This window comes from Catenovulum sp. SX2 (genome assembly GCF_052056295.1).
Taxonomy (GTDB): domain Bacteria; phylum Pseudomonadota; class Gammaproteobacteria; order Enterobacterales; family Alteromonadaceae; genus Catenovulum.
In genome coordinates this window covers 1,268,774-1,326,444 of the sequence record NZ_CP182493.1, presented here as the reverse complement: position 1 = coordinate 1,326,444, position 57,671 = coordinate 1,268,774, and the positions used below count along the sequence as shown (strand labels likewise).

Annotated in this window: 54 protein-coding genes and 3 tRNA genes (2 of these 57 running past the window's edge); 46 read left to right on the top strand and 11 right to left on the bottom strand. The window is 40.7% G+C overall.

Going from position 1 to position 57,671, the window contains the following annotated elements; translation table 11 throughout:
- Nucleotides 1–741 carry the 5' portion of a LysR family transcriptional regulator gene (locus tag ACMZOO_RS05570; RefSeq protein ID WP_440905736.1) on the bottom strand. It extends 171 nt beyond the left edge of the window, so only the first 741 of its 912 coding nucleotides appear in the window; it begins with the start codon at nucleotides 739–741; the stop codon falls past the left edge of the window.
- A gap of 101 nt (nucleotides 742–842) precedes the next feature.
- Here ACMZOO_RS05570 and ACMZOO_RS05565 point away from each other — a divergent pair, with 101 nt between their 5' ends.
- The 5 genes from ACMZOO_RS05565 (at nucleotide 843) to ACMZOO_RS05545 (ending at nucleotide 9,641) form a co-directional block, all read left to right on the top strand.
- Nucleotides 843–1,610, top strand: coding sequence for an SDR family oxidoreductase (locus ACMZOO_RS05565; protein WP_440905735.1), 768 nt, complete (start codon nucleotides 843–845; stop codon nucleotides 1,608–1,610).
- Nucleotides 1,611–1,907: 297 nt separating this feature from the next.
- Nucleotides 1,908–3,116 carry an efflux RND transporter periplasmic adaptor subunit gene (locus ACMZOO_RS05560; protein ID WP_440905734.1) on the top strand — a complete coding sequence of 403 codons (1,209 nt, stop codon included), beginning with the start codon at nucleotides 1,908–1,910 and terminating at the stop codon, nucleotides 3,114–3,116.
- A 12-nt stretch (nucleotides 3,117–3,128) separates the two neighbouring features.
- On the top strand, nucleotides 3,129–6,278 hold the full coding sequence (locus ACMZOO_RS05555) for an efflux RND transporter permease subunit (protein WP_440905733.1): 3,150 nt from the start codon (nucleotides 3,129–3,131) through the stop codon (nucleotides 6,276–6,278).
- 68 nt (nucleotides 6,279–6,346) lie between these two features.
- Nucleotides 6,347–7,381: a dihydroorotase gene (pyrC, locus tag ACMZOO_RS05550; protein ID WP_440905732.1), complete on the top strand. Its 1,035-nt coding sequence runs from the start codon at nucleotides 6,347–6,349 to the stop codon at nucleotides 7,379–7,381.
- Between the two features lie 163 nt (nucleotides 7,382–7,544).
- Nucleotides 7,545–9,641 (top strand): alpha-amylase family glycosyl hydrolase, encoded by a 2,097-nt coding sequence (locus ACMZOO_RS05545; protein WP_440905731.1) that lies wholly within the window; start codon nucleotides 7,545–7,547, stop codon nucleotides 9,639–9,641.
- Between the two features lie 77 nt (nucleotides 9,642–9,718).
- On the opposite strand, the gene ACMZOO_RS05540 is transcribed toward ACMZOO_RS05545, so the two are convergent.
- Together ACMZOO_RS05540 and ACMZOO_RS05535 are read right to left on the bottom strand one after the other, a co-directional pair.
- Entirely contained in the window at nucleotides 9,719–10,018 is a 300-nt protein-coding gene (locus ACMZOO_RS05540) for a hypothetical protein (RefSeq protein WP_440905730.1), read from the bottom strand.
- Between the two features lie 95 nt (nucleotides 10,019–10,113).
- Entirely contained in the window at nucleotides 10,114–10,407 is a 294-nt protein-coding gene (locus tag ACMZOO_RS05535) for a hypothetical protein (RefSeq protein ID WP_440905729.1), read from the bottom strand.
- A 258-nt stretch (nucleotides 10,408–10,665) separates the two neighbouring features.
- Here ACMZOO_RS05535 and ACMZOO_RS05530 point away from each other — a divergent pair, with 258 nt between their 5' ends.
- The gene (locus tag ACMZOO_RS05530) at nucleotides 10,666–11,790 is read left to right on the top strand and encodes a hypothetical protein (protein ID WP_440905728.1); all 1,125 of its coding nucleotides are present in this window, start codon (nucleotides 10,666–10,668) and stop codon (nucleotides 11,788–11,790) included.
- A 53-nt stretch (nucleotides 11,791–11,843) separates the two neighbouring features.
- Here the strand turns inward: ACMZOO_RS05530 and ACMZOO_RS05525 are convergent, their stop codons facing one another.
- Together ACMZOO_RS05525 and ACMZOO_RS05520 are read right to left on the bottom strand one after the other, a co-directional pair.
- Nucleotides 11,844–13,991, bottom strand: a complete 2,148-nt coding sequence (locus ACMZOO_RS05525; RefSeq protein ID WP_440905727.1) for a methyl-accepting chemotaxis protein — start codon at nucleotides 13,989–13,991, stop codon at nucleotides 11,844–11,846.
- 462 nt (nucleotides 13,992–14,453) lie between these two features.
- Entirely contained in the window at nucleotides 14,454–15,176 is a 723-nt protein-coding gene (locus tag ACMZOO_RS05520) for a YebC/PmpR family DNA-binding transcriptional regulator (RefSeq protein ID WP_440905726.1), read from the bottom strand.
- A gap of 172 nt (nucleotides 15,177–15,348) precedes the next feature.
- Between ACMZOO_RS05520 and ACMZOO_RS05515 the strand changes: the two genes are divergently transcribed.
- Nucleotides 15,349–16,188, top strand: coding sequence for a CvfB family protein (locus tag ACMZOO_RS05515; RefSeq protein WP_440905725.1), 840 nt, complete (start codon nucleotides 15,349–15,351; stop codon nucleotides 16,186–16,188).
- A gap of 311 nt (nucleotides 16,189–16,499) precedes the next feature.
- Here ACMZOO_RS05515 and ACMZOO_RS05510 read toward each other — a convergent pair whose 3' ends face one another.
- A complete protein-coding gene (locus ACMZOO_RS05510; RefSeq protein ID WP_440905724.1) occupies nucleotides 16,500–16,979 on the bottom strand; it encodes a zinc ribbon-containing protein in 480 nt (159 codons plus the stop codon).
- Between the two features lie 178 nt (nucleotides 16,980–17,157).
- Between ACMZOO_RS05510 and leuS the strand changes: the two genes are divergently transcribed.
- The 22 genes from leuS (at nucleotide 17,158) to dusA (ending at nucleotide 37,596) form a co-directional block, all read left to right on the top strand.
- On the top strand, nucleotides 17,158–19,752 hold the full coding sequence (gene leuS / locus ACMZOO_RS05505; RefSeq protein ID WP_440905723.1) for a leucine--tRNA ligase: 2,595 nt from the start codon (nucleotides 17,158–17,160) through the stop codon (nucleotides 19,750–19,752).
- A gap of 13 nt (nucleotides 19,753–19,765) precedes the next feature.
- Nucleotides 19,766–20,263, top strand: coding sequence for an LPS-assembly lipoprotein LptE (locus ACMZOO_RS05500; protein WP_016955098.1), 498 nt, complete (start codon nucleotides 19,766–19,768; stop codon nucleotides 20,261–20,263).
- Entirely contained in the window at nucleotides 20,263–21,309 is a 1,047-nt protein-coding gene (gene holA / locus ACMZOO_RS05495; protein ID WP_440905722.1) for a DNA polymerase III subunit delta, read from the top strand. Before ACMZOO_RS05500 ends, holA begins: the two co-directional genes overlap by 1 nt.
- A complete protein-coding gene (nadD, locus tag ACMZOO_RS05490) occupies nucleotides 21,310–21,951 on the top strand; it encodes a nicotinate-nucleotide adenylyltransferase (RefSeq protein ID WP_440905721.1) in 642 nt (213 codons plus the stop codon). It abuts the gene before it with no gap.
- Nucleotides 21,952–21,956: 5 nt separating this feature from the next.
- Nucleotides 21,957–22,274: a ribosome silencing factor gene (gene rsfS / locus ACMZOO_RS05485; protein ID WP_016955095.1), complete on the top strand. Its 318-nt coding sequence runs from the start codon at nucleotides 21,957–21,959 to the stop codon at nucleotides 22,272–22,274.
- A complete protein-coding gene (gene rlmH, locus ACMZOO_RS05480) occupies nucleotides 22,271–22,741 on the top strand; it encodes a 23S rRNA (pseudouridine(1915)-N(3))-methyltransferase RlmH (RefSeq protein WP_016955094.1) in 471 nt (156 codons plus the stop codon). Before rsfS ends, rlmH begins: the two co-directional genes overlap by 4 nt.
- Before the next feature lie 3 nt (nucleotides 22,742–22,744).
- Complete coding sequence (gene mrdA, locus ACMZOO_RS05475) at nucleotides 22,745–24,619, top strand: penicillin-binding protein 2 (RefSeq protein ID WP_440905720.1); 1,875 nt, start codon at nucleotides 22,745–22,747, stop codon at nucleotides 24,617–24,619.
- On the top strand, nucleotides 24,619–25,731 hold the full coding sequence (gene rodA, locus ACMZOO_RS05470; protein WP_440905719.1) for a rod shape-determining protein RodA: 1,113 nt from the start codon (nucleotides 24,619–24,621) through the stop codon (nucleotides 25,729–25,731). The genes mrdA and rodA overlap by 1 nt, the downstream gene beginning before the upstream one ends.
- A 315-nt stretch (nucleotides 25,732–26,046) precedes the next feature.
- The gene (locus ACMZOO_RS05465) at nucleotides 26,047–26,661 is read left to right on the top strand and encodes a hypothetical protein (protein WP_440905718.1); all 615 of its coding nucleotides are present in this window, start codon (nucleotides 26,047–26,049) and stop codon (nucleotides 26,659–26,661) included.
- Nucleotides 26,658–27,422 carry an MBL fold metallo-hydrolase gene (locus ACMZOO_RS05460; protein ID WP_440905717.1) on the top strand — a complete coding sequence of 255 codons (765 nt, stop codon included), beginning with the start codon at nucleotides 26,658–26,660 and terminating at the stop codon, nucleotides 27,420–27,422. The genes ACMZOO_RS05465 and ACMZOO_RS05460 overlap by 4 nt, the downstream gene beginning before the upstream one ends.
- Before the next feature lie 59 nt (nucleotides 27,423–27,481).
- Nucleotides 27,482–28,261 carry a septal ring lytic transglycosylase RlpA family protein gene (locus tag ACMZOO_RS05455; RefSeq protein ID WP_440906285.1) on the top strand — a complete coding sequence of 260 codons (780 nt, stop codon included), beginning with the start codon at nucleotides 27,482–27,484 and terminating at the stop codon, nucleotides 28,259–28,261.
- 104 nt (nucleotides 28,262–28,365) lie between these two features.
- Entirely contained in the window at nucleotides 28,366–29,520 is a 1,155-nt protein-coding gene (locus tag ACMZOO_RS05450) for a serine hydrolase (protein ID WP_440905716.1), read from the top strand.
- A 188-nt stretch (nucleotides 29,521–29,708) separates the two neighbouring features.
- Complete coding sequence (gene ybeD, locus ACMZOO_RS05445) at nucleotides 29,709–29,972, top strand: DUF493 family protein YbeD (protein WP_016955088.1); 264 nt, start codon at nucleotides 29,709–29,711, stop codon at nucleotides 29,970–29,972.
- 84 nt (nucleotides 29,973–30,056) lie between these two features.
- Nucleotides 30,057–30,644 (top strand): lipoyl(octanoyl) transferase LipB, encoded by a 588-nt coding sequence (lipB, locus tag ACMZOO_RS05440; protein WP_440906284.1) that lies wholly within the window; start codon nucleotides 30,057–30,059, stop codon nucleotides 30,642–30,644.
- Nucleotides 30,637–31,602, top strand: coding sequence for a lipoyl synthase (gene lipA, locus ACMZOO_RS05435; RefSeq protein WP_440905715.1), 966 nt, complete (start codon nucleotides 30,637–30,639; stop codon nucleotides 31,600–31,602). The genes lipB and lipA overlap by 8 nt, the downstream gene beginning before the upstream one ends.
- Before the next feature lie 67 nt (nucleotides 31,603–31,669).
- Nucleotides 31,670–33,907 carry a TonB-dependent receptor gene (locus tag ACMZOO_RS05430; protein WP_440905714.1) on the top strand — a complete coding sequence of 746 codons (2,238 nt, stop codon included), beginning with the start codon at nucleotides 31,670–31,672 and terminating at the stop codon, nucleotides 33,905–33,907.
- Nucleotides 33,908–34,058: 151 nt separating this feature from the next.
- Nucleotides 34,059–34,134, top strand: a tRNA-Phe gene (locus ACMZOO_RS05425).
- 23 nt (nucleotides 34,135–34,157) lie between these two features.
- Nucleotides 34,158–34,233: transfer RNA gene (locus ACMZOO_RS05420), tRNA-Thr, on the top strand.
- 16 nt (nucleotides 34,234–34,249) lie between these two features.
- Nucleotides 34,250–34,325: transfer RNA gene (locus ACMZOO_RS05415), tRNA-Phe, on the top strand.
- Nucleotides 34,326–34,525: 200 nt separating this feature from the next.
- Nucleotides 34,526–36,007, top strand: a complete 1,482-nt coding sequence (locus tag ACMZOO_RS05410) for a methyl-accepting chemotaxis protein (RefSeq protein ID WP_440905713.1) — start codon at nucleotides 34,526–34,528, stop codon at nucleotides 36,005–36,007.
- On the top strand, nucleotides 35,946–36,521 hold the full coding sequence (locus ACMZOO_RS05405) for a DUF6436 domain-containing protein (protein ID WP_440905712.1): 576 nt from the start codon (nucleotides 35,946–35,948) through the stop codon (nucleotides 36,519–36,521). The genes ACMZOO_RS05410 and ACMZOO_RS05405 overlap by 62 nt, the downstream gene beginning before the upstream one ends.
- 82 nt (nucleotides 36,522–36,603) lie before the next feature.
- Nucleotides 36,604–37,596: a tRNA dihydrouridine(20/20a) synthase DusA gene (gene dusA / locus ACMZOO_RS05400; protein WP_440905711.1), complete on the top strand. Its 993-nt coding sequence runs from the start codon at nucleotides 36,604–36,606 to the stop codon at nucleotides 37,594–37,596.
- A gap of 140 nt (nucleotides 37,597–37,736) precedes the next feature.
- Here the strand turns inward: dusA and ACMZOO_RS05395 are convergent, their stop codons facing one another.
- From ACMZOO_RS05395 to ACMZOO_RS05375, 5 genes are all read right to left on the bottom strand, one after another.
- Complete coding sequence (locus tag ACMZOO_RS05395; protein ID WP_440905710.1) at nucleotides 37,737–39,152, bottom strand: FAD-dependent oxidoreductase; 1,416 nt, start codon at nucleotides 39,150–39,152, stop codon at nucleotides 37,737–37,739.
- Between the two features lie 10 nt (nucleotides 39,153–39,162).
- A complete protein-coding gene (gene gltB / locus ACMZOO_RS05390) occupies nucleotides 39,163–43,629 on the bottom strand; it encodes a glutamate synthase large subunit (RefSeq protein ID WP_440905709.1) in 4,467 nt (1,488 codons plus the stop codon).
- A gap of 366 nt (nucleotides 43,630–43,995) precedes the next feature.
- Entirely contained in the window at nucleotides 43,996–44,925 is a 930-nt protein-coding gene (gene folE2, locus ACMZOO_RS05385; protein ID WP_440905708.1) for a GTP cyclohydrolase FolE2, read from the bottom strand.
- A 183-nt stretch (nucleotides 44,926–45,108) separates the two neighbouring features.
- On the bottom strand, nucleotides 45,109–47,520 hold the full coding sequence (locus ACMZOO_RS05380; protein ID WP_440905707.1) for a glycoside hydrolase family 2 TIM barrel-domain containing protein: 2,412 nt from the start codon (nucleotides 47,518–47,520) through the stop codon (nucleotides 45,109–45,111).
- 98 nt (nucleotides 47,521–47,618) lie between these two features.
- The gene (locus tag ACMZOO_RS05375) at nucleotides 47,619–49,853 is read right to left on the bottom strand and encodes an ATPase, T2SS/T4P/T4SS family (protein WP_440905706.1); all 2,235 of its coding nucleotides are present in this window, start codon (nucleotides 49,851–49,853) and stop codon (nucleotides 47,619–47,621) included.
- 387 nt (nucleotides 49,854–50,240) lie between these two features.
- Here ACMZOO_RS05375 and rpsJ point away from each other — a divergent pair, with 387 nt between their 5' ends.
- The 17 genes from rpsJ to rplF form a co-directional block, all read left to right on the top strand.
- Nucleotides 50,241–50,552 (top strand): 30S ribosomal protein S10, encoded by a 312-nt coding sequence (gene rpsJ / locus ACMZOO_RS05370; RefSeq protein WP_016955076.1) that lies wholly within the window; start codon nucleotides 50,241–50,243, stop codon nucleotides 50,550–50,552.
- 30 nt (nucleotides 50,553–50,582) lie between these two features.
- Nucleotides 50,583–51,221, top strand: a complete 639-nt coding sequence (rplC, locus tag ACMZOO_RS05365; RefSeq protein WP_016955075.1) for a 50S ribosomal protein L3 — start codon at nucleotides 50,583–50,585, stop codon at nucleotides 51,219–51,221.
- 17 nt (nucleotides 51,222–51,238) lie between these two features.
- Nucleotides 51,239–51,850, top strand: a complete 612-nt coding sequence (rplD, locus tag ACMZOO_RS05360; RefSeq protein ID WP_440906283.1) for a 50S ribosomal protein L4 — start codon at nucleotides 51,239–51,241, stop codon at nucleotides 51,848–51,850.
- Nucleotides 51,847–52,152 carry a 50S ribosomal protein L23 gene (rplW, locus tag ACMZOO_RS05355; protein WP_016955073.1) on the top strand — a complete coding sequence of 102 codons (306 nt, stop codon included), beginning with the start codon at nucleotides 51,847–51,849 and terminating at the stop codon, nucleotides 52,150–52,152. Before rplD ends, rplW begins: the two co-directional genes overlap by 4 nt.
- Before the next feature lie 16 nt (nucleotides 52,153–52,168).
- Entirely contained in the window at nucleotides 52,169–52,993 is an 825-nt protein-coding gene (gene rplB, locus ACMZOO_RS05350; protein ID WP_016955072.1) for a 50S ribosomal protein L2, read from the top strand.
- A 16-nt stretch (nucleotides 52,994–53,009) separates the two neighbouring features.
- The gene (gene rpsS, locus ACMZOO_RS05345) at nucleotides 53,010–53,288 is read left to right on the top strand and encodes a 30S ribosomal protein S19 (protein ID WP_016955071.1); all 279 of its coding nucleotides are present in this window, start codon (nucleotides 53,010–53,012) and stop codon (nucleotides 53,286–53,288) included.
- A 10-nt stretch (nucleotides 53,289–53,298) separates the two neighbouring features.
- Nucleotides 53,299–53,640 (top strand): 50S ribosomal protein L22, encoded by a 342-nt coding sequence (gene rplV / locus ACMZOO_RS05340; protein ID WP_016955070.1) that lies wholly within the window; start codon nucleotides 53,299–53,301, stop codon nucleotides 53,638–53,640.
- Nucleotides 53,641–53,642: 2 nt separating this feature from the next.
- Entirely contained in the window at nucleotides 53,643–54,362 is a 720-nt protein-coding gene (rpsC, locus tag ACMZOO_RS05335; protein WP_016955069.1) for a 30S ribosomal protein S3, read from the top strand.
- Entirely contained in the window at nucleotides 54,362–54,775 is a 414-nt protein-coding gene (rplP, locus tag ACMZOO_RS05330; RefSeq protein WP_016955068.1) for a 50S ribosomal protein L16, read from the top strand. The genes rpsC and rplP overlap by 1 nt, the downstream gene beginning before the upstream one ends.
- The gene (gene rpmC, locus ACMZOO_RS05325) at nucleotides 54,775–54,966 is read left to right on the top strand and encodes a 50S ribosomal protein L29 (protein WP_016955067.1); all 192 of its coding nucleotides are present in this window, start codon (nucleotides 54,775–54,777) and stop codon (nucleotides 54,964–54,966) included. Before rplP ends, rpmC begins: the two co-directional genes overlap by 1 nt.
- A complete protein-coding gene (rpsQ, locus tag ACMZOO_RS05320; protein WP_440905705.1) occupies nucleotides 54,966–55,226 on the top strand; it encodes a 30S ribosomal protein S17 in 261 nt (86 codons plus the stop codon). Before rpmC ends, rpsQ begins: the two co-directional genes overlap by 1 nt.
- A 160-nt stretch (nucleotides 55,227–55,386) precedes the next feature.
- Nucleotides 55,387–55,755 carry a 50S ribosomal protein L14 gene (gene rplN, locus ACMZOO_RS05315; RefSeq protein WP_016955065.1) on the top strand — a complete coding sequence of 123 codons (369 nt, stop codon included), beginning with the start codon at nucleotides 55,387–55,389 and terminating at the stop codon, nucleotides 55,753–55,755.
- A gap of 9 nt (nucleotides 55,756–55,764) precedes the next feature.
- Entirely contained in the window at nucleotides 55,765–56,079 is a 315-nt protein-coding gene (rplX, locus tag ACMZOO_RS05310) for a 50S ribosomal protein L24 (RefSeq protein WP_016955064.1), read from the top strand.
- Between the two features lie 19 nt (nucleotides 56,080–56,098).
- Nucleotides 56,099–56,635, top strand: a complete 537-nt coding sequence (gene rplE, locus ACMZOO_RS05305; RefSeq protein WP_016955063.1) for a 50S ribosomal protein L5 — start codon at nucleotides 56,099–56,101, stop codon at nucleotides 56,633–56,635.
- Nucleotides 56,636–56,645: 10 nt separating this feature from the next.
- Nucleotides 56,646–56,951 carry a 30S ribosomal protein S14 gene (rpsN, locus tag ACMZOO_RS05300; protein ID WP_016955062.1) on the top strand — a complete coding sequence of 102 codons (306 nt, stop codon included), beginning with the start codon at nucleotides 56,646–56,648 and terminating at the stop codon, nucleotides 56,949–56,951.
- Nucleotides 56,952–56,977: 26 nt separating this feature from the next.
- A complete protein-coding gene (gene rpsH / locus ACMZOO_RS05295) occupies nucleotides 56,978–57,370 on the top strand; it encodes a 30S ribosomal protein S8 (protein WP_016955061.1) in 393 nt (130 codons plus the stop codon).
- Between the two features lie 11 nt (nucleotides 57,371–57,381).
- Nucleotides 57,382–57,671: the 5' portion of a 50S ribosomal protein L6 gene (rplF, locus tag ACMZOO_RS05290; protein WP_440905704.1), read on the top strand. Its footprint extends 244 nt past the window's final position; only the first 290 of its 534 coding nucleotides appear in the window; its start codon is at nucleotides 57,382–57,384; the stop codon falls past the right edge of the window.

Genomic DNA, 57,671 nt, shown 5'->3' with positions numbered 1-57,671 from the left:
AATTAAATCATCTGAAAGCCAATTGGGTAATAAACCAATACCAATTCCATCAATTATTGCATCTCGCACCGCAAGTGCACTCGAAACGGTTAATTGCGGTTTAACCTGAATATCTATTATGTTTTGTTGATATTTAAACATCCAACAATGTTTAAAATCAGCTAGATCAAAAGTAATCAGTCTGTGTTTTGTAAGGTCGTTTGGCGCGCCAATCGTTTGGTGATTATTCAGATAGCGGCTAGATGCACACACTTTATAGTTTGTGGTCATTAGCCTAGTGCGGACAAAATTGCTTTCAATTGATGGTGCGAGTCGAATGGCAAAGTCGACTTTTTCACTGACTAAATCGATATTTTGATCAGTAAACTTGAGTTCCAACTGAATCTTTGGATATAAGTTAATAAATTCCTCAACAAAAGGCATTAAACATACTTGTCCAAAAGCGACCGAAGCACTAATGCACACACGTCCTGCTATATTTTGTGTTTCATTTGCAGCTTGGTCTTTTAATCTAGCTAGCTGCTCTAAAATGGCTTTCGATTGCTGCAACACATTTAATCCAGCTTGTGACAAAGACAAACGCCGTGTTGTCCTATGCAGCAACAAACAGTTTAATTCCTCTTCTAGCTGTTGCACTGAGCGTGATACAACAGAAGGATCTAAATCAAGATTACGCGCAGCTTTCGCAAAACTTTGGGTATTGGCCACTTCATGAAATATTTCCAATAATTTAGTGTTCATTAATGTTTAAAGTGCAATAAATAAATGAAGTTTAGCATCTTTATCTGCATTAATGAGTATTTATACTTAAATTGTTTTTCAGCTAACTAGGAATGAATTGAATGAAATCTATGCAGAGTAAAACAATTGTAATTACAGGTGCGAGCAAAGGTATTGGCAAAGCAACCGCGCTTCATTTTGCTAATAAGGGCTTTAATCTTGTTGTTATGGCGCGTAATGCACAGGCGTTGGATGCCTTAGTAACACAAGTCGAAAAAAATGGTGGGCAAGCTGTCGCAGCAGTTGGTGATGTATCTATTTATCCTGATGTTGAAAGAGCTTGTAAACTCGCATTTGAGCAATTTGGTGCTATTGACGTATTAGTGAACAATGCTGGTTTGATAGACCCTATTAGTCGAATAGCTGACAGTGATGTACAAGCTTGGGATCATATCGTTGATGTTAATTTAAAAGGAGTTTATCACGGTATGCGTGCTGCGATACCGCTTATGTTAGCGCAAGGCGGAACTGTGATAAATATTAGCTCAGGCGCAGCTACCAGCGCGTTAGAAGGTTGGAGTCATTATTGTTCAACCAAAGCGGCTGTACTCTCTTTAACTAAATGCGCACACAAAGAGTATTTTGCTCAGGGTATTAATGTGATTGGTTTGAGCCCTGGTACGGTCGCGACTGACATGCAATTAGCGATCAAAAACAGTGGGATTAATCCTGTCAGCCAATTGGCTTGGGAAAGCCATATTCCACCATCATGGGTGGCTCAGGCGATAGAGTTTTTATTGTCTGCTGACGGAAAAAACTATGCAGGTACAGATTTTTCTTTAAAAAACAATGAGGGCAGGGCATTGGTTGGTTTACCTGCTGTGAGTTAACTTGCTTGAGTGACAATATTGGGGATTAAATGTTACTTGTATAGAATTATGTGCAAGTAGCATTTAATCCTATATGAGCGTAAATAAGTGGATTGTTAAAAAAGAAAACGTTTTCTGTTATTCTTATTTGGTTACAAACAGTTACAAAACAAGTGTAAATAAATGTGAACTATTCGCTTAAAATTAGGTCTGACCAGTGCCAGCCAAAAGGGTGACTTGGTTGGTTAACTTGCGTAATATTTGTCAATAATCTTACTTTTGCTCAAACAGGAGTGCAAACTAGTTTTGCAAACAGATATGGAAAAAATTCTAAATAAACGTGTACTCTTCCCTATCGTTATTTTACTGATTGGTGCGGCTGCTATGGCGGGTTTTGCCAGCATGAAAAAGCCACCAGAAGAGAAACCAGCCACAAATAAAACCCCATTTGTTGATGTGCAACTCAATCAAGTAAAACAACATCAGGTATATGTGCGCTCGCAAGGTGAAGTGGAAGCTAAATACCACACTGTATTAGTTGCTCAAGTTGATGGTGTGGTGACTAAATTAGCCGATGCTTTTGTAAAAGGTGGTTTTGTTAGCAAAGGCCAATTACTCGCGCAAATAGACCCAAGCGATTATCAAGCCGGGTTAACTGAAGCTGAAGCAAACCTCGCTTCTGCTGAAGCGCAATTAGAACAAGAAAAAGCCCAAGCGCAGGTGGCCAAAGCCGAATGGCAACAAATTTCCGATTTAGAACCTTCGGAGCTTGCGTTACGCAAACCTCAGTTGGCGCAAGCTGTTGCTCGAGTTAAAGCCGCCAAAGCACACGTTCAACGAGCAAAACGCGATTTAGAGCGCACACGCGTAGTTGCACCTTACGATGCAATTGTTTTTGCACGCCACGTTAGCCCAGGCAGTTATGCCAACAAAGGTGGGCAAGTGGGTGAAATTTACGCCATTAGTGTCGCTGAAGTGCGTCTACCTGTCGCGGAAGACCAGTTAGCATTTTTGCCAAATAATGGAGTGGGTGCACAAGTTAAATTAGAAAGCGAAGTGGAAGGGACAAAAAAACAATTTGTCGCAAAAATTGTCCGTTCTGAAGGCATTAAAAATAAGTTAAACCGCATGCATTACTTGGTTGCACAAATTCAAGACCCTTATGCATTACAAGCGCAAGGTAAGAAGCATGGCCGTATAGAATTTGGTACTTATGTTGTCGCAAACATTGCAGGTGAGTTGCTTAGCCGAGCGAGTTTAGTTGAATATCACTTGATTAAAGATGGACAAATTGCTGTGGTAGATAGCAGCAACCAATTGCAGTTTAAAGATGTAAATATCTACCGAGTAGAAGATGGATTAGCCGTTATTCAACAAGGTTTAGCACAAGACGATAAGGTAATTGTTTCAGCGCTTGCTTATCCCGTTTCTGGTATGAAGTTAACCACTAATTTAGACGATACACCTTCCAACTTGTCTGAAGAGGCTGACGAACAAACTGTATTAGCCAAACAAGCTGACAAATAAGGACAAGTATTAATGGATACTAAAAAAGGCATAATCAGTTGGTTTGCGCGCAATAGTGTCGCGGCTAATTTATTGATGGTTTTTATTATTGTTGGTGGTTTATTAACCTCATTAACCATCACTAAACAAATGTTTCCTATGTTTGAGATTAATTGGATCAACATAGACACTTCTTATCCGGGCGCGGCACCACAGGAGGTTAGTGAAGGTATTACCATTAAAATGGAAGAAGCGTTGGAGTCGGTACAAGGGCTTAAACGTGTCATGTCGTTTTCTAATCGAGGCCACTCGCATTTTGCCATTGAAGTAGATGATAGTTACGACGCCGAACAAGTTTTAGACGAAGTAAAACTGCAAATTGATGCTATCTCAAGCTTCCCTGATGGCATGGAAAGGCCGATTATTCGCCGCGCTAAACCACGGCAAGAGGTGATGTATATTAGTTTATATGGCCCTCTTTCGAGCGTGCAGTTAAAAGAGTTAGGCCGAACCATTCATGACGAAATTCGCAACTTGCCGCAAGTAAATGTCACTGACTATTACAGTGGTTTAAATTACGAAATTTCAGTTGAAGTTAGTCAGGACAAGCTGCGTGAATATGGGCTGTCGTTTATTGATGTGTCGAATGCTATTCGAAGTTTCTCGGCAAATCGTTCGGCAGGACAAATTAAAACCGACAATGGTTATGTGTCGGTACGGGTTGAAAATCAAGCTTATCGGGGTTTTGAGTTTGAACAATTGCCACTGATCAATTTAGCTGATGGTACGCAAATTAAATTAGGCGATGTTGCTAAGGTTAATGATGGTTTTGTTGAAGGCATTCAATACGCAAAGTTTAATGGCGACAACTCAGTAACTATTTTTGTTGGCGCTGCGCCAGATCAAAACATCTCAGACATTGCCAATATAGTAAATCAATATATAGATGAAAAACGTCAAACTTTGCCACCGTCAGTGCAGTTAGAGCCTTGGGTTGATTTAACTTATTACCTAGATGGTCGGTTAAACATGATGTTAACCAATATGCTGACTGGTGGTTTATTGGTGTTTTTAATTCTAGGTTTAACCTTAAGATTAAAACTAGCGTTTTGGGTGATGATGGGTTTACCTATTAGCTTTTTAGGTGCACTGTTATTTTTACCTATGGAGTCAATCGGCGTCACCATCAATGTTGTCAGCTTGTTTGGTTTTATTTTAGTACTTGGTGTGGTGGTTGATGACGCCATAGTGATAGGTGAAAGTATTCAGGCCGAAACTGAAGATAAGGGATCGACACTGGATAATGTTATTCGTGGAGCGCAGCGGGTGGCTGTACCTGCCACTTTTGGTGTATTAACCACAATTGCTGCGTTTGTGCCTATGGTGATGGATGACGGCCCGAGTGCGGCTTTTTCACAAGCAATTGGTTTTGTCGTAATCCTCTGTTTAATCTTTTCCTTGGTTGAATCAAAACTGATATTACCTGCGCATTTAGCTGGGATGAAGCCCAAATCACACAATAAATATAATCCGTTTGATTATTGCCGCGGTTATGTGGATAGAGGCATCAAAGGTTTTGTCGAAAACTATTATCAGCCTTTTATCCAGTTCGCGGTTTATTATAGATATGCTGTATTAACTGTGTTTATCGCAATCTTAATGATAAGTGTTGGTTTATTACAAGGTGGTTTAGTACGTTTTGTTGGCACGCCAAAAATTCCGCACGATTTTCCAACTATACAAATTGAAATGAATGCGGCAACCGCTGAATCAGATACGTTAAAAGCGGCTTTGTCGGTTGAGTCTATGTTACGACGCTTAGACGAGCAGGTTAAAGCCGATAACAACGGCCAAGGCATGATAGGTAACTTGTTAGTTGATTTGCGTGGCCGCACCAATGCACATGTACAAGTTAAGTTAGTTGACCCAGATATTCGACCTATTGACCCATTCACCTTTTCGAATATGTGGCGCGAAAATATGCCAGAAATTCCTGGATTAAAAACTTTAACTGTTCGCGATGATTTGTTTGGTGGAGGAATGAATGATGGTGATATCAGTTTCCGCTTGCTGAGCTCTGATGGTGAATCACTTAGAGCTGCTGGCAATGAACTCAAGCAAAAACTAGCCACGTTAGCTGGCGTTAGTGAAATAAACGATAGTTGGGAAGTTTCAACCGATGAAATTCAGTTTGAACTAAAACCGCTAGCTTATTCACTCGGCTTAACTTTATCTGATGTCGCTTCACAAGTTAGTTTTGCTTTATATGGTTTAGAGGCACAGCGTATATTGCGTAATGGTGACGAAATTCGTGTTATGGTGCGTTATCCAAAAAATGAACGCAAAGCAGTCAGCCAAATATACCAAGTGTTGATCAGAACACCGCAAGGTGGCGAAATTCCATTATCGCAGTTAGCCAATGTTAAAGTGGTTGATGGGGTAAATACCATACGTCGTGAAAATGGTAGTCGAACCTTGGTGGTTTGGGCAAATGTTGATACTAAAGTAGCCGAAGCGCACAAAATTGCTGGTGACATAAGTGGCACCTATTTGCCTGAAATGTTACGCAAATATCCAAGTGTGCGCAGCGAGTTAGCTGGTAGTATTAAAGAACAAATGGACAGCTTAGTTGAGCAACTGTTTAATTTTATTCTATCTATGTTGGTAATATATGCCTTGTTGGCTATCCCACTTAAATCTTATTTACAACCTTTAATCATTATGACTGTGATCCCATTTGGGGTGATAGGCGCTATGTTTGGCCATATGTTGTTGAGCATGGATCTCTCTAGCCAATCTGTGTTTGGTATTATTGCTGCTTCAGGCGTGGTGATAAATGACTCGTTGGTGATGGTCGACTTTGTCAATAAAGCACGCCAGCGCGGATTATCAATTAAACAGGCTGTGATTGAATCTGGCGGTCGCCGTTTTAGAGCGATAATGTTAACGTCATTAACTACTTTTATTGGTTTAATTCCGATAATTTCAGAAACCAGTTTGCAAGCCAAAATAGTGATCCCTATGGCGGTTTCGTTAGCCTTTGGTGTATTGTTTGCTACATTTATTACTTTGATTATGATTCCTTGCCTTTATATAGCTTTGGAAGATATCAAGGTATTGGTAAAACGGTGCTGGACGATCATTATTAACTTTCTGTTTGGTAATAGTACTTCACATTGTTGAGCTTTTGCCGCTAAACTTCTGTAGATAGTTAAGGCATAATAGCCGCAAATTGAAAATGAGCGATATTTATGACCCAGTTAACTATTCAAACGCCTGACGATTGGCACTTACATTTTCGTGATGGCGATATGTTGCCAGAAACAGTTCCAGCAACGGCGCGTTGTTTTAAACGCGCCATTGTTATGCCTAACCTAGTTCCACCTGTAACCACTGCTGAAATGGCAATGGAATACAAACGACGCATTTTAGCTGCACGTCCCCAAGGTAGTGATTTTGAACCTTTGATGACTTTGTTTTTAACTAACGACACAACAGTTGAGCAAATCAAACAAGCTAAAGCTGCCGGGGTTACTGCATGTAAATTGTATCCAGCGGGAGCAACAACTAATTCAGACGCAGCAGTGTCAGCGATGGAAGCTATGTACCCAGTGTTTGAAACTATGGCTGAAGTGGGTTTATTGTTACTTATTCATGGTGAAGTGACACGTCACGAAATAGACATTTTTGATCGTGAAAAAGCTTTTATTGACGAGCACATGACAAAAATCACCCAGAAGTTTCCACAGCTTAAAGTGGTGTTTGAACACATTACTACAAAAGATGCGGCTGATTTTGTTATGGCTGGTGGTGAAAACTTAGCGGCGACTATTACCCCACAACATTTAATGTTAAATCGTAACGATTTATTAGTCGGTGGGGTTAAACCACATAACTATTGTTTACCTGTGTTAAAACGCAATACCCATCAACAAGCTTTGCGTGCGGCGGTTAAAACTGGTTCAAACAAATTCTTTTTAGGCACAGACTCTGCGCCACATGAAAAACACAAAAAAGAATCTGCTTGCGGCTGTGCCGGTTGTTATAGTGCTTGGAGTGCAATTGAATTGTATGCACAAGTATTTGACGAGTTAGATGCGCTTGATAAGTTAGAAGGTTTTGCTAGTCACCATGGTGCGGACTTTTATGGTTTGCCACGTAATCAAGGTAGCATTACTTTAGTTAAAGAAGAGTGGACTATCCCTGAACAGATTATTTTGCCAAACGGTAATCCAATCGTACCTTTCTTTGGTGGACAAACTATTAACTGGAAGTTAAAGGCCTAGTGCTAGTTTGAATCTAATGCTGAGGTTTGACGCCTCAGCATTATGAACTTAGTACCAATAAAAATCTTCTAAGCTGCATACGTATGTAGTTGTCAAATTTTGAAAAAGTTCTATAACATTTGAGTAACAAGCGAAATTAGCATCAAAATTAGGACTTTCACCTATGTTAAAACATACTCCTATCTGCACTGCCGTGGTATTGGCGTTGTCGGCTCTGTCGATAACTGGCTGTAACGATACAAAAGAACCACAAACTAGCACTGTCGTCACCCAGTCGGCTAAATCTAGCCAACAAGATATTTACCAAGATTATTTGAATCGAGATGTGCGCGACGATATTTTTTATTTTGTATTGCCAGACAGATTTGAAAATGGTGACCCAAGCAATGACCAAGGTTCGGAAACTGATGCTATTTCACGTGGTGGTTTTGATCCAACACACAAAGGTTACTTTCACGGTGGCGACTTACAAGGTTTAAAAAATCGTTTAGATTACCTGCAAGATATGGGCATTACCGCTATTTGGTTAACGCCGATTTTGCGCAACCGCGCCATGCAAGGCCCAAGTGCTGGTTACCATGGATACTGGGTTGTCGATTTCACCCAACTTGATCCACATTTTGGTAGTAATGATGACCTAAAGGACTTAATTGACACAGCGCATAGCAAAGGGATGAAGGTGTTTTTTGACATTATTACTAACCATACAGCGGATGTGATTAAGTACAAAGAATGTCATCACCCAGATGGTAGCCACAGAGATACCCAAAGTTATTCGTGCAAATATAAATATATGGAGCAGTTGGCTAAAGGAGATAAATACACACCATTTATTGTGGAAGGTGAAGAAAAGCTCAAAGTACCAGCTTGGTTAAATGATCCTAAATACTACAATAACCAAGGTGACAGTGAATGGCACGGTGAAAGCGCAATTAATGGCGATTTTGTTGGCCTAGATGATTTAAATACACGTATGCCTGAAGTAGTAGACGGATTTATTGATATTTATAAAAATATCATCACTAATTTCAAACCAGATGGTTTTAGAATTGATACAGTAAAACACGTAGATATGTCGTTCTGGCAAAAATTTTCACCAGCCATTATGCAGCACGCTAAAGATCAAGGCATACCTAACTTCCACGTATTTGGCGAAGTATATGATGGTGATCCTGCGTTTTTAAGCCGCTTTACCACTATAGGTAAAATGCCAGCTATCTTAGATTTTGGTTTACAAGGTAATGCCGACGCTGTATTTGCCAATACAGATAGCCCACAGAAATTGCACAACCTGTTTGATGATGATGACTATTACAACGATGCAGACAGCTCACCAGACCAATTATTAACTTTTATCGCCAACCATGACATGGGACGTATTGGTTTATTTTTAAATAACAACTTCCCAGATTCGAGCGAAGCGGAAAAAACACAGCGCAGTATTTTAACCCATGCCTTTATGTATTTTTCGCGTGGTATTCCGGTTGTCTATTATGGTGATGAACAAGGTTTTACCGGTGATGGTAATGACCAAGCTGCACGTGAAGATATGATGCCATCGGTTACCGCGAGTTATAATGACAACAATTTGTTAGGCACAGATAAAACCACAGCAGATGATAATTTTGATAAAACGCATCCGATTTATCAAAAACTCGCTGAATTTGCGGATATCTATAAAAGCCATGCTGCACTTAGAAAAGGTATTCATCTAAATCGTCATGCAGATGAAGAGCCTGGCATTTATGCCTTTTCCAGAATTGAAGAAACTGAGCAGTTAGAATATTTATTGGTGTTTAACTCTGCAAGCTCAAGTCAAAAAGTGGTATTGGATGCAAGTAGCAAACAGTATCAAGCAATTTATGGCGCTAAACAGCCACTTAAAGCGCAATCTGGTTCAGTAACAGTAAATGTACCTGCGCTTGGTTTTGTTATCTATAAAGCAACTGACAAAGTTAAACCTGTGGTTGCTAGCGATGTTAAATTAATGGTTGCGGAAATAGATAAACGTTCACCAGACTTTATTAACCTTGAATATGATTTGCTTGGTGTTGAACAGCAACCTAGTTTGTACAAGGTAACAACCGAATTTGTTAATCACCAAGGTGAATACCAATTAGCCGCAACTGACTTTACCCCAACTTATCGAGCTAAAGTCTTGGCAGCTGATATTAAAGATGGCCTGAGTGGCAAAATTCGCGTCACTATAGATAACTTAAATGGTAATGTGCAAACAAAAGAATTTGTGTTGAAACCATAACCCCTAAGTAAAATGAAAAAACCGCCTAATTGGCGGTTTTTTTGTTTAAGCACGGGTGATTTTGTATTTAAAGTTACTTAGAGTTTTATCGTAGGCTCTTTGCGTTCAAAGTGACTTTTACTATTTTTGTTGGTTGAAATCTCTTTGTGATTTTCCGCTGAGTTATCTTTAGTGATATTCACCACATTACTGGTCACGGCTGCTGGTTTAGCTTCAAGCTGTTGTTGGGGGGCGGGTAAAGCCTTAGCTTGATTGTTCAACTGAGCTTTCTCAACCTTGTTTAACAATTTTTCTATGGCTTGATTTTGCTGATCAATTTGTTGTTGCAGGCTCTTAACCTGATCTAACACTTTATTTTGCCCAAAATACCAAAACAATATAGGCCGCAATATCAGCACAAAACTGATAACAGCTAGTAGCAAAAATAGGATATTAAGGTAAAACTTATTGTCGACTAACCAATCCATGATATTTAGAATTTCATTGCAGTGATTGGATTTTCTTGATACTTCAAGTCAACTTGATATTCAGTTTCGCCAACTTTTACAAAAAAGAAGGTTTTATCACGCTTAAATACCTCATGTAAAAATACGTTTTTTACATGTGGTCGTTTATCTGGCTGCATATCAGAAAGCTCAACACTATATCGGGTAACGTGAATGTTTTTATATTGTGGTGGTGTCACCAATAAAAGTTCTTTTTTATCATCACGTAAAGTTATTGTACTGTTGTTTACTGAATAAGTAACATTGCTGGCTTCAAACAAGAGTTGTACTCCCTTCCATCTGTCGGAATTAAATCTTTATCTGTCACTAAGTTTAGTTTGAGATTGAAAACTGTGCCAAGTTTTTAGTAATAATCTGTTACCAATACATGGACTTTTGTCGAATGGCATAAGGTATCTTATGTGACAGAACAGGGCAACCCCAGCTTTTAATAAAAATCTGATTTGCTTTATTTTTTTCTGGCCTTATTACAAATTTTGCATTTAAATGAATTATCGGTGCAAATAAGAGAGTAGGCTATGTCATTGATTAAAAATGAAAATTGTTCTCGTTTTACTCTTGCGCTTGTTCCTGCTTATTTAAGTGTTTTTCCTTGTGCTGCAGAGCAAAATCTTACTAGCTCGGGTTATGCTGAAATTGCTCAAGCGCATCATGCTGATCTTTTGCAAGAGTTTCGCGCTGAATACGCAATGACTTATTTCACAAACAACTTTAAAAGCAGCATATGTGCAGAAATTTTTATTGATGCTGTGTTAGATGAAAAAACGCCGGATTGGTGTGAGTTATATATTGGGTTTGCCAACGAGCATGTTGAATTAACCCTTGGTCGACAAACTTTAAACTGGGGTTTAGGTCAATACTTTTATGTCAATGATCCTTTTGCTAAAGATTGGCAGTCGATCGCAATTGGAAGAGATAAAGGGGACATAGATGATGTTAATGACGGTCTTCATCTAACCCTCTACAATTTGTTTGCCGCAGATATTCAATTAGATTGGGTTTGGGCCAAATCTTTTATGCCCAATAGCTATGCTGATATTGGGCGGATAAAAGTAACTGAACAACAAAATCTTCAGTTAGCAGCAGATACACCGAATAAATCTGAACATATGTTGAGGATAAGCCAGCAAGCAAAAGGGTTAACTTGGGCGCTGTTTTATCATCAAGGTTATCAAAAGCAGGCTCAGCCCTTAGCCCAAGGGTATCAACATCACCAGCTAAAACATCTTGGTATGAGCATTAGCAGCCATTTTGAGCTTGGTGAAGTGGGTTTAGAAATTGGCCATACTGATGTAGAGCAAACAAGCAAACACACGCAATATTTATTGGTTTTTGAGCCTAAGTTTTTACCTCATTCATCGCAACATTTTCTGCGTTTACAATGGTTGAAAAATGATACATTAAACTGGTTGGGTATGGAGTACCACTACCAATTAGATGAGCAACAAACAATAGCTGTGACCAACTTGTTTGCTACCGAAAAAATGTCAGCCATGTTGATGGCGCACTACAATCTAACTTTTTATCAAATGTGGACTTGGGAACTTGGGGTTAATTTGTTTAAAGGAGATGATGCTGGTGCTCAATGGGATTATTTTGCGGATTCTTCAAACTTGTATACTCGACTTAGATTTAATTTTTAAAAAGGCGCGCGTCCTTGCGCTCAACGTCTGACAGTTGCTTTTTTGGGAGTTGGTTAACGGCGCGTGCTGACCTCAAACATGCCAACCAGTTGCTGCAGTTTATTTGCAGTACTGTCTACTAAGTTTGAACTCGCAGCTAACTCGGAAATAGATTTAGCCATATTGTGTGTCACTTCAGTCACTGTTTGGGCAGTTTGTCCATTACGTGCGCTGTTTTGTTCAATTACATTAATGGTTTCGAACATACGTTCAACTATGTGATGTAACTCCTGGTTTTCGCTTGAGGCGGCTTCAGTTAAGCGCAAACTCTGATCAACATCTTTAACACCTGATTCCATAAAAGTTACCGCTTCTTTGGTTTGTTGCTGTAAACCATGGATCATGCTTTGAATGTCTTGTGCCGCTTCTGCGGTGCGAGCGGCTAATCCTCTTACTTCATCTGCAACCACAGAAAAGCCACGGCCATGTTCACCTGCACGAGCGGCTTCAATTGCTGCGTTAAGAGCTAACAAGTTGGTTTGATTGGTAATTTCGGTAATAACGTTAATAATATTACCGATTTCATCCATGCGAGCGTCAATAGACTGTACGCTTGATGCTGTGGTTTCAACTATGTCTCTGATAGCTTGTGTACCTGAACGTGCGTCTTGATAGTCAGTTTTAGCTTTCTCAACTACTTTAGCCATAGTCAGTTTCATGTTCTCTGCAGTGTCAGAAGCTTGTAGTATTACTTCACGTTGCTTTTCAATCAGGCTTTGCATATGTTGCATCGACTCATGCACTTGGTAAGAGCTGTTATGAGCTTCTTCATTACGCTGCAACATGTTTTCGTTGGTTTCTTTTACATTCATAGAGGCATTGATGACTTGGCCGACAATGCCATCTAAGTTATCGATAAAACTGTTAATCCAACGGCTGAGATCGCCAGTTTCATCTTGTTTTATTCGATTAGGATCAAGCCTTTGGGTTAAGTTTCCTTCACCTTCGGCTATGGTACGAATCACTTGGGTCATTTCATTCAGGCGGTTGGATACTCTGTTTGTGCCTAATTGAGCAAATATAAAACAAGAAACGACGGCAGCTAGCCCAGTTGCACCAGTAATTGCCCAGGTAGGCAAGGCGGTAAAATTACTTAAACCAGCATTGAATCCAACTAAGCAAGTTACGAGTGCTAAATAAATTTTCATCAAACTTAAATTGATTGAACGGCGGCGATACACTTCTTCTAAATCACCTTCACACATCATGCCCCAAGTATCTGGCGAGCCTTCAAGTTGGAAAGTGACCCCTTTGCCAATAACTGGGATATGACGGTAATCACTATAACCTGGGTATTGCACGTAGAGGTTTTCGCCATTGCGAATTGTTTCACGCACCCCTGGGTGTAACTGCCCGGTAGCAGGATCAGTAAAGTGGATTTCAAATTCAGTATGTTGGCGCACTTGCACTATGCCATAACCAGTATCAATACCTGATTTTAGATTTTCGCCATGGCTAAAGGTGCTGTCTTCAAAACGCGAGCGTGATAAGGCAACACCTGCTGGAATGCTTGGATCAAATACCGAATTAACCATAAATAGGTAGTTGTCACCCGACTCGCGATAAATATGTCCAGCTTCACGCTGAATCAAATCACCTATTACATCGTTTGGTACGCGGCCACATACAACAATCTTTTCATCTTGATTTATTTGCACTGGCAAGTAAAACATCAAAGTGACTTCGTCATGAAATTTAGAGCTTGAAGGGCCAACTTTTAATGTATCTGTGTCTTGATAAGGGCCATGTAAAAACTTTTGCTCAAAGCCTTTAAATAAAGCTTTTTGCTGATTGTGTTTATGGCCCACTCTTTGGCTATAAGTAGAACAAACTACCTCTCCTTGTGCATCAACAATAAATATTTCTGAGAAGTCTGGTGTTGCGCTGAGCTTTTTAACCAGCAAAGATTGGTTGTTTTCTACTGTTTGTAAGTCGAGTAAGTTTGCTAGCGAGTTTAAATGATCCCACTGATTGTGTGTCCACATTTGCAATAATTTTACTCGAGTTGACGCTATGCCTTCAAAGGTCTGTTCAACAGCGTGATAGGTACTGCGGTTGACTAAGCATGAATATCCTAAGCTAAATTTTCCATTGCTACCAAACCAGGGTAACCAACTTCTTTCTTTCGCAGTTAAGTGCATGGTTGTGCTTTTTAGATTCATGTTTACCTCAGCATGACGTTCCAAAATTCGAGACTATGCAATAGCAACATCAATGCCTAACTTTAATCTGGTTTTTGAAATACCAGAATTTGATTTTGGCTTTTTTACGAGGGAGTTTGGCCTGGTAAGCCCCGTGTTTATTAACAATAGGATGGCTCGGCTTGAGAGATGGGTTGCACTAATTTGGGGAGGGATTTTATTTGGAGAAAATCAATTTTATTTTAAGCTGTTTGACTGATGCACTTAATTAGTGATTACAAATTTCAGCTTGATACATAGTATTAACTTTTTTGCGATTTAAATTGGTGAGGGAGTTATTTGTTAATTGGCTATTATCGCTGCTTTTTGCACTCATTTGGTTTTGTTTTAGTTGGTTTGCACGGTTTTGGTGTTTTGTTTTGGATTGTTTGTTTTATATTGGTGCGCATTGCTAGGCCGTTATGGCCTAGCAACAAAAGCTGTTTATGCTGGAATGTCTGCGTTGTGATAGATTTCTTGTACATCATCACAATCGTTTAGCATATTGATAAATTTATCAAAATTAGCCATAACATCTTCAGAAAGCTCAACATAAGTTTGTGGATTGAAGGTGATTTCTTCTAATTCAAATTCTTCAATGCCTGCTTCTTCAGATAAAGCTGTTTTGATTTTGTAGAACTCTGTGTGTGGTGCTAACACAGTTAACATGCCATCTTCACTTTCAATATCAGCAACATCACAGTCAGCCATTAATAAAGTTTCTAAAATAGCTTCGTCGTCTTCACCTTTAAATGCAAATACGGCTTGATGTTCAAACATATGGACTACTGAACCAGGTGCACCCATTTTTGAATCTGTTTTAGTAAAACAGTTACGCACGTCTGCAAAAGTACGGTTTGAGTTGTCAGTTAAGCAGTCAACAATCACCATGCAGTTGCCTGGGCCAAAACCTTCATATCGAGCTGGTTGGAAGTCTTCGCCAGCGCCACCTTTGGCTTTATCAATTGCTTTTTCTATAACGTGTGCCGGGACTTGGTCTTTTTTCGCTTTATCAATCAAACGACGCAGAGCAAGGTTTGCATCTGGATCTGGGCTGCCATTCTTGGCAACAACATAAATTTCTTTACCATATTTTGAATATAGTTTTGTTTTGGCACCTTGGGTTTTTGCCATAGACGCTTTGCGGTTTTCGAAACTTCTTCCCATAACAATCTCAACTGTTAAATAATTGCACGTATTATACTCAAGCAAGGCTAAGATGCTAGCGTGAGTTATGTATCAATGCCTTGTCTAAATGCTTTTTATCTCTTGCTGAAATCTCGCAACTTCAAGTAGCTTGGGTATATAATACCGACAAATTTTTTACGTGAAGCAAACAATGATTGAATTAGGCCGCGTGCAGTCGCTTACTGTATTAAAAGGTGCCGAAATTGGCTTTTGGTTAGATGGCGAAGATTTAGGTGAAGTATTTTTGCCACGTAAGTGGACTCTAGGTAAGCCTGAAATTGGCGAAAAAGTAGAAGCTTTTGTTTTTAGCGATTCAAAAGAACGCTTAACTGCAACTATGCGCCGAGTAAAAGCACAGGTTGGCGACTTTGCTTGTTTAAAAGTGTCTGCATTAAGCCCATATGGTGCATTTTTAGATATAGGTGTTGATAAAGATGTGCTAGTGCCATTATCTGAACAAAAACAGCCGATGGAAGTTGGCCGCAGTTATATGGTTTATGTATATTTAGATGATGCTGGGCGTATGGCCGCGTCGAATAAAACTGATCAATACTTAAACCGAACGCCTGCCAAATATTCAGCTAACCAGCCTGTAAAATTGATGATCTTAAATAAGTCTGACTTAGGTTATAACGCGATTATTGAAAACCGCCATTCTGGCGTATTGTATCAAAATGAAGTGTTTGAGCGTTTGAGTTTTGGCCAACATGTTGATGGTTTTATCAAACAAGTTCGCGCTGATGGCAAAATAGATTTAATGCTGCAAAGCCACCGCGAAACTTTAGATAAATATGCCAAACAAATTATTAGTGAGCTTAAACAAGCAAATGGATTTTTGCCCATACACGATAAAACCGATGCACATGTGATCAAACAAGAATTGGCTATGAGCAAAGGTGCTTTCAAAAAAGCCATTGGTGGTTTGTACAAACAAAAGTATATCCGCATAGAAAAAGATGGGATTTATTTGTCGGATAACAAAGGTAAATAACCTGAACTCTAGATAAATAAAGAAAAATAAAAGCTACAGACAACTTGGCTGTAGCTAAATGCCTAGTGTGTGGCTAGGCTGTTGTGTGTAAGTGCGCTTTTCGAGCCTTCTTATAAGAATCCATTGGAAGTTGTTGCTAGGTAACGTCATGTCGGGCGCTTTTCCGTGCGTTAAGTAGAAACAATAACATCCAGTCACTGTATAGTTTGTTCGAATTTTAGTCGGTCACCAGCATGGTGGAAATTTGTGTTGAAGTCAATTACAAATTTAAATAATTGTATATAAATTGTTAGGAAATGCTCTGCTGAATATTAAGGCACAGCGTTGAGTCGGGTAAAATGCTGATTACCACATTCAAAACAAGGATGAATTTTTTGTGCATGATTAATTGTTAGCATGTCTTTGCATTCAGTGCATTGCAGACGGCCAAACGCAATTTCTTCGCCTGCTTTATAAATTCCTTGGTGGTCTAAATCGCTAGAGAACTCGCGCCATTCAAGTTGAGTTCTATCTGTCATTTCTGCCAGTAATCCCCACAAATTATCTTTAACCGTTAGATAAAAACTCGACTCATTTGCTTCTTGCTGATATCCGTCAAAAAAGTAGGCTAAGTCACGTTGAAAATATTGCCACGAATGGTAAAACTCTTGCTGATGAACTTCTAAACCTGTTTGTAGCCAGTTTTCTAAAAAATCGACGCCCTCAGCAATTGAACGCGTTTCTTGTTCAGCGCTGTCTTTTAACCAAGTTGAAAATTTAGCCATTAGCATTTGGTATTTGTTCGCTTTCATGGTGAATCGCTCCTTTGTCAGCAAGAAAAAACCTGAACTCAGGTTAAATGGCAATTTTATTTCAATATTTAGTATAGATTGTTATTCGAATATTGGCGTTGTCTTTGCTGGTAAGTTATCCTATGCAACAAAATTTAATTAGTATTAATGTAAGCTTACAGTATCCGGATAATAGTGCATGCAAGAGCAATATAACCCGCAAGAAATTGAACAGAAAGTTCAACAGTATTGGCAAGAAAATAAAGTATTTGAAGTTAAAGCAGACTCAAACAAAGAAAAATTCTACTGCTTATCTATGTTCCCATACCCAAGTGGTAAATTACACATGGGTCACGTACGTAACTACACCATAGGTGATGTAATTAGTCGTTACCAACGTATGTTGGGTAAAAACGTGATGCAACCTATGGGCTGGGACTCTTTCGGTTTACCCGCTGAAAACGCCGCGATTAAAAACAACACAGCGCCAGCTAAGTGGACTTACGAAAATATCGACTACATGAAAAATCAGTTAAACCAACTTGGTTTTGGTTATGACTGGTCACGCGAGTTAGCCACTTGTAAACCTGAATATTATCGTTGGGAACAATGGTTGTTCACTAAACTGTATGAAAAAGGTTTAGTTTATAAAAAAATGGCGACGGTTAACTGGGATCCGGTCGACCAAACTGTATTGGCTAACGAACAAGTTATCGACGGTCGCGGCTGGCGCTCAGGTGCGTTAGTTGAGCGTAAAGAAATTCCTCAGTGGTTTGTTAAAATTACTGATTATGCGCAAGAGTTATTAGACGATTTAGACCAATTAGACGAATGGCCTGATCAAGTAAAAGCTATGCAACGTAACTGGATTGGTCGTTCAGAAGGTGTCGAAATTGAGTTTAAATTAAAAGACTCGGATGAATCTTTCACAGTTTATACCACTCGTCCTGACACTTTAATGGGTGTTACTTATGTGGCGCTTGCTGCTCAACATCCATTGTGTTTGGCGGCAGCAGAAAATAATCCAGAGTTAGCTGCTTTTATCGACAAGTGTAAAAACACTAAAACAGCTGAAGCTGATATCGCCACAATGGAAAAATTGGGCTGTGCGACTGGTTTAGTTGCTGTTCACCCAATTACTGGCGAAGAAGTACCAGTATGGTCAGCCAACTTTGTGTTGATGGACTATGGCTCAGGTGCGGTTATGTCAGTACCTGCACACGACCAACGTGATTATGAATTCGCGCAAAAATACCAATTAGCCATTAAACAAGTAATTCAGCCTGCGGCAGATAGTGAATTAACTGCAGATTTAGCTAAAGAAGCTTTTACCGAAAAAGGTATTTTAGTTAACTCAGGTGAATTTGATGGATTAGACTTTGCTGGTGCATTTAAAGCCATTGCTGAAAAACTTGCAGCAGCAGGCAAAGGTGAAGTTAAAGTAAACTTCCGTTTACGCGACTGGGGCGTTTCTCGTCAGCGTTATTGGGGTTCACCAATTCCAATGCTTAATTTGGAAAATGGCGATGCTGTACCTGTACCTGAAGATCAACTACCTGTGGTTTTACCAGAAGATGTTGTAATGAATGGTACAACTTCACCGATTAAAGCTGATCCTGAATGGGCAAAAACAGAATATAACGGCCAGCCTGCTTTCAAAGAAACCGATACTTTCGACACCTTTATGGAGTCTAGCTGGTATTACGCGCGTTACTGTTCGCCACAATATCAAGAAGGCATGTTAGAGCCGACTGAAGCCAATTATTGGTTGCCAGTTGACCAATATATTGGTGGTATCGAACACGCAATTTTACATTTATTGTATTCACGTTTCTTCCACAAATTATTGCGTGATGTTGGTTTAGTGCAATCGGACGAGCCGTTTAAAAAATTATTATGTCAAGGCATGGTATTGGCTGAAACTTTCTACCGTGAAGATGAAAATGGTGGTAAGTCTTGGTATTCACCAGCTGATGTTGACGTTGAATACGACGACAAAGGCCGTCCAGCTAAAGCCATTTATAAACCAGATGGTCAACCAGTTGAAATTGCTGGTATGAGCAAAATGTCTAAGTCGAAAAACAATGGTATCGACCCACAAACGGTAATTAACCAATATGGTGCCGATACTGTTCGTTTATTTATGATGTTTACTGCGCCACCAGAACAAACCTTAGAATGGGTTGATTCAGGTGTAGAAGGTGCAAATAGATTCCTTCGTCGTTTATGGCGTGCAGCGGCAGAACATACAGCTGAGGCAGCTCAAGTAGAGGCATTAGACTTAGCTAGTTTAACCAGCGAACAAAAAGGTTTGCGCCGCGAGTTACATAAAACTATTGAAAAAGTCAGCGATGATATAGGTCGTCGTCAAACTTTTAATACCGCGATTGCTGCGATCATGGAGTTTATGAACAAGCTAACTAAGTTTGAAGCGAGCAGTGCACAAGATCACGCATTAGTCCGTGAAGCTTTAAACAGCATTACTTTGTTGTTGGCGCCAATTACCCCACATGTTTGTCACGAAATTTGGCAAGCTCTTGGAAATCAAGTTGCATTAGAAGATGCAACATGGCCACAAGCCGATAAAAGCGCCATGGTTGAAGACGAAAAACTTATCGTTGTGCAAGTAAATGGTAAATTAAGAACTAAATTTACTGTTGCAATTGATGCAAGCCAAGAGCAAGTACAAGCTTTAGCTTTAGCTGATGAAAACGTCTCGCGTTTTACTGACGATAAAACCATTCGTAAAGTCATTTATATTCCAGGCAAGCTATTAAATATTGTTGCTAACTAATAAGTACCAACAGATGAATAGAGCTTTTAAGCGCATACTCCAACAAGCCAGCATTATGCTGGCTCTGTTGTTTCTAATCAGTTGTGGTTTTCAATTACGTGGTAGTTATGCTTTGCCGCCGTCTTTGCAAAATATTTGTTTAGACCAAGGCGAATTTAAACTGCTAGGTATGGAGCTTGAAAAGCGCTTAGTTCGCTCAAAAGTGAACCTAGTGAACAACGATAGCTGCGCACGTTTGAAAATAAATAATGCTAAGTTAGACAGAGAAGTATTATCACTCTTTCCAAACGCGCAGGTGGCTGAATACGAACTTATATATACAGTGAGTTATAGTTTTCAATTACCAGAGCAACAACTGCGCGTACTTAACGTACAAGCTGTGCGTGATTACCAAGACGATCCGGATGCGGTATTAGCCAAATCAAAAGAAATGAAGATTTTGTTGGCTGAATTGCGCCGTCACGCCGCAGAGCAAATATTGTTACAACTTGCATCAATGGAAAATCGTTAATGCGTATTTATTTCAATCAACTGCAAAGGCAGCTGCAACAAAGTCTACCTAAAGTTATATTGGTATTTGGTGACGAGCCATACCAGCAGCAACAAGCGTTAGATGCTATTCGTCAACATTGTTTAGCCCAAGGTTTTGATGAGCGTTTGCGTTTTAATAGCGAAGAAGATTTTAGCTGGCAAACTGTATTGGATGAAGCGCAAGCCTTGTCGTTATTTGCCAGCAAAAAGTTGATTGAAGTGGAAATGCCCAATGCTAAACCGGGTAAAGAAGGTGCAGCCTTTTTTAAAGACTGGTGTGCTATATCAGACAATGAACATTTGTTGATTGTATGGGGTGGCAAGCTAGGTGCAGAACAAACCAAAACTAAATGGTTTAAAGAACTAGATAAAGAAGCTTGGTATATTCCAGTTTATGAAATTGAGCGCAACAAATTACCGGATTGGTTTCGCAGCCAATTTCAACAGCATCAATTAAACGTTACCCCACAAGCGACAGCCTTGTTGTGCAATTTATTTGAAGGCAATTTAGCTGGTGCTGCGCAAGAAGTTGCACGTTTATCTTTGATATATCCAAATCAACAAATTGACGAAGCACAAGTGCGTGAGGCGGTATCTGATCATTCACGTTTTACTGTATTCCAATTAGCGGAAGATATTTTGGCCGACAATCGCCAGAAAGTTGTGCAAATAATTAAACGCTTAGAAGGTGAAGAGTTAGAGCCGGTTATTTTAACTTGGATGTTGCAGCGCGAAGTCGACAACTTGATTGAGCTTTGTTTGGCAGGTAATCAGTTTGAAGCTGCGTGTAAAAAGTTACGCATTTGGGACAATCGCAAAGGCTTATATCGCCAAGCATTACAGCGACTCAATTTATCTTTGTTGGAAAATATTCAACAAGCACTGGCGCGCTTTGAAATAAATTATAAATCGCATGGTCTGGATAGCCCATATTTACATATAGCGCATATTTGCGCCTTGTTCAGCGGCCAAAGCCAAATCCATCAATTTAATCAATTGATGATAGCTGAAATGGGTGCCGATTAAATGCAAGTGCGTATTTATTATGGTGGCACTTTTAATCCTATTCATAACGGCCACTTACAAGCGAGTTTAGAAGTGGCTGAATTATTAAATGCAGATTCAATTCATTTATTACCTAACTGTATTCCGCCGCACAAAAGCAATCCAACTGAAACACCAGCACAAAGAATGATCATGTGTGAGTTGGCAAGCAGTATTGATAGCCGTTTACAAATTGATAGCCGCGAGCTTTTGCGTGAACAAGCTTCCTATACCATAGATACACTCAAACAATTACGCAGGGAATTTGCTGACGATAGTTTGGTGTTTATGATAGGTGTGGACTCGCTCAATAGCTTAGATACTTGGGCTGATTGGCAGCAACTCACTGACTTTGCCCACTTATTGGTTGTGCCAAGAGGCGGCTGTAAACAAGATTTAAATCAGGATATCGCTCAATATATATTAAAGGTTGAAACCCAAGATGTCAGCCTGCTGAGCAGTAAACCCTACGGGCATGTATTTATTGCCGATACCACAGAGCTAGAAATTTCTTCTAGCCAAATTCGCCAGCGTTATCAAGCTGGCCTCAATTGTTTGTGTTTACTGCCAGCTGCAGTAAATGAATATATAATTAAACATGATCTATATAAAACCGGAGATTAACTCTTTTGCAAATTGAAGAATTGAAGTCGTTTGTTGTCGACAAAATTGATGATATGAAAGGTCGAGATATTATTGAAATCGACGTCCGTGAAAAATCTACCTTTACCCAATTTATGATTGTCTGTTCAGGTAACTCTACTCAACATGTACGCTCAATTGCTAAACATGTTGCCAACGAAGCTAAACATGCAGATTTTCGCCCACTAGGTATTGAAGGTGAATCTTATGGTGAATGGGTGTTAGTTGATTTTGGAGATTTGGTTTTACACGTAATGGTGGAAGAACAAAGAGACCATTATCAAATTGAAAAGCTGTGGGCATGAAAATCCAATTAATTGCGGTTGGGCAAAAAATGCCTGCTTGGGTTGAACAAGGCTTTGAAGAATATCAGCGGCGTTTTCCACGTGACTGTAGTTTTGAATTAGTTGAAATACCAGCAGGTAAACGTGGCAAAAATGCTGACATTAAACGCATTCTCGAAAAAGAAGGTGAATTAATGTTAGCTGCTGTCGGTAAAGGCAACCGCATAGTCACGTTAGAAGTGACAGGTAAAAGCTGGACTACCCCCAAGCTTGCCCAACAATTAGAAAGTTGGATGCAAGACGGCCGTGATGTTAGTTTATTAGTTGGTGGCCCAGAAGGTTTAGCGCCTGCTTGTATTGCTGCGTCCGAACAAAAATGGTCGTTGTCTGCATTAACTTTGCCTCATCCTATGGTGCGTGTGATTGTTGCTGAAGGTTTGTACCGTGCTTGGAGTGTTACCCAAAATCATCCGTATCACAGAGAATAGTTGATGTTAAATTGGCGTCGCAGGGTAGCAATTAGAGATCACTTAGCCGAAGCAAATTTATTTGCTCGTCGGGTCATAGTTGCGCTTGTAATGGTTGTAGTACTTGGCACTATACTCGCTTTAAATATGCGTGGCTTACAAGTTGATAAACACCAAGACTACCAAACCCGCGCCGATGGCAATCGCATTAAAGTACTACCGATTGCTCCTAATCGAGGGCTAATCTACGATAGATTTGGCCGAATTCTTGCGGAAAATACCTCTTTTTACAGCTTAGAAATTATTCCAGAGCAAGTGGATGATATGGGTGAGTTACTTGCTGAACTGACTGAGTTGATCCCACTCGATGCTGATTTAATTGAAGATTTTAGCAAAAATGCCCGTCAACAAAGACGCAAATTTAAACCTGTTGTCTTAAAATCGCGTTTAAGCGAAGAAGAAGCCGCGATAATTGCAGTTAACCAACATAGACTGCATGGCGCTTATATTGAAGCACGCCTTAAACGCCATTATCCATATGCCGAATTAACCACACATGCGATTGGCTACGTAGCGAAAATAAACCAAAAAGATGCAAATAACCTCGAAATGGAAGGTAAAACAGCTAATTATCAAGGCACGGATGATATAGGCAAACTTGGCATCGAAAAATATTATGAAGATACGCTGCATGGGCAGGTAGGTTATCAAGAGGTAGAAGTTAACAACCGTGGACGCCCGATTAGAACTTTGTCGGAGCAGCCACCAACACCAGGTCAGGATTTAGTTTTAAGTTTAGATATAGAAATGCAAAAAGTCGCCAAACAAGCGTTAGGTGAACGCCGTGGTGCTGTGGTGGTGTTGGATGCAAAAAACAACGGTATTTTAAGCATATATAGTAACCCTAGTTATGATCCCAACTTGTTTGTACATGGCATTAGCAGTAAAAACTACAAAGCTTTGCTGAGTAATAAGGACCGGCCGTTAATTAATCGCGCGACACAAGGGCGTTATCCGCCAGCATCTACCATTAAACCTCATATAGGTTTGTTAGGTTTGGAGTCAGGTTTAATTACCACAAAAACGCGTATTTGGGACCCGGGTTATTATCAACTTAAAGACATTGAACATAAATACCGTGATTGGAAAGCATGGGGTCATGGTTGGGTTGATATCTACAAAGCGATTGAAGAGTCGTGTGACGTTTATTATTACGATCTGGCTGTGCGGTTAGGTATGGATTCAATTTCTGAATTTATGAGCCAGTTTGGTTTTGGCGAACTGACGGGCATAGATATTCACGAAGAAACCAGTGCAACTATGCCTTCGCGTGATTGGAAGTACGGACGTTTTCGTCAACCTTGGTATGCAGGCGACACTATTAGTATAGGTATAGGTCAGGGTTATTGGACAGCAACACCAATTCAACTTGCACTCGCAACCAGTATATTGGCAAATGACGGCACGCATTTCGAACCTAAATTATTAAAAACCACCAAAACCCAGACGGGTGAATTGCCAGTACCGGCAATTGATAGACGACCTGTAGAAATCAAGTCTCAGCGCAATTGGCAAATTATCAAAACCGCAATGGAAGGGGTTGTGGTGAAACCAACTGGTTCAGGCCATGCTGCCTATCGTGATGTTAGTTATAAAGCGGCTGGTAAAACAGGTACGGCGCAGGTGATAAGCATAGCGCAAGACCAAGAATACGATGCTGATGAAATTGCCGAGCGCCACAGAGACAACGCTTTATTTGTTGGTTTTGCACCTGTAGACGATCCACAAATTGTTGTTGCTGTGATAATAGAAAACGTTGGTGGTGGTGGTAAAAATGCAGCGCCGGTTGCCCGTACTATGATGGATTATTATTTTGCCCACTATCCGGAGAATTTTTAATGAACGCGCAAGTTGGCAATCAAACTGGATTATTACGTAAATTACATATAGATGCGCCACTTTTGCTTGGTTTAGTTGTGTTGATGGTTGCAGGTTTGTTCATTATTTATAGTGCGTCAGGCCAAGATGCAGCATTAATTACTCGCCAAGTTACCCGCTTAAGTATTGCTTTAGGGGTGATGTTTATTGTTGCGCAAATTCCGCCAAGCTTTTATTTACGTTGGGCACCACCTTTATTTATTGGTGGCTGTTGTTTGTTAATCGCCGTATTGTTGTTTGGCTCTATGGGTAAAGGCGCTCAGCGTTGGTTAGATATAGGTGTAACAAAAATTCAGCCATCTGAAATGATGAAACTGGCTGTACCTATCATGATTGCATGGTTTATAGCACGCAAACCTTTGCCACCAAGCATAGGTTATTCTATGGCTGGGTTCGCATTAATCATGTTCCCGACTATGTTAATTGCCAAACAACCTGATTTAGGTACGTCGTTATTAATCGCTTCTTCTGGCTTATTTGTATTGTTTTTAGCCGGGTTAAGTTGGCACTTAATTGGTGGTTTTACCATTTTAGGTTTAATTACCGCACCAATACTTTGGTACTTCTACATGCATGATTACCAAAAGCAACGGGTATTAACTTTTTTGAATCCAGAGAGTGATCCTTTAGGTTCGGGTTACCACATTATCCAATCAAAAATAGCTATAGGCTCAGGTGGTATGTGGGGTAAAGGTTGGTTGAAAGGCACACAGTCGCAACTTGAGTTTTTACCTGAGCGCCACACTGACTTTATCTTTGCCGTATTTGCTGAAGAATTTGGCTGGGTAGGTGTGTTGTTATTATTAGCCATCTATTTTTATATTATTGCGCGTGGCATGATAATCGCGATTCGAGCACCAGATGCTTTTACTAAATTACTCGCCGGTAGTATTACGCTAACCTTTTTTGTATATGTGTTTGTTAACATGGGTATGGTCTCGGGGATATTGCCTGTGGTTGGAGTGCCGTTACCCCTTGTTAGTTATGGTGGTACATCTATGGTGACCATAATGGCAGGTTTTGGCATTATTATGGCGATAGGTACACATAGGCGCTTTTTACGTGATAGCTAAAAATTAAAACATAGTCTAGGATGATAGAGCTAAATCAATATAAATTGCGAGTATCAGAGCCATCACAGACAGTTCAATTCAAGGCGTATCATTGCAGGAATGTAGGCACCTTTCTAAATGATACAACACAGAAGTGGGCTGTCTGTGAGGCTCCTGAAAGGCTGGGCTAAAAGCCATTTATTCTGCGTTAAGTTGGCTTGATATAGAACCACTATGCCTGTGCCAACTTGCCTTGCCTAAATGGCTTTTATCTCCAGCTGATTATCGCTATTTATATTGATTTAGCTCTATGTAGACCAGTTTAAGGATAAGCCTATGGTGAATAAAACTAAGACCCCTGTGTTTGTTGTCGCGGCCAAAGTGGCTGCTCACTTGTACTTTGCGACTAAAATAGCTGAATGTTTATCTTTAACCGCAAAAAATGCGCGTGCAATTACCGCGCGAGCGGGTATTCAAGCTGTCGGTTTTACTGCCATTACCGCCTTTATCCAGGAAATGGCGACCAGCACTATTAATCTAGCGCAAGAAATAGATAAAACGGCAATAAAAATATCCCAGTTTGCAGTTGAATTAGAGCGTTGTAGCCAAGCACAAGATAAATTTACCCGCTCGCAATTTCTCGGCAAACAAGCGCAATTTATTCAAAGTATTAATCCACTCGTGTCAGCGAATAAACAGCAGTTGCATGAATTACAGCAAACCTACAGTAAACTGCATCGAAATTTATACGATTTAATTGAGCAAACGCAAAAACAAATTCGTTCAGCTACCGCAATATCAAGCATGTCAAAAATAGAAGCGTCCAAATCTGGCAGTTTTCAGAAACAACTTGAAGTGATTGCTGCGAATATATTTGATTCAGCCGCCAAAATTAAAAGCGAATTAACCGCCGCCGAAAGTCTTTTAAAAGGAAGTAGAATTTTTATATGAAAGCCACAGAAATAGTAAAAACAAAAAATAGTCAATGGTTAATGTTTGGCCGTGATGTAGATAAACCAGAAAAAATTATTGATACCAACCAATATATGTTGGTTTGTGGTGAACGGGCGTTATTGATGGACCCAGGTGGCATTGAATTATTTGCGCCTATGTTGGCATCTGTCCTCAGGTATGCGTCGGTTGAACATATAACGGATATATTCGCATCACATCAAGATCCCGACATTATTTCTTCATTGGGTTTGTGGGATCAAGCTCTGCCTGAAGCAGTGTTACACAGTCCTTGGTTGTGGGAAGGTTTTATTCGCCATTTTGGCATGAAAAATATTCGTTATGCGCCAATAGCTGATGAAGGTGGAAAAATAGATTTAGCTGGTTATACAGTTGAAATGATCCCCGCACATTATTTACATTCATCTGGAAATTTTCATATATATGATCCACAAGCAAAAGTGTTGATGAGCGGTGATATTGGCGCTGCGTTGGAGGATGTTGATGCCCCTTTATTTGTGGATGATTTTGAGGCACATATCCCAAAAATGAAAGGTTTTCATCAAAGATGGATGCCATCAAATGAAGCCAAGCTAGATTGGATTAATCGTGTGCGTAAATTAGATATCGAATATATGGCACCGCAGCATGGGCGTATATTTACCGGCGACAACATCAAAAAATTTCTTGATTGGTTTGAGCAATTACCAGTTGGCACTGCAATAGGTCGAACTGCTCAGGCTAGACAAGAGAAAAAATAGTGTTTATAACAGTACACCAAAATTTAGCTGTGGTTATTTAAATTAACAAAATGAACGTGATGGTTTGGGTAAAAAATTCTGTTTTAGTATTGGTTTGTGCCTATTTACTTGCTTGCCAAAGCACCAATCAATCTAGCAGTCGCTATGCACTAAAACAAGATGTTGCACCAGCACGTTTGCCGCTTGCGCATGAAACCATAGACCCAACCCCTATATACGAGCAACCAAGTTTAGGTGGCAATAAAAATTACACTGTTTGGGGCAAAGATTACCAAGTACTTAAAAGTGCCGAAGGTTTTACCGAAACCGGTATTGCGTCTTGGTATGGGCAAAAATTTCACGGCCATTTAACCTCAAACGGCGAAATATATGACATGTACTCTATGAGTGCAGCACATAAAAACTTACCTTTGCCCACTTATGTGCGCGTTACTAACTTAGATAACGGCCGTAAAGCTGTTGTAAGAGTGAACGACAGAGGACCATTTCATCCAGGGCGAGTGATAGATTTATCTTATGCCGCGGCTTTTAAACTCGGTATTACCCAAACAGGCACAGCCAATGTAAAAGTGGAAGCTTTGCACTCAGCGCCAGGTTTTTATATCCAAGTTGAAAAAGGTGACGTAAAAAGCAACTTACAGGATAAATCGTCGGCAATTGCCGCTTTGTTTCAGTTACCAACTAAAATTGTTGAAAATAGCGGAACTTTTCACCTAATTGCAGGGCCAATGGAAGAGCAGGCTCAAGCCGAGCAAGTTGTGGCAGACTTAATTCGCAGTGGTTATACAAATGCACAAGAGTTTACCAATATTCGACCTGTGCATGAGTTACCAGAATAAATTGGCTCTGTTAATTGCAACTAGCTTGGGTATAATCACTACGCGCTAATTTGGCTTAAAGCTTAATTTTTCAAAACTAAATCCAGAAATCAGCAAAATTTATCATGAAAAAAATTATCAAACGTACAGTTGGGATCCTCAGTGTTGGGATCAGTCTGGTTGCATTTAATGCTGCGGCAATCTTACCTAGCCCGCCAAAAGTAAACGCTAAAGGCCATATCCTAGTTGATTACAACACAGGTTATGTTATTTCTAGTGAAAACGCCGACATGCAGTTAGACCCAGCCTCATTAACTAAAATGATGACAAGTTATGTTATCGGTTTAGAACTTAAAAGTGGCAATATTAAAAACTCTGATTTAGTCACTATCAGTGAACGAGCTTGGGCGAAAAACTTTCCTGAATCGTCAAAAATGTTTATCGAGGTAGGTAAGCAAGTATCTGTGGAAGACTTAAATCGCGGTATTATTATTCAATCAGGTAATGATGCGTGTGTAGCCATGGCAGAGCATATTGCCGGTACAGAAGGTGCTTTTACCAGTTTAATGAATGCACATGCAGAAAAACTAGGCATGACCTCGTCATTTTTTGAAAACAGCCATGGTTTAACTTCTGCAAACCATTTTACATCTCCGCGTGATATGGCAACACTTGCCAAAGCGCTTATTCGCGATACGCCTGATGAATATGCCTTGTACGCAGAAAAATCATTCACTTTTAATGGCATCAAACAATATAACCGCAATACATTATTGTGGGATAAAAGCTTAGATGTAGACGGAATTAAAACCGGTCATACTGAAGCAGCTGGTTATAGTTTAGTGACCTCTGCAACTAAAGGTGATATGCGCTTAATTTCTGTGGTTATGGGCACGGAATCAGAGCGTGCGCGTAAAGACGAAAACAAAAAATTATTAAATTATGGTTTTAGATTTTTTGAAACTATTACCCCATATGAAGCAGGTACTAAGTTTGCCGACCAAGCTATTTGGATGGGTGATAAAGACACAGTTAAGTTGGGCATTGCCCAAAGCACAGCTATCACTATTCCACGTGGTCAACGTAAAAACTTAAAAACTAATATTCAACTTGATCAAGAGCTAGTTGCCCCTGTTAAAAAGGGCGCTGTGGTTGGTAAATTGTTTTTACAGTTAGATGGTGAAGATTTAGCTGAATACCCGTTAGTGGCATTAGAGAGCATTAATGAAGGTGGTTTGATGAGCCGAGCTATCGACTACCTAAAAATGCAATTCAAGTAACAATTTCTAGCTGCTGTTTTTCCTGATAGCTGCGTTAAATTTGTTTGCCGCGCTTTTCTTTATAACGGCGGTAAAATAACCATAAAAAGCACAGTGAATAGTTTCACTGTGCTTTTTTGTTTTTAGCTCTCCCTGCGAATGCGTTATACTATGCGGCATTCTTGTCCAAACGCAGCAATAAGGTTGAGATGAAAACTAAGTTTGACGAATATTTAGAATTTCCTTGCCAATTTCCTTTCAAAGTTTTAGGCACCAACGACTCACAACTGATGGAAAAAGTGGTTGCTGTGGTACAAAAACACGCACCAGGTGATTATCGTCCTACCAGTAAACCAAGTGGCAAAGGTAACTACCAGTCTGTGACCATTAGCATTACTGCACAAAGCAAAGAGCAATTAGAAACCTTATACAAAGACTTAGCTGATATCGACTCAGTTAGAATGGTGATGTAATTGACTGAAGCTAAGTCAGCATTAGCATCCGAGCTAATTGTCCGCGAACTCGGTACGCAAGACTATTTGCCTGTTTGGCAAAAAATGCAAAACTTTACCCAAACTCGCCCCGCCGAACAAATAGATGAAATATGGTGGGTTGAGCATCCTGCCGTATTTACTCAAGGGCAAGCGGGTAAAGAAGAACATTTATTAATGCCGGGTGATATTCCTGTAGTTAAGGTCGACCGAGGTGGTCAAGTAACTTACCACGGCCCAGGTCAATTGGTTGGTTACACCCTAATTGATATAAAACGCAAAGGCATAGGTGTACGTAATCTAGTAACCGCAATAGAACAAAGCATAGTTGATCTACTGCAAGGTGATGGGATAGATGCTTATGCTAAAAAGGATGCGCCAGGTGTGTATGTTAATGAGCAAAAAATTGCATCACTTGGTTTACGCATTCGCCGTGGCTGTTCGTTTCACGGTTTAGCGTTAAACGTGGCTATGGATTTAGCGCCGTTTCAACGAATTAATCCTTGTGGGTATCAAGGTTTACAAATGACACAAACATCAGCGCTCGGTGGGCCGCAAAATATAACCGCGGCTAAACAAGGGTTAACGCAACAGCTTGTAAAACACTTAGAGTATACCAATGTGGTCGAAAAGATAGGGTTTGAAAATGAATAAACCAGCACGTCCGGTAGCCGGTGAAAAGCTACGTGATGAAGACAAAATGCGCTTAATTCCGGTGAAGGTTTTGCCAACAGAAAAATCGGAAATGTTGCGCAAACCTGAGTGGATTAAAATTAAGTTGCCACGTAGCAGCGAAAAAATTGAGCATATTAAACAAACCATGCGCAAAAATAATTTGCACTCGGTTTGTGAAGAAGCATCATGCCCTAACTTAGCCGAATGTTTTAACCACGGTACAGCCACATTTATGATTTTGGGTGACATTTGTACACGTCGCTGTCCATTTTGTGATGTTGCACATGGTCGTCCATTAAAGCCGGATGAAAATGAGCCGGAAAAACTAGGCAAAACCATAGCTGAAATGAAGCTAAAATACGTGGTCATCACATCGGTAGACCGTGATGATTTACGTGATGGTGGTGCGCAGCATTTTGTTGATTGTATTGATGCCATTCGTAAATACAGCCCTGAAATTAAAATTGAAGTACTAGTACCTGATTTTAGAGGGCGCATGGAAGTGGCGCTAAAAATATTGAATACCAGCCCGCCAGATGTATTTAACCACAATTTAGAAACCGCCCCGCGTTTGTACAAAATGGCACGACCAGGTGCTGACTATAAATGGTCGTTAGAGTTATTACGTCGCTTCAAAGAAGATAACCCAGATGTTGCAACTAAATCAGGTTTGATGATGGGCATGGGTGAAACCAATGAAGAGATTGTTGAAGTATTAAAGGACCTACGTGAACATAACGTTGATATGTTAACGCTAGGCCAATATTTACAGCCTTCGCGCCATCACTTACCGGTCAAACGTTATGTGCATCCAAAAGAATTTGATGAGCTTGATGGCATTGCTAAAGACTTAGGTTTTAGCCATGCGGCATGTGGCCCTATGGTACGTTCAAGCTACCATGCGGACAAACAAGCTGCTGGTGAAGAAGTTAAATAAGCTTATTTCACAAAATATAATTTGGCGTCTACACTGAAACTAGCAAAAAACTAGAATGAGTGTGTAGATGCCACAAGCGCTAAGATCCCCTTTTATTATTGGTTATTCAACCTTAGGTAGACAGATTTTATTGTCTGCTGCTTCTTTTATCATCTCACCGCTTGTTATCGCTGCAAATGAAATTGAAACGATTGAAGTTGTTTCTCAACATAAAAAAGAAAACATTCAAACAACACCTTTAGCTGTTTCTGCATTGGGTAAATTGCAATTTGAACGAAGCGAACTAAACAATTTAACCGACATAGAAACTCAAGTACCGGGTCTGGCGGTCGGTACAATCAATATTATTCAGCCACAAATATATATTCGCGGAATTGGCTCAAATGACGATTCAGCTGCTGGGGATAGCTCTGTTGCTATGTTCGTTGACCAAGTGTATTTAAACCGCATGTCGAATGTGTATATGAATAGCTTTGATTTACAAAGCATAGAGGTATTGCGTGGTCCTCAAGGCACTTTGTACGGGAAAAATGGTGTCGGTGGTGTGATTCATTTTATCCGCAACAAACCTGTGTTAGCGGATGAATACAAGGCGCGAGTTGGTGCTGGAAACTTGGGGCAGCATAATCTTGATTTAATGCTAAATCAGCAATTGGGCGAGCAAGTTGCAGTTCGCTTGTCGTTAGGCAGCCATCAGCGTGATGGTTATATTAAAGATGTAAATGGTCGAGCTGTGTTCTCAGATCAAAATCAACAATCAGCGCATCTTCAATTCGCTTATATGGCATCAGATGACCAAATAAATTTAGCCTTAGAATACAATGATATTGATCAGAATGCTAAAGGTCATACGGTTACTGCTGGTGGTCTTGGGCAAATCATTTCACTGACTCAGCCAGAAGTATTTAACGACTTTTATCAAACTTTATCTTCAGATGCTGGTGCTGCAAAAAATACTAATTCGGGCACTCAACTCACTTGGGTACACAATTTTGCAGAGGTCGAGTTACACTCAATAACAGCTTATAAAGAGTCTGAAAGCCACTTGTTAGAGCCGTTATCTGGAGCTGATGTACAATTCAGCGATTTTTTTGCCGCCGACATTACCATTACTGAAGATGCTCAGCAGTTAAGCCAAGAGTTTAGACTACTTGGCCAACAAATATTCGACACTCAAGTTGAATGGCTTGCAGGTTTATATTGGATGGATAGCCAAGCAAGCCGCACTGAAAGCTACACATTTGATTTGGGCAGTTTAATATTATCTACCCCAACACAAGTTGTTCCCCCGGGTACTGTTGTATCTACGGCTTCGAGCAATCTGCAGCAATCAGACAATACTACTTATGCGGCCTACTTTAATTTGGATTATGCATTTGACTCGGTACACAAACTTTCTGTTGGTTATAGAGTTGGGTACGAAAAAAAGCAAGTCGAACAAGTGACAGATCAAGTTGATGGGTTGATTATTCATGAAGTCTATCAAACAACCAATCAGCGCAGTTTTAACGCCAATACGCTACAACTTATGTTATCGAGTCAGTGGCAGCAAAATTTATATAGCTATATAAGGTATGCTGAAGGATATAAAAGTGGTGGTTACCAAGGTGTCGCGCCAACCAAAGCAGATGCAGAGCTGGGCTTTGCCCCAGAATATGCTGATAACTATGAAATCGGTGTTAAGTCTGATTGGTGGCAAAACCAATTTAGATTAAATACAGCTGTGTTTTATACAGACTATCAAGATTTACAGGTTTTGTTGCAACGTGAATCACAAGCGCCTGTTAGTCCTATTTCAGTTGAAAACGCCGCAGCAGCTTCAAGTAAAGGGGTTGAGGTTGAATGGTTGCTTGCACCAAACAGTTTGCCAAATTGGCATTTTAGCGGCCACTTTGCTTTATTAAATGCCCGTTACGATAGTTTTAAAGATAAAAATGAGGTTAAAGGTAATAAACTGCGTAACGCCCCTAAATCATCTTATGCGGTAAATTTGAGTTATTACCCAAATTGGTTTGATGCTTATCAACTAGAATGGCATATGAGTTATAGATACAAAGGCACAACTTACCAAGAACCAGAAAATTTAGAGATATCTGCTATTCCTGCATATCATTTATTGAGCAGCAAAATTAGATTTAAACCTATTAGTGAAAAATGGTTGTTGGATATCTGGGCCGAAAACCTGACTGATGAAAAATATTACGTTCACAAATTTGCATCACCAACTTCTACCGGTGCATTGGCTGTTATTTCTAGCCCAGGTTTACCGCTAAACTGGGGCGTAAAATTGACCTATTTATGGTAAAAATTAACCATCTTGTTCATAGTTTAAGCAAACAAACTGAAAAACTAATTTTTTTGAAAAAAATAAAACAAATTGGTTGACTTAGTACCGCAAAATCCGTTTAATACACGCCCGCAGCAGCTTGAAGCTTAAGATGCTGGTTTAGATAAGTGCCCAGATAGCTCAGTCGGTAGAGCAGGGGATTGAAAATCCCCGTGTCGGTGGTTCGATTCCGCCTCTGGGCACCACTTATCTAAAAGTTTTTAAATGTGCCGACTTAGCTCAGTTGGTAGAGCAACTGACTTGTAATCAGTAGGTCGCCAGTTCGATTCCGGCAGTCGGCACCATTTAAAACATCTTAAAGCCCAGATAGCTCAGTCGGTAGAGCAGGGGATTGAAAATCCCCGTGTCGGTGGTTCGATTCCGCCTCTGGGCACCATTTGTTTCAAGTCAAATCTCTTTAATTTCTCATACCTGTCGTTTTTTTATCAAACTTATTAAATACCATATTGATCTCCATTAGTGTTTTTTGCGTATAAAACCTCATATTTTTGACTCTGCTCTGGCACATTCTACTTAAGCGCCTAGACTTAAAGCTAGTCAGCATAGCCACATATCCCAACAAAATTTGAGGTCACAATGCAATATCCTTGGATTGAAAAATCAAATAGAATTTTTACTGGTGTGTTAATTGGTCAGTTCGTTTTATCCTTTTTAATTGCGTTTTATACCGGCACTTGGACTGAAGCTGTAGTACTAGGCTCAGCTATCTTAGCCGTACCACTTTTTTTAATATTCTCTCAGCCTTTTGCCGCTATTACTCGGCATAGTGTTGGCATAGCTATTCAGCTGTTTGCTGCTTTACATATACATCAATCGTCAGGGTTAATTGAAATCCATTTTGAAATATTTGTCATGCTGGCGTTTTTAAGTTTCTATCGCGATTGGAGTGTAATATTAACCAGCGTGATTGTGGTTGCATTACATCACATAGGTTTTTTTATTCTGCAAAGCCAAGGTGTTCCAGCCTACATTTTTGAGCAATCGCATTTGCAATTTTATATCTTAATTATTCATGCATTATTCGCGGTAACAGAAGCTGCTTTATTAATGTTTGTCGCAAAAACCAGCTTACGCGAGGCGCAAGCTGGTTTACAGTTAACTAATACTGTTGAGAAGATTTTGGCGCAGCAAGGTCAATTTAACTTAGGTGTGGAGTTAGACCAGAAAAACCGCAATCTACGCGGTTTTAATCAGTTAATTGGCTCTTTTCAGCAGTTTGTTTCACATGCAAGTGCAGTCAATCAAGAAGTTGCTGGTTTGTCGAAACAGGTTGCTTCGCTAACCTCTAATGTGGAACAGTCAACCGAAACAACCAACGAGCAGGTGGCTTTAATTGCCACGGCCACAGAAGAAATGACCACCGCAAACTCAGATGTCGCCGAGCGGGCAGCTGATGTGAATACCTTTACCGAAGCTGCGCTAGCGCGCGCTAATGAAGCTGACAAGGTGATTACCAATGGCAGCCAAGAAATGTCGCAGCTGAAAACTGAGTTGTCGTGTGCGGCTACAACCATAGACTCTTTGGCGACAAAGTGTAATCGTATAAAAGAGGTTATGGAGGCGATCAAATCGATTTCTGAGCAAACCAATTTATTGGCGTTAAATGCTGCAATTGAAAGTGCTCGCGCCGGTGAGCATGGTCGCGGCTTTGCAGTGGTTGCAGATGAAGTACGGCAGTTGGCTATGCGCACGCGTGAGAACACTGAACAAATTAGTGATATTACAGCCTCGTTGATAACTGATGCTGAAAAGTCTGTAACACAAATGAATGAATGTTTAGAGCGAGCAACAACTGCTGACGCGGCGTCAGCAACCGCAAAAGCTGAAATTGCCAATGTGGTTAATGACATTGCTAAAGTGTCGGAAAATATTGCGTATGTTGCAACCGCTGTTGAAGAGCAGAGTAATGTATCGCAAAGTATTTCGCATTCAACGCAAGAACTGTCGTTAACTTCTGAACAATTAAAACAGTACGCCGACATGGCCGGAGATAATTTTGCATTATTGCACAAACATATCGAGCAGCTTAATCAAGAAATGGCGCGCTTCAAAATATAAAGCGGTTAGTCTGTTTATTGTAGTATGGGCGAGTGTATTGCTCGCCAGCATTTTGTATTTATCTAATTTGCGAGTCGGTTTGTTTGATCCAAACAATCAACTGACTTTGTTAAGCGCACAAGCAAGTTTTGAACGTGAATTTGTTGATAAGCTACAATCAGCCGGTATAGATACTCGTAATACAACTCTGCACTTTGCAGCGGGCAAAAAATGTTATTGCCAAACCGTTGCTAAGCCTCATATTGATTCGGTAAAACAACTCGCCACTGAACAAGGTTTTATAAATAGCCAACTAACGGTTACCAGCGATTCTGCTTTAATTTCTTATATTCCCTCAACACCAGCAGTTGCGGTATTTAATCAGCAAGGGCTTTTAGTGTATTTAGGCCCCTATGCAACAGGCCTATTTTGCGCACCTCAACAAGGTATAGTTGAAAACTATATATCGTCTGAACAAGCTTATTTAGGTGCAACTATTATTAGCGATGCCAAGGGGTGTTATTGTCATAGCTAACCTTGATTATTCGACACAGTAGCTTAGCAAAAGGTATAATGCATTTTTTATTTCGCCTTTAGCCCCGCACAGTATTAATACCATGAAGTCTATCAAACCTGTAAACCACACATTCTCAGTCGCCCCTATGTTGGACTGGACTGACCGCCATTGCCGCTACTTCTACCGTGTTATGTCTCAACATGCTGTTTTATACACAGAAATGGTTACTACAGGCGCTATTTTATTTGGTAAAGGTGATTACCTTAAATTTGATCAAGCAGAGCATCCTGTGGTTTTGCAGCTTGGTGGTAGTGATGCCTCTGATATGACTAAATCTGCGATTAAAGCGCAGGAATATGGTTATGACGAAATTAATATTAACGTCGGTTGTCCATCAGACCGTGTGCAAAATGGTATGTTTGGTGCGTGTTTAATGGCTAAACCTGAGTTGGTTGCAGATTGTGTTAAAGCTATGCAGGCGGAAGTGGATATCCCAGTAACGGTTAAAACCCGGATTGGTATTGATGACAGTGATGATTATGCGTTTTTACAAAGCTTTGTTGAGCAGGTAGCTGATGCGGGTTGTGAACACTTCATTGTGCATGCGCGTAAAGCTTGGTTGCAAGGTTTAAGCCCTAAACAAAATCGTGAAGTACCACCGCTAAATTACCCAAGAGTTTATCAACTTAAGCAGGAATTCCCTGAGCTACAAATTAGCATTAATGGTGGTATTGAGACTTTTGAGCAGGTGGATGAACACTTACAGCATATTGATGGTGTGATGTTAGGTCGAGCGGTTTATCAAAACCCGTATATGTTAGCTGAGCTCGATGCTAAGCTGTTTTCTTGTGAGCAACCTATACTTTCGCGTCGTCAAGTAGTGGAAGCTATGTATCCTTATATAGAGCGCGAAACGGCGGTTTCAGATACTGGTTATCAAACAACGGCATGGCATATCGCGCGACATATGTTGGGATTATTTAACGGCCAGCCTAATGCACGTTTGTGGCGACGTTATTTAAGTGAAAATGCGCGCAACTATCCGCACGGTATTGAAGTGTTTGAACGCGCGTTTGCTGCTATGGAAGGATGAAAACTATCAGGTAGAGGTTTGTGAGATTGTGCGTAGCTATAAAGGCTAGTACTTTGTAACAACTGAATTTGAGCTCGTATTGCAATAAACAAAAAAACCCAGCTTCAGCTGGGTTTTTTAATCGGCTCAAATTATTTAGTTTAAACTTCTAAATAATCCAAAATACCTTCTGCAGCTTTACGGCCTTCGTCGATTGCAGTAACAACTAAGTCTGCACCACGAACCATATCACCACCAGCGAAGATTTTTTCATTGCTGGTTTGATATTTAAATTGACCGTCAGCAGGTGCTTTTACGCGATCCCACTGGTCTAGCTCTACACCGTAGTCAGCTAACCAAGGTGCTGGGTTAGGTTGGAAACCGAATGCAACAACTACAGCATCACATTCCATTACAAACTCTGAACCTTCAACTTTTTCTGCACGGCGACGACCGTTTGCATCTGGCGCACCCATTTGTGTGCGGACAAATTCAACACCAGTAGCTTTACCGTTAGCGTCAACTTTAATCGCTAAAGGTTGTACGTTAAATTCAAACTCAACACCTTCTTCACGTGCGTTTTGAACTTCACGACGTGAACCAGGCATGTTTTGTTCGTCACGACGGTATGCACAAGTTACTTTTTCAGCGTCTTGACGGATAGAAGTACGTACACAGTCCATAGCTGTATCACCACCACCTAGAACAACCACTTTTTTGCCTTTCATATCAATGAAATCTTCAGGTGATTTTTCTAAGCCGATTAAACGGTTGGTGTTTGAAATTAAGAATGGTAATGCATCAAATACACCATCAGCGTCTTCATTTTCAAAGCCACCTTTCATGTACTTGTAAGTACCCATACCTAAAAATACTGCGTCGTATTGGTCGATCAATTCTTGGAATTGAACGTCTTTACCTACTTCAGTATTTAATACGAACTCGATACCCATTTCTTCGAAAATTTGACGACGTAAAGTAATAACGTCTTTTTCTAATTTGAATGCTGGAATACCAAAAGTTAATAGGCCACCAATTTCTTCGTATTTATCGAATACAACTGGTTTTACACCGTTACGTACTAATACGTCAGCTGCTGCTAAACCTGCAGGACCAGCGCCAACAATAGCTACTTTTCTGTCAGTTTTAACAACGTTTGACATATCTGGACGCCAGCCTTGTTTGAAAGCTGTGTCAGTAATGTACTTTTCAATTGAACCTATAGTTACTGCACCGAACTCGTCGTTTAAGGTACAAGAACCTTCACATAAACGATCTTGTGGACATACACGGCCACATACTTCTGGCAAGCTATTGGTTTTATGCGAAAGCTCTGCAGCTTCCCATATACGACCTTGATTCGCTAAATCTAACCACTGTGGAATGTAGTTATGTACCGGACATTTCCACTCACAGTATGGGTTACCACAGTCCAAGCAACGATCTGCTTGGCCTGCTGCTTGTGAATCACTTAGTGGTTCGTAGATTTCTACGAACTCAATTTTACGCGTATCAATCGGCTTTTTGGGCGGATCAATACGTTCTACGTCCATAAATTGATATACGTTTTTGCTCATCACAATCTCCTTACTTGATCTCGACTCTTAGTTCATCAGAAGAACGACTGATGTGACCAAGTAAGTTATTAACATCATTTGCTTTAGGTTTAACCAACTTAAACTTAGGTAAGTAAGCGTTGAAGTTTTTCAGGATATCTCCTGCACGCTCACTGCCAGTTTCTTCAAAGTGTTGGTTAATTAAACCACGTAAGTGTTCTACTAGAATGCTCTTATCTTCGAATGAAGTCGCTTCTACTAACTCTTTATTTAATTTGCCAGCTAGGTCGTCTTTTTCGTCAAGAATGTAAGCGAAACCGCCTGTCATACCTGCACCAAAGTTAACACCGATTGAGCCTAAGATAACCATGATACCACCAGTCATGTATTCACAACCGTTATCACCTGTACCTTCAACTACAGCTGTAGCACCTGAGTTACGTACGCCGAAACGCTCACCCGCACGGCCTGCAGCAAATAATTTACCGCCAGTTGCACCGTATAAACAGGTGTTACCGATAATCGCACTTTCGTGAGATTTATAGCTTACGCCTTTTGGTGAACGTACTACTAGCTTACCGCCAGCCATACCTTTACCAACGTAGTCGTTTGCGTCGCCGGTTAAAATCATGTTTAAACCGCCAGCATTCCACACACCAAAACTTTGACCAACAGTACCAGTTAAGTTAATAGTGATTGGTGCGCTTTGCATACCAGTGTTGCCATGGTGTTTAGCAATTTCACCACTGACTAATGCACCGACAGAGCGGTCAGTATTTTGTACTGAGAAGCGGAATACGCCACCTGATTTGTTTGCTACAGTGTCTTTAACTTCAGCTAACATTTTCAAGTTTAAAGCACCTTCATCGTACGGAGGATTTTTCTTCTCAGTACAGTGACGCGCTGTTGCAGCTGATGGCTCGCAGTTGTACAACAAACCAGATAAGTCTAATTTTTGTTGTTTAACTGTTTGACCTTCAATTACTTCTAACAAGTCTGTGCGACCAATTAAGTCGTTAAACTTACGGATACCTAACTGTGCCATGATTTCACGTACTTCTTGTGCGATAAAGCGGAAGTAGTTTTCACACATGTCTGGTAAACCGTGGTAGTTGTTTGCACGTAATTTTTCGTCTTGAGTTGCAACACCAGTTGCACAGTTATTTAAGTGACAAATACGTAAGTATTTACACCCTAATACAACCATAGGGCCTGTACCAAAACCGAAGCTTTCTGCACCTAACAAGGCTGCTTTAACTACGTCTAAACCAGTTTTTAAACCACCGTCCGTTTGTAAACGAACTTTATGACGTAAGTTATTTTCAACAAGTGCTTGTTGAGTTTCAGCAACACCTAATTCCCAAGGCGAACCTGCATATTTAACTGAAGTTAATGGGCTTGCTGCTGTACCACCGTCGTAACCAGATACAGTAATTAAATCTGCATATGCTTTGGCTACACCAGTTGCGATAGTACCAACACCAGGCTCTGATACTAACTTAACAGAGATAAGTGCAGTTGGGTTTACTTGTTTTAAATCAAAAATTAGCTGAGCTAAATCTTCAATTGAATAAATATCGTGATGCGGTGGAGGCGAAATAAGGGTTACGCCCGGTACAGAGTAACGTAATGTTGCAATGTAAGGGTTAACTTTATCACCCGGTAACTGACCACCTTCACCTGGTTTTGCACCTTGAGCTACTTTAATTTGGATAATGCTAGCATTAACTAAGTAGTGTGGGGTTACACCGAAACGACCAGAAGCAACCTGTTTGATTTTTGAGTTACGCTCTGTGCCATAACGTTTTGGATCTTCGCCACCTTCACCTGAGTTTGAGTTACCGCCTAAACGGTTCATCGCAATTGCTAATGACTCATGTGCTTCAGGACTTAATGCACCAATTGACATAGCCGCAGTGTCAAAACGTGGGAATAAGTTTTCCGCAGCTTCAACTTCGCTTACATCAATTGCTTGACCAGCTTTAACTTTAAACAAGTCACGAATTGTTGATACAGGGCGCTCGTTTACAATTTTTGCAAACTCTAAATAATCAGAATATTTACCACTGCGTACCGCTGTATGTAGTGTATTTACTACATCTGGGTTATAAGTGTGGTATTCCTCGCCGTGTACAAACTTCAATAAACCACCGTGCGTCATTTTCTTGCGTGGTAACCATGCAATGCGCTCTAGGTTAATTAAGTCTTGTTGGAAATCACTGAATTCTGCACCTTGAATACGGCTAGTGATACCACGGAAACAGGTTTCCATAACTTCATCGCTAATACCAATTGCTTCAAATAATTGAGACCAACGGTAACTAGCAATGGTAGAAATACCCATTTTCGACATGATTTTGAATAAACCTTTGCCGATTCCTTTGCGGTAGTTTGCAATTGCGGTACGCGCATCAATATTGATGGCTTTTTTGTCCGCTAATTGTTCAATTGTTTCGTATGCAAGGTATGGGTAGACAGCAGTTGCACCTAAACCTATTAATACTGCAAAGTGATGTGGATCACGTGCAGAAGCAGTTTCAACAATTAGGTTACTGTCACAACGTACTTGGTTGTCTAATAAACCTTGTTGTAGTGCACCAACGGCCATAGCTGCTGGTACTGGTAATGTGCCTTTAGCGATATCACGGTCTGACAAGATAACAATAACAACGTTACGCTCTTTAACTGCAGCTACTGCTTCAGCAACGATACGTTTAATAGCAGCTTGCAGATCTTCTTTCTGAGGATCATAGTTCAAGCTGAAAGTTTCAGTGGCGTAATGTGTATTGTCAGTCGCTTTTAATTGAACTAGGTCTGTATACATTAATACAGGTGATTCAAATAAAATACGATTTGCGTGACTAGTGGTTTCACTAAATACGTTTTGCTCAACACCGATACAAGTTTGTAAACTCATTACATGGTTTTCACGTAATGGATCGATTGGTGGATTGGTTACCTGAGCAAACATTTGGCGGAAGTAGTCATATACTGTGCGGTGTTTACGCGACAATACAGCCATAGGGGTGTCATCACCCATAGAACCAACTGCTTCTTGACCATTAATTGCTAATACTTTGACAACTTGATCGATTTCTTCATAGCTGTAGTTAAATAACTTATGGTAAACAGCTAATTGTGCATCGTCATAATCACGTTTACCCGCAAGCGAAGGATCACACTCTGAAGGTGGGGTTAAACGACGAACGTTTTCATCCAACCATTCGCGGTACGGATGACGATCTTTTAAATCTTGGTCGATTTCATTGCTGCGCCATAATTGACCCGTTTTGGTGTCAACAGCCAACATTTCACCTGGACCTACGCGGCCTTTTTCAACTACTTCGTCAGGTGAGTATTCCCAAATACCAACTTCAGACGCAAGCGTGATAAAGCGGTTAGTGGTGATAACGTAACGCGCAGGACGTAAACCGTTTCTGTCAAGGTTACAAGCTACATGGCGACCATTGGTTAAAACGATACCCGCTGGGCCGTCCCAAGGTTCCATATGCATAGAGTTGAATTCATAAAATGATTTTAACTCTTGTGACATGTCAGGATTGTTTTGCCAAGCTGGCGGCACTAATAAACGCATAGCGCGGAATAAATCTAAACCACCGGCTAATAATAGCTCTAACATGTTATCTAATGAAGATGAGTCTGAACCTTCTGTATTTACATAAGGTGCAGCGTCTGTCATGTCAGGTAAAATAGGCGTTGAAAACTTGCTAGTACGCGCAAGTGCCCACTGGCGGTTTGCTTTAATTGTGTTGATTTCACCATTATGCGCTAAGAAACGGAAAGGCTGTGCCAGTTTCCAGCGAGGTAATGTATTTGTCGAAAAGCGTTGGTGGAATACACAGATAGCTGATTGCATACGAAGATCGGCTAAATCTTCATAAAAAGCAGGCAAATCAGCAGGCATTACTAAGCCTTTATAAACTGTTACTAAGCCTGAAAGAGTTGCAATGTAGAAGTCTGCATCGTCAGTCATACGTTTTTCAATACGACGACGCGCAATGTATAAACGACGCTCTAAATCTATGTCTTTCCAACCATTAGGTGCATTACAGAAAATTTGCTCAAAACGTGGTAGTTGTGATGCAGCAATTTCACCTAAAGTTTCGTTGTTGGTAGGCATTACACGCCAGCCGACAATAGTCAGAGTTTCACGCTGAAGCTCTTCTTCAATTACTTTACGAGCAAATGCAGCTTTTTCTGCATCTTGGCTTAAAAATACTGTACCTACACCATAGTTAGTGGCGAGTTTCCAGTTATTCTCTTCAGCGATAGCTCTAAAGAAGGTGTCTGGCTTTTGCATTAACAAACCACAGCCATCACCTGTTTTACCGTCGGCAGCAATACCACCACGGTGTTTCATTCGATCTAACGCACCAATCGCAGTGCGAACCAATTTATGGCTCGCTTCACCGTCCATATGCGCGATTAGGCCAAATCCACAGTTATCTTTTGACTGGCTAGCGTCATATAGTTTCATTCAAAACCTCCGAGGCCCATGGGTTTCCGCGTACAACTTGCAATATTGTGTGCAAAGTTAATTACCACAAGATTGCGTGCGCATCGCTACCATGTATTTTCATTCAGTTAAATTTTCGACAGAACCTAATACGATAATGTTTTCTCGCATTAAAATCAATCTATTCGATCTTGCAATACTTGTCTCTCAACACGCCTTTGTGTCGATTTTAGTGATTATGTTGCCGCTTATTTCGGCTAAAATGTAGCTAACTTCGGTTAAAATGACGTTTGGCTTAAATGCCTCCGTTAAATCATTTTTTTGCAGTTGACTAATTTTAATTCAAATTTAATGAATAAACATTCATTAAATTTGAATATGTATATTCTAGTAGGCTCTATATCCGCCCGCTATTCCTTTGGTTGAAACACTCACAGCATCGTGCGCATGCAATGATTCGTAATGATTTACCCTGATCCAAAAATCTAGGTAACCAGCAACTTGATTTAACGTATGTTTTAAACGACGACCAGCATCTTCACAAAACATTAAGTTTTGCCCATTTAAACGTGCAAATTCTTGCTCATCTTCACGTTTAACTGCTGCTTGTACCGGCGTTTGTAACGCTTGTTCAACTGCATCAACTAAATCAATAATAGGGAATTCGGTTACTTCGTCTGCAAGTTTCACTTTAACCTCAGCGACACTGCGTTGGCTATGTGGGGTTGCAACTATACCTTCTGTTGTACCTAACCATTGTTTCACTTGTTTTGCATCTAGCGCACCTTCATCACCAAACTTATTTGCAAAAGCTTGTTGAATAAGTTGACGTGCAAGTGCTGCAGAACAAGGACAGGTAGATGAGTATGGTACATCTACTTGCATTTCGGTAGTTATTTTACCATCAGCGAAGTAACCAATAATTGTAATAGGGTAGGCTTTCCAACCTTGTTTACCACTAATTAATGAACGACGACGCATATGGTAGTCAAATGTAAATTTAACAAAAGCTTTGTCGCTAAGCTCTTCGTGACTTTCAATAAAGTCATTCAATAGCTGAGCTAAACTTTCTTTAGTTAAACTACCTTCAGTTGACAGTTGATCCAGCAATAAATATAAACGCGACATGTGAATGCCTTTTGCTTTTGCCTGCGTTAGATTTACAAAAGCTTCAACTCGTGCACTGACTGCGCGCTCGTTTTCATCTTTTGCTGCAATCATTATTGGCACTTCAATTTCGCTCATGCCTACCCAATCTAATTCCCCTTCATGTTGGGCTGCGGATTGGTTGGCGATGTCAGGCATAGAAGTTGGCATTCATACTCCAAATATAGCTGGTTAGATCATTACTCTGTTCAAAAAGGGCGCACTTTATACCATAAAAAGTGCGGTTTGGCTGCGGATTTTTAAAATTTAGCAGGAAGTGTAGTTTAACAATTAAACAAACGCGCAAAAACCACCAAGTGTTAGGGTTTTTGCGCTCAACTTAATCGATTTTTTCTATTGGTTTATTTTGATGCTAACTGAGTCACTGCGCAAGCCTGCAGCTGTTGCAGTGACTGTTATGTCGTCGCTGCCAGCTAGTTTACTTTGAATGACTGCCACTAACTTACCTTGAAAGCTCGTACGGGTATTTTTTTGGAAACTTTCTGTCGATGTTGGGTTAGCGTTGCCAATTGCTAGGAGTTTGCCTGAACCAGTCACGGAAAATTCGATTTGTTGATCTTGGCTTAGGTGGTAAATCGGCACACCATTTTGGTCGAACAATTGCGCTTGTACATATACTAGCGAATGTCCATCAGCATTTATTGCTGTTTTCTCGGCAGACAATTTAATTGTATGCGCTTGTTTGTGGGTGGTTAAGCGTTTCTCAGACACTAACTCACCTTGTTGGTTATAACCGAGAGCAGTCAGATCGCCAGCTTGATAAGGCAGTTGAAAGTGTGCTTGATATTCGTCACTTGCGCTTACGGTTTTACTTGCGATTACTTGCCCATTTAAGTGTAAATCCACTTTAGCTAACCTGGTATAAACAGTGACGTCTAATGGTTGTGTGCCTGCATTTGGCCATGTCCAACTTGGGTGAATATCAGGGTAAGTCCACCATAAGATCCAGTCAGGGTTTGGTGTTGGTTCTAACCAAGGTTGTGGGCTTTTTACAAACACTTCTAGGCCATTGCGATCGCTCTGCCATAAATAGTCTCGGTAATAAGCTGCTGGTCGTTTGTTACCCAATGCATCTATATCGCCACAATACGCCAGATGCCAAGGGTAGGGCGCTAAACCTTTCCATTCAGGTGCATAACCTGTCCAACCGATAGAAGCTTCACCTAGGTAGTCCCAGCCGGTCCAGACAAAGTCACCAATAATGTATGGGTGTTGCTCAACAAATTGCCAATATTCAAAAGCTCGTGCTGGGTAGGTTTCAGAGCCGTACATAACGCGGTTAGGCTGGCGCTGATGATCTTTTTGGTAAAATTTCTCTTGGTAGTTATATCCAACAATATCAAACTGATTAAGCAGTTTATCAGCCCAATCATCACTTACATTTGCCCCAATAGTAACAGGTCTTGTTGTGTCGAGTGTTTTCACTGCTTGGATCAGTTTTTGTGCTGTTGCGACACCCAAGTCATCAACCTGCTCAGGTATTTCGTTACCAATTGACCACATAATAATGCTTGGGTGGTTAATGTCTCGCTTGATAAAGTTGCTTAGATCGCGCTGCCAGTCATCGGCGAAGTGCGCTGAATAATCGTTTTTGTGATCCCACTTAGCTTTATTCCAACTATCGAATGATTCGTTAATTACATACAAACCAATTTCATCTGCTGCAGCTAATAAAGAGGACGCAGGCGGGTTGTGCGACAAACGAATAGCATTGTAGCCAGCCTGTTTAATAATAGATAATTTGCGATATTCAGCATCCGGCCACGAAGCTGCGCCTAGCATGTAGTGGTCGTGGTGAATGTTCATGCCTTTTAGCAATACAGCTTGATCATTAATGAGTAGACCTTGAGTTGCACTATACTGAATCGAACGAAAACCAACTTTTTGTTGCAATTGCTGTTGTTGGCCATTACTAAAAGTAACTGTCTGTTCAACTGTATATAGGTTAGGTGCTGCAGCTGACCATGTTTGAATACCAGCTAGTTGGTGTGATTGAGTTATTTGTGCCGTCTGCTGATTAAATTCAGTTTGTTGGTGTTGATAGACCACTTTGCCGTTACTAGCGATAATTTGCGTATCTAACTGTGTGGCTTGGACATCTGCTTGGGTATTGGTCAGTTCTAATGTTACTTTTAACTCAGCATTGTTGTGACTTAATAAAACCGCCTGATATTGTTTAGCAAAAGGTGCAATATAGTTTTGCGGCAATTGCAGTAACTTAACCGGGCGGTATATCCCAGAGCCAGAGTACCAGCGACTATTAAGGTGTGGATTATTTACTTTGACCGCAATTAGGTTTTTGCTTTGGTCTGAGTATAGATGTTCGCTGATGTCGATGTAAAAGCCGGTATAACCATTGGCTTGTCCACCTACTTTTGTGCCATTTACATATATTTCCGACAGCATATAGATGCCGTCAAAATAGACAAGGGTACGGCCACTATTATTGGTGTTAACAAATTCTTTGCGATACCAAGCAATGCCACCAAGGGTATAACCCGTGTCGTACGCATCTAGTGAATCTGCTGAAAATGGGCTGCTTGTGCCAGGTTGATCTTCAATTGAATAGTCATGTGGTAAATTTACTGTTCGCCAGCTATCTGTATCTAATTGAGGTGACTGGCCATTGTTAATGTCACCTCGATGGAATTGCCAAGCAAAATTAAATGAATCAAATTGTATTTGTGCATTTACACTGTGAACTGATAGGGTCGCCAGTACAGCGGCAAGAATAAACCTAAGCATGCATACCTCATATGTTGGGTAAATTAATTTCACAAAAGGGTAAATGTTTACCCTTTTGTTTGCAAGCATTCTAGATTATTCGTGCTGCGTGGCTTGGATTAATCTTCAGCTGCGGTTATTTTTTGTAGTTGGGCAAAATCAGTGTCACCTTGCAATACTTTTATAATACCGTCTTGTACCAGTGTGCGCATGCCATCTTCAATACACTGGTGTTTCATCTCGGGAACGGATGCTTCTTTATATACCAACTGTCGTAGTGCCGGTGTCATGCGGAGTAATTCATGAATGCCGGTTCTACCTTTATAACCCGAGTGGGCACAATTATCACAACCGCCAGCTTTGTATAATTTTAATTCAGCAGGATTAATCTCCAGCTCGTCAAAATATTCTTCGCCATATTGACGACGTAAAAACTCTATTTCTACCGAATCGGGTTGATATTCAACTTTACACTCTTTGCACAAGGTTCTAATTAAACGCTGGGCTAAAATACCTAAACAGGCATCTGAGAAGTTGACTGGATCTAAACCTAAATCAAGCAGACGTGTAATGGTTTCAGGTGCTGAGTTTGTATGCAAAGTTGATAATACTAAGTGACCGGTTAATGACGCTTCAACGCCAGCATGTGCGGTTTCTCTATCACGCATTTCACCTATTAAGATGATATCTGGATCGGCACGTAAAAATGCGCGCAGTGCGGTTTTAAAGTCGAAACCTATTTTGTTGTTCATTTGCACTTGCTGTAACCCTGGTTGAGTGATCTCTACCGGGTCTTCCGCTGTCCAAATTTTCTTGTCTGGCGTATTTAGTTTACCTAGCACGGCATGCAAGGTGGTGGTTTTACCTGAGCCAGTTGGTCCTACAACTAATAGTATCCCATGTGGGTGTTGAATAAGCTGCTCAAGCATTTGATGGTTACGTTTAGATAGGTTAAGTGCGCCAAAGGGTAATGCGCCGCCTGAAGCCAAGATACGCATAACCACACCTTCACCAAATACGGTTGGTATAGTCGCAACTCGCACTTCAACTAAATTTCCGCTTATTTTCACCGCGAATTTACCATCTTGTGGCAAACGTTTTTCGGCGATATCCAAACGCGCTAAAATTTTAATTCTTGCTATGGTAGCTGCGTGATGTGAATGTGGGATCTGAATGATTTCTTGGCAAACACCATCTATACGCATTCTTACTTTGGTTGGTGATTTGCCTTTACCTGGGTCTATATGAATATCTGACGCATCTAAGCGTTTGCCATCTTGTAGTACACGATTAACCAAACGCACAACTGCCGGTGCTTCTTCATTTGGACTGTCGTCGTCAGAAATGTCACCATCGTCAGTTGCATCTTCAATCTCATCGAGAATCTCGCCAAGCTCTGCTGAATTTTCGTCAGTTGAACCTGAGCCACCTATCAGTTTTAAAATATCATCAGGCAAAGCGACGCACAGTTCGTAATTAATTAGACCTGTGGCACTTTCAACTTCAAGTAACAAAGTGGCATTGGTTGGTTGCGCCATCACTATAATAGGGTGCATTTCTGGGTTGGCTAAAATGACCACCAGATTTTTCCGTTTGTACTGGGTATTTAAATGGTTATTGGCAGGGTGGGGTTGTAAAGTGGTATTGGCATTGATGTATTTAACTTGGTAATAAACTTCGAGTGATTTACCAATGTCGGCATTTTGTAATTTTACATCTTCCAATAAACGGCGAATTAAATCTGAATAGTCTTTCGCTTGTTCTTCACAGGCGGTTAGTTGTTTTTGGCTAATAAGCTGTTCATGGATTAAATATTCAAAGGGAGCTTTAGTGCCACCAAGTTCATACCTAAACTTTTGTCCTAAAAATGACGCAAGCTCAAAAGCTTTTTCTTTATCTGTGTCGTCAAAACATTCTTTGTTAGTGACATTAATAAGCTGGAGTACACCCAATAACACATCGTTGGCAATAATAGGCACAACCAACATATTACGTGATTTAAAATTGGTTTGTTTGTCAAAACGAGAAGCAAATCTAAGTTTTGGGTGAATCAATTGTAATTCGGCAACGTCGTAAGGGTCTTTAATAATAAGAGGCTCTTTACTAAAGGCCACATAACCCGAAATCGATTGAGGGCCAATCGGCACTCGGATTTCTTTTAATTCGTTGCCAGATTTATGCCGCGAGACTATGTCATAACTATTTTTATTTCTTTGGTAAACCGTCATACGCTCGCAATTAAATAGAACCAATATTTCCGACTCTAGTTTTGGCAGAATATCGGCAAAATGCGTGCTCTGGTGTATTTCACGTAATAAACGGGTGAGATTTTGATAAAAAAGATTATCGGGCATCGTAACTATAAATCCCTGAGTGCAGATTAACTTTGAGTATATCCCAGCAGCTTGAAATTGCGAGATTTTATCCAATGAGCTGACCAGCTAAATTGACTGGCCCACAACAATAAAAAATATAAAACAGCGTAATTTAAAGTTGCATTAGCCAAGAAAGTTTGTATAATTCGCGACCACCGTTTGTAGTGACTCGTTTTACTACTCAATACAACGGACATTTGCGTATCTTCTGAAGTAGCTGCCAAGGTAGTTAAACCAGATGAGCACAAATGGAGAAACAACGAATCCGATAGGGATTCAATAGTATGCCGAACACTCCCACACATAATTAATTTGTGCGTAGGGCGGTGTTTATTTATTTTGTTCTTTATTATTGGAGCTTGGTCAATGTCAAATCAAAGAATTCGCATTCGATTAAAAGCATTTGATCATCGTCTGATTGACCAATCAACGATGGAAATTGTTGAAACAGCTAAACGTACCGGCGCACAAGTGCGTGGTCCGATCCCTTTGCCAACTCGCAAAGAGAAATTCACTGTTTTGATCTCACCTCACGTTAACAAAGATGCTCGCGACCAGTACGAATTACGTACTCATAAGCGCATGCTAGACATTGTTGAGCCAACTGATAAAACAGTTGACGCATTGATGAGATTAGATTTGGCTGCTGGTGTTGATGTTCAAATCAGCCTTGGCTAACAGCAATTTGAAAGTTAAGAGGTTTTAAACATGGCTATTGGTTTAGTCGGACGTAAAGTAGGTATGACTCGCATCTTCACTGAAGATGGTGCTTCTGTACCTGTTACGGTCATCGAAGTTGAAGCCAACCGTGTCACTCAGGTTAAAACTGTCGATTCAGACGGTTACCGTGCACTTCAGGTTACCACAGGCGCGAAGAAAGCAAGTCGCGTAAATAAAGCACAAGCAGGTCACTTTGCTAAAGCAAATGTTGAAGCTGGTCGTGGTTTATGGGAATTCCGTCTAGAAGACGGCGAAGGCGAGGGCATCGAAGTTGGTTCAGAGATTAAAGTAGAACTTTTCTCTGAAGTTAAAAAAGTAGACGTTACTGGTACTTCTAAAGGTAAAGGTTTCGCGGGTGCAATCAAGCGTTGGAATTTCCACCGTCAAGATATGACTCACGGTAACTCACTTTCTCACCGTGCTCCTGGTTCAATTGGTCAAAACCAATCACCGGGTAAAGTATTCAAAGGTAAGAAAATGGCTGGCCACATGGGTGCTGAGCGTGTAACTACTCAGAACTTAGAAGTTGTTCGCGTTGACGCAGAACGTAACTTATTGTTAGTTAAAGGTGCTGTACCTGGTGCTAACAACGGTAACGTTATCGTTAAACCAGCGGTTAAAGCTTAATCTAGAGGAAACAGATGATGGAATTAGCATTAAAAGACGCATCTGGCGCGCTTGAAGTTTCTGACGCTACCTTTGGACGTGAGTTTAACGAAGCTTTAGTACACCAAGTTGTAGTTGCATACGCAGCAGCAGCTCGCCAAGGTTCGCGCAAACAAAAAACTCGTGCAGAAGTTACAGCTACAACTGCAAAACCTTTCCGCCAAAAAGGAACAGGTCGTGCACGTGCTGGTACTGTTAAGAGCCCAATCTGGCGCTGGAGCTCTGGTGGTGTAACTTTCGCTGCTCGTCCTCAGGACCACAGCCAAAAAGTTAACCGTAAAATGTACCGTGGCGCTATCCGCAGCATTTTATCTGAATTAGTTCGTCAAGAGCGTTTAGTTGTTGTAGAACAGTTCAATGTTGACTCTCCTAAAACTAAAGCATTAGTTGCTAAGTTAAACGAGTTAGAGTTAAACGACGTATTGATCGTTGCAGAAGAGATTGAAGAAAATTTATTCTTAGCTGCGCGTAACTTAATTAAAGTTGACGTACGTGATACTCAAGGTATCGACCCTGTTAGCTTAATTGCATTTGAGAAAGTGTTAATCACTGCAGCTGCGGTTAAGAAACTTGAGGAGGCGTTAGCATGATCAGTCAAGAACGTTGTCTAAAAGTCATTTTAGGTCCACACATCTCTGAAAAAGCAACAGTTACAGCTGAAACTCAAAATACAATCGTATTTAAAGTAGTTAAAGATGCAACTAAAGCAGAAGTAAAAGCTGCTGTAGAAGCTTTATTCGAAGACGTAAAAGTTGAAAGCGTAACAACTGTAAACGTGAAAGGTAAAACTAAACGTTTCGGTGCGCGTTTCGGTCGCCGTAGTGACTGGAAAAAAGCCTACGTTAAACTTGCTGAAGGTAGCGAGTTAGACTTCGTTGGCGGCGCTGAGTAACAGGAGGATATGACAAATGGCTATAGTTAAGTGTAAGCCTACTTCTCCGGGTCGTCGCCATGTAGTTAAAGTGGTAAACCCAGAGTTGCACAAAGGTGCACCATACGCTCCTTTGCTTGAAAAAAATTCAAAGTCTGGTGGTCGTAACAACAATGGTCGTATTACGGTACGTCACATTGGTGGTGGTCATAAAAATCACTACCGTGTTATCGACTTCAAACGTAACAAAGACGGTATCCCAGCTAAAGTTGAGCGTTTGGAATATGATCCAAACCGTAGCGCAAATATTGCGTTAGTACTTTATGCAGACGGTGAGCGTCGTTACATTCTTGCTCCTAAAGGCGTAAGTGCAGGTGATGAAATCGCTTCTGGTGTTGATGCACCAATCAAAGCGGGTAATACATTACCAATGCGTAACATCCCAGTTGGTACAACTGTTCACGCAGTTGAATTAAAACCAGGTAAGGGTGCGCAAATCGCACGTTCTGCTGGCGCATACGTACAAATCGTAGCGCGTGAAGGTGCATATGTAACTTTACGTTTACGTTCAGGTGAAATGCGTAAAGTATTAGCTGACTGCCGTGCAACTATCGGTGAAGTTGGTAATGCTGAACACATGTTACGTCAATTGGGTAAAGCTGGTGCAAAACGCTGGCGTGGTGTGCGACCTACAGTTCGTGGTGTTGCAATGAACCCGGTTGATCACCCACACGGTGGTGGTGAAGGTCGTACTTCTGGTGGCCGTCATCCAGTATCACCTTGGGGTACACCTACTAAAGGTTACAAAACTCGTAAGAACAAGCGTACTGATAAATACATCGTACGTCGTCGTAATAAATAATTTGTGAGGAAACACCATGCCACGTTCTCTCAAGAAAGGTCCATTTATTGACCTACACTTGTTGAAGAAGGTTGAAACTGCGGTGGAAAGCGGGAACAAGAAACCTATCAAAACTTGGTCTCGTCGCTCAATGATCATTCCTGATATGATCGGATTGACCATCGCTGTTCACAATGGCCGTCAACATGTTCCAGTCTTTGTTACTGATGAAATGATCGGTCACAAATTGGGTGAATTTGCACCAACTCGTACTTATCGCGGCCACGCTGCTGATAAAAAAGCGAAGAAGAAGTAAGGGGTGAATGATGCAAGTTTTAGCTAAACACAAATTTGCCCGCCTTTCTCCGCAGAAAGGTCGTTTGGTTGCAGATCAAGTGCGCGGTTTACCTGTAGCACAAGCATTAGACTTATTGACTTTCAGCCCTAAAAAAGGCGCTGACTTAATCAAGAAAGTTTTGATGTCTGCTATTGCTAACGCAGAGCACAACGAAGGTGCTGATATTGATGAATTATTCGTAGGCAAAATCTTTGTAGATGAAGGCCCGGTAATGAAACGTATCAAACCACGTGCTAAAGGCCGTGCTGACCGTATCATCAAGCGTACTAGCCACATCACTGTGGTTGTAGCGGATAAGCAAGGAGAATAATTATGGGTCAGAAAGTACATCCTACCGGTATTCGCCTTGGTATCACTAAACCATGGAGTGCTACTTGGTACGCCGGTTCTCAAGAATTTGCTAGCACGTTAAATAGCGATTTCCAAGTACGTAAGTACTTAACTGAAGAATTGAAAAAAGCTTCAGTTTCACGCATCGTTATTGAGCGTCCAGCTAAGAGTATTCGTGTGACTATTCACACTGCTCGTCCTGGTATCGTAATTGGTAAAAAAGGCGAAGACGTAGAAAAATTACGCGTTAAAGTTGCTCAATTAGCAGGTGTACCTGCTCAGATCAACATTAGCGAAGTTCGTAAGCCTGAATTAGATGCTCAGTTAGTAGCTGAAGGCATCGCAAGCCAATTAGAGCGTCGTGTTATGTTCCGTCGTGCTATGAAGCGCGCTGTACAAAACGCAATGCGCATTGGTGCTAAAGGTATCAAAGTTGAAGTAAGCGGCCGTTTAGGCGGTGCTGAAATCGCACGTTCTGAATGGTATCGTGAAGGTCGTGTACCTCTACATACTTTACGTGCTGACATTGACTACGCAACAGCGGAAGCTTTAACAACTTACGGTATCATCGGTGTTAAAGTTTGGATCTTCAAAGGCGAAGTATTAGGTGGTTTACCACTAGCTAACGCACAAGTTGAAGAGCCTAAGAAAAACGAGCGTAAGCCAAAAGGCAAATCTCGTAAGCCGCAAGGAGATCGTTAATGTTACAGCCAAAAAGAACCAAGTTTCGCAAGCAGTTTAAATTGCGTAACCGCGGTGCTGCCACTAGCGGTAACAAAGTAAGCTTCGGTACATTTGGTTTAAAAGCAACTGAGCGTGGTCGTATGACTGCTCGCCAAATCGAAGCTGCACGTCGTGCGATGACTCGTCACGTTAAGCGTCAAGGTAAAATCTGGATCCGTGTATTCCCAGACAAGCCAATTACTAAAAAGCCGCTTGAAGTACGTATGGGTAAAGGTAAAGGTAGTGTTGAATACTGGGTATGCCAAATTCAGCCAGGTCGTATGTTATACGAAATGGAAGGTGTTCCTGAGAGCTTAGCACGTGAAGCTTTTGCTTTAGCAGCTGCTAAGTTGCCATTTAAAACAACCTTTGTAACTCGGACGGTAATGTAATGAACGCGAACGAATTAAAAGACAAATCAGTAGAAGAGTTAAAAGCTGAACTTTTAGAGTTATTACGTGAGCAATTTAACTTACGTATGCAAAAATCTACAGGTCAACTTTCGCAAACTCATTTAATGAAGCAAGTTCGTCGCAATATTGCACGTGTAAAAACTGTGTTAAATAGCAAGGCAGGTGCGTAATGAGCGAATCTAATATCCGTACGCTTCAAGGGCGTGTAGTTAGTGATAAAATGGACAAGTCTATCGTTGTAGCGATTGAGCGTTTTGTTAAACACCCAATCTACGGTAAATTTATCCGTCGTACGACTAAAATTCACGCACATGATGAGTCAAACTCATGTGGCCAAGGTGATGTAGTGACTATTCGCGAATGTCGTCCAATTTCTAAGACTAAATCTTGGACTTTGGTAGATATCGTAGAAAAAGCACAAAAAGCTTAATAATTACCTTAGCTTAGAACAAAATTGAAAATGGCCGGTACCTTTTTGGTTCCGGTCATTTTTTTATCTATGATTTTTAAAAACTTGTGGTATAATGCCGCGCCCTTAAGGCAGCCAGGCCTAAAAGTGGGTGTTTTTTTTAATAGAAGCGGAGCACGAAATGATCCAAATGCAAACAATGCTAGGTGTTGCTGATAACAGCGGCGCTCGTAGCGTTCAATGTATCAAGGTTCTAGGTGGATCGCACCGCCGTTACGCAGGTGTAGGCGACATCATTAAAGTTACTGTGAAGGAAGCAAATCCTCGCGGTAAAGTTAAGAAAGGTGACGTATACAACGCGGTGGTCGTTCGCACCAGAAAAGGCGTTCGTCGTCCAGACGGTTCTTTGATCCGTTTTGATGGTAATGCTGCAGTACTTTTAAATACACAGCATGCGCCAATCGGTACACGTATCTTTGGTCCAGTAACGCGTGAACTACGTACAGAAAAGTTCATGAAAATCGTTTCTCTGGCGCCAGAGGTTCTATAGGAGCTTATTATGGCAGCAAAGATTCGTAGTAATGACCAAGTCATTGTAATCGCTGGTAAAGATAAAGGTAAAACTGGTAAAGTTTTATCTGTATCAACAGGCGATGATAAAATAGTTGTTGAAGGTATCAACATGGTTAAGAAAGCTGTTCGTCCTAACCCGAATACGGGTGAGCAAGGCGGATTAGTTGACCGTGAGGCACCTTTACATGTTTCTAATGTGGCGATCTTCAACCCAGCAACGGGTAAAGCAGATCGTGTAGGTTTTCGTGTAGAAGACGAGAAGAAAGTTCGTTTCTTCAAATCTAATAACGAATTAATCTAATTTTGTTTGGAGTATAACGATGGCGAAACTGCATGATTTTTATAAAGATACAGTTGTTGCTGAATTGACCAAACAGTTCAGTTACAAAAGTATCATGCAAGTCCCTCGGATCGAAAAGATCACCCTAAATATGGGTGTGGGCGAAGCGATTGCAGACAAAAAAGCTTTAGAATTTGCAGTAGCTGATTTAACAGCTATCGCAGGTCAAAAGCCAGTTGTATGTAAAGCTCGTAAGTCTGTAGCAGGCTTTAAAATCCGTGAAGGGTATCCAATTGGTTGTAAAGTAACTCTACGTGGCGAGCGTATGTGGGAATTCTTAGAGCGTTTAATTTCCATTTCAATTCCACGTATCCGTGACTTCCGTGGTTTACCGTCTAAATTAGATGGTCGCGGTAATTATAGCATGGGTGTACGCGAGCAAATTATCTTCCCAGAAATCGACTTTGATAAAGTTGATAAAGTACGCGGTATGGATATTACTATCACTACTACTGCGGGTTCTGACGAGGAAGGTCGTGCGTTGCTGGCTGCCTTTAACTTCCCGTTTAAGAAATAGGTGTAGAGTTATGGCTAAACAATCAATGAAAGCACGTGAAGCAAAACGTGCAAACTTAGTTGCAAAATATGCTGACAAACGTGCAGCATTAAAAGCGACAATTAGCGACGTAAACGTAACTGAAGAAGAGCGTTGGGCTGCAGTTTTAGAATTGCAAAGCTTACCTCGTGATTCATCTCGTGCACGTCAGCGTAATCGCTGTAACGTAACTGGTCGTCCGCATGGTTATTTACGTAAATTCGGCTTAAGCCGTATTAAATTACGTGAAGCTTGCATGCGTGGTGAAATCCCTGGACTTAGAAAAGCAAGCTGGTAAGCGGCTACAGACTGGAGTAACGAATTATGAGCATGCAAGATCCAATCGCGGATATGTTCACCCGCATTCGTAATGGTCAAGCTGCACGTAAAGTGGCTGTGACTATGCCTTCTTCAAAACTTAAAGTGTCTATCGCTGAAGTTTTAAAAGCAGAAGGTTTTATCGAAAATTATGCGGTAACTGGTGACGTGAAAAAAGAACTTGAAGTCACGTTAAAGTATTTCAATGGCAAAGAAGTAATCGAGTCTATTTCTCGTGTTAGCCGCCCAGGTCTTCGTATTTATAAGAAGGCTAATGACCTACCTAAAGTTATGGGTGGTTTGGGTGTAGCTATCGTATCTACTTCTAAAGGCATCATGTCAGATCGTGCAGCGCGTAAAGCGGGCATGGGTGGCGAAGTCATCGGTTACGTAGCGTAAGGAGAAATATTATGTCTCGAGTAGGTAAGTCTCCTATCGCTATCCCTGCAGGCGTTGAAGTAAAGATTGCAGGACAAGACGTAACAGTTAAAGGCGCTAACGGTCAATTAGTATTGAACGTTAACCCTGCTGTTGAAGTTGTTGTTGAAGAGAATGTTTTACGCACTTTACCTCGTGAAGGTTTTGAAGGTGCACAAGCTCAAACTGGTACTGCACGTGCTGTGTTAAATAACATGGTTACTGGTGTTAGCAAAGGTTTTGAGCGTAAGTTACAGTTAATCGGTGTTGGTTACCGTGCTGC

Bases quoted from the DNA above. Each gene is read 5' to 3' on its own strand.
- leuS (WP_440905723.1), top strand. From the start codon at position 17,158: ATGCAAGAGCAATATAACCCGCAAGAAATTGAACAGAAAGTTCAACAG.
- ACMZOO_RS05465 (WP_440905718.1), top strand. From the start codon at position 26,047: ATGGTGAATAAAACTAAGACCCCTGTGTTTGTTGTCGCGGCCAAAGTG.
- holA (WP_440905722.1), top strand. From the start codon at position 20,263: ATGCGTATTTATTTCAATCAACTGCAAAGGCAGCTGCAACAAAGTCTA.
- ACMZOO_RS05510 (WP_440905724.1), bottom strand. From the start codon at position 16,979: ATGAAAGCGAACAAATACCAAATGCTAATGGCTAAATTTTCAACTTGG.
- rodA (WP_440905719.1), top strand. From the start codon at position 24,619: ATGAACGCGCAAGTTGGCAATCAAACTGGATTATTACGTAAATTACAT.
- rplX (WP_016955064.1), top strand. From the start codon at position 55,765: ATGGCAGCAAAGATTCGTAGTAATGACCAAGTCATTGTAATCGCTGGT.
- ACMZOO_RS05375 (WP_440905706.1), bottom strand. From the start codon at position 49,853: ATGCCCGATAATCTTTTTTATCAAAATCTCACCCGTTTATTACGTGAA.
- ACMZOO_RS05520 (WP_440905726.1), bottom strand. From the start codon at position 15,176: ATGGGAAGAAGTTTCGAAAACCGCAAAGCGTCTATGGCAAAAACCCAA.
- ACMZOO_RS05380 (WP_440905707.1), bottom strand. From the start codon at position 47,520: ATGCTTAGGTTTATTCTTGCCGCTGTACTGGCGACCCTATCAGTTCAC.
- rplW (WP_016955073.1), top strand. From the start codon at position 51,847: ATGATCAGTCAAGAACGTTGTCTAAAAGTCATTTTAGGTCCACACATC.
- rplV (WP_016955070.1), top strand. From the start codon at position 53,299: ATGCAAGTTTTAGCTAAACACAAATTTGCCCGCCTTTCTCCGCAGAAA.
- ACMZOO_RS05555 (WP_440905733.1), top strand. From the start codon at position 3,129: ATGGATACTAAAAAAGGCATAATCAGTTGGTTTGCGCGCAATAGTGTC.
- ACMZOO_RS05560 (WP_440905734.1), top strand. From the start codon at position 1,908: ATGGAAAAAATTCTAAATAAACGTGTACTCTTCCCTATCGTTATTTTA.
- rpmC (WP_016955067.1), top strand. From the start codon at position 54,775: ATGAACGCGAACGAATTAAAAGACAAATCAGTAGAAGAGTTAAAAGCT.
- lipA (WP_440905715.1), top strand. From the start codon at position 30,637: ATGAATAAACCAGCACGTCCGGTAGCCGGTGAAAAGCTACGTGATGAA.
- rpsH (WP_016955061.1), top strand. From the start codon at position 56,978: ATGAGCATGCAAGATCCAATCGCGGATATGTTCACCCGCATTCGTAAT.
- ACMZOO_RS05515 (WP_440905725.1), top strand. From the start codon at position 15,349: ATGATTGAATTAGGCCGCGTGCAGTCGCTTACTGTATTAAAAGGTGCC.
- rplD (WP_440906283.1), top strand. From the start codon at position 51,239: ATGGAATTAGCATTAAAAGACGCATCTGGCGCGCTTGAAGTTTCTGAC.
- dusA (WP_440905711.1), top strand. From the start codon at position 36,604: ATGAAGTCTATCAAACCTGTAAACCACACATTCTCAGTCGCCCCTATG.
- rplB (WP_016955072.1), top strand. From the start codon at position 52,169: ATGGCTATAGTTAAGTGTAAGCCTACTTCTCCGGGTCGTCGCCATGTA.
- rpsJ (WP_016955076.1), top strand. From the start codon at position 50,241: ATGTCAAATCAAAGAATTCGCATTCGATTAAAAGCATTTGATCATCGT.
- ACMZOO_RS05430 (WP_440905714.1), top strand. From the start codon at position 31,670: ATGCCACAAGCGCTAAGATCCCCTTTTATTATTGGTTATTCAACCTTA.
- nadD (WP_440905721.1), top strand. From the start codon at position 21,310: ATGCAAGTGCGTATTTATTATGGTGGCACTTTTAATCCTATTCATAAC.
- ACMZOO_RS05455 (WP_440906285.1), top strand. From the start codon at position 27,482: ATGGTTTGGGTAAAAAATTCTGTTTTAGTATTGGTTTGTGCCTATTTA.
- ACMZOO_RS05530 (WP_440905728.1), top strand. From the start codon at position 10,666: ATGTCATTGATTAAAAATGAAAATTGTTCTCGTTTTACTCTTGCGCTT.
- folE2 (WP_440905708.1), bottom strand. From the start codon at position 44,925: ATGCCAACTTCTATGCCTGACATCGCCAACCAATCCGCAGCCCAACAT.
- ybeD (WP_016955088.1), top strand. From the start codon at position 29,709: ATGAAAACTAAGTTTGACGAATATTTAGAATTTCCTTGCCAATTTCCT.
- ACMZOO_RS05395 (WP_440905710.1), bottom strand. From the start codon at position 39,152: ATGAGCAAAAACGTATATCAATTTATGGACGTAGAACGTATTGATCCG.
- ACMZOO_RS05460 (WP_440905717.1), top strand. From the start codon at position 26,658: ATGAAAGCCACAGAAATAGTAAAAACAAAAAATAGTCAATGGTTAATG.
- rplC (WP_016955075.1), top strand. From the start codon at position 50,583: ATGGCTATTGGTTTAGTCGGACGTAAAGTAGGTATGACTCGCATCTTC.
- pyrC (WP_440905732.1), top strand. From the start codon at position 6,347: ATGACCCAGTTAACTATTCAAACGCCTGACGATTGGCACTTACATTTT.
- rpsQ (WP_440905705.1), top strand. From the start codon at position 54,966: ATGAGCGAATCTAATATCCGTACGCTTCAAGGGCGTGTAGTTAGTGAT.
- rpsS (WP_016955071.1), top strand. From the start codon at position 53,010: ATGCCACGTTCTCTCAAGAAAGGTCCATTTATTGACCTACACTTGTTG.
- ACMZOO_RS05500 (WP_016955098.1), top strand. From the start codon at position 19,766: ATGAATAGAGCTTTTAAGCGCATACTCCAACAAGCCAGCATTATGCTG.
- rpsC (WP_016955069.1), top strand. From the start codon at position 53,643: ATGGGTCAGAAAGTACATCCTACCGGTATTCGCCTTGGTATCACTAAA.
- ACMZOO_RS05410 (WP_440905713.1), top strand. From the start codon at position 34,526: ATGCAATATCCTTGGATTGAAAAATCAAATAGAATTTTTACTGGTGTG.
- gltB (WP_440905709.1), bottom strand. From the start codon at position 43,629: ATGAAACTATATGACGCTAGCCAGTCAAAAGATAACTGTGGATTTGGC.
- rplE (WP_016955063.1), top strand. From the start codon at position 56,099: ATGGCGAAACTGCATGATTTTTATAAAGATACAGTTGTTGCTGAATTG.
- rlmH (WP_016955094.1), top strand. From the start codon at position 22,271: ATGAAAATCCAATTAATTGCGGTTGGGCAAAAAATGCCTGCTTGGGTT.
- ACMZOO_RS05450 (WP_440905716.1), top strand. From the start codon at position 28,366: ATGAAAAAAATTATCAAACGTACAGTTGGGATCCTCAGTGTTGGGATC.
- rplP (WP_016955068.1), top strand. From the start codon at position 54,362: ATGTTACAGCCAAAAAGAACCAAGTTTCGCAAGCAGTTTAAATTGCGT.
- ACMZOO_RS05525 (WP_440905727.1), bottom strand. From the start codon at position 13,991: ATGAATCTAAAAAGCACAACCATGCACTTAACTGCGAAAGAAAGAAGT.
- rpsN (WP_016955062.1), top strand. From the start codon at position 56,646: ATGGCTAAACAATCAATGAAAGCACGTGAAGCAAAACGTGCAAACTTA.
- rplN (WP_016955065.1), top strand. From the start codon at position 55,387: ATGATCCAAATGCAAACAATGCTAGGTGTTGCTGATAACAGCGGCGCT.
- ACMZOO_RS05545 (WP_440905731.1), top strand. From the start codon at position 7,545: ATGTTAAAACATACTCCTATCTGCACTGCCGTGGTATTGGCGTTGTCG.
- ACMZOO_RS05565 (WP_440905735.1), top strand. From the start codon at position 843: ATGAAATCTATGCAGAGTAAAACAATTGTAATTACAGGTGCGAGCAAA.
- mrdA (WP_440905720.1), top strand. From the start codon at position 22,745: ATGTTAAATTGGCGTCGCAGGGTAGCAATTAGAGATCACTTAGCCGAA.
- lipB (WP_440906284.1), top strand. From the start codon at position 30,057: ATGCAAAACTTTACCCAAACTCGCCCCGCCGAACAAATAGATGAAATA.